Below are 57,671 nucleotides of genomic sequence, written 5' to 3' on the forward strand. Positions count from 1 at the left end.
AATCGAGCCACTCACTGGCGCATCGTTTACCGCCAGCACGTCAACATTGATGGTTGCTTCAACTTGAGCACCGTCCTCATCTTCGATGACGATATCCAACGTAACGAGGCCATTAAAATCATCGTTGGGTGCGAAGCTGCATGTCCCATTATCGTTGACGGTAAAGATGCCGTCGGGGCCGGAATAGCTTACGCCCACGAGACTGACATCGCCTTCTACATCGGTGGCATTGGCCAGAAATTGACTTTCGTTAAAAATCAGAACATTGTCTTCGTCCACGCTGTACGTGGTGCTGCCTAATACCGGCAAATCATTAACGGCTTCAACCTCAATATTGAGAGCAGCATTCGTGACCTCGGTACCGTCAGATACTCCAAAGCTAAGTGGCACATCACCATTAAAGTTTTCATTCGGTGCAAAGGTGTAGTTGCCATCACCATGATCCGTGAAGACACCTTCACTGCCTTCATAAGTCACATGGGCGATGGACAAGTCATCTCCATCAATATCTGATGCGTTAGTTAATAGTTGAGCATCAGTAAAGGTGATTGAACCGTCTTCTTGGATGACGTAATTGACATCTTCGACAACAGCAGCATCGTTAACATTATCTACTTGTACTTCAAAGACTGACTCTGTCGTTCTAGAATCAAAATTATCATCTTGTTGAGATTGTGCGAACGCCTGTTGATCAACGACGTTGACTTCAAACGCTTCACTTGATGTTTGGGTGCTAGGTTGTGAATCTGCTGAGAATGATGAAGGTGACGAGTCGACATTGGAGGGTTCGGTAGATGGATTCTGAGCGGATGCACTACGGCCACCAGCCGATCCCGCGCTTTGTGATTGATCACCACCGACGGATTGTGCACCTGCACCTGAAGGCGTGGTATTGCTACCACCGTCTGAATCCCGACCTTCATTTACGTCTTCGTTTTCGATTACATTTGATTGGGCGGCTTGTTCTTGGTCAGCATTTCTATCCTCTTCATCCACAGCTCGAGGGGCAGGATCGGTCTCTCTTTCACGTTCAACACCAGCCCCACTAGGCCCATCTTCCATTGCTTGATTGATCTCATCAGTAGAATCAGCTTGGTCGGCACCTGTTGCGATCGTGGTCGCAATGGTACTTTGTTGGTTTTGCTGGCTTTGTTGCTGACCGACATTTTCATCAGGATTATCGATCTGTTCAACTGCATCATTAAGTGGACTATTTGAGTTATTCCCTGCCATCTTTGCCTCCAAGCAAAACCTTTAAATATCAACTATGTCTACTAGGTTAGTAAAAATAACCACAAATAGTAGATTAGTTTATTTTCATTTAGTGATGTGTTTTGTCCTCGTACACACGCCGTCATTCACAGACCACACAAATTCGAAATTTATCTTTGAAAATTACGCAGTTATGTCCTTAGCTAGTATTACGAATTTAATTAGCACAAATTTTTGTTACATAGGATGTAACTCTTTAGTTTAGCGCTGAAGCAAGGTGGGACTCGTGAGTCGGAATAGCATCGAAAAACATATCCGTAATGCGTTGATTCAAAACGCATCGGTATCAGATGACCAGTATGTTGACGAAATTAAAATCAAAAGTGCAATGACGTCTGTACATAAGACGTTATTGCTAACCTTCATTGTGGCTATTGTCCTACTAGTTATCGCATCACAGGCTAAGATTGATATTGTTGTCTCTTCTCGTGGCGAGTTGCTTCTTGATTCTGACATAGAGCGCGTGCAGCATCTGGAGGGTGGCATCCTAGAAGAGCTGTTAGTAAAGCCTGGAGATGTCGTTTATGAAGGACAGCCGATCGCCAAATTAAAATCACTAGATAGGAATTCACTACTCTCTACGACCGATTCTGAAATAACACAATTGGAGATGGATCGCCTTCGCTATCAAGGGCTGATGACAAGTACTGAGCCTGACTTCTCCAATTACACTAACTTTCCTCAGCTCGCTTCCCTTAATAAACAGAGTTGGATCCAAGAACACAACAAAAATTTATCGAGTGAAACGCTCATCAAGCATGACATTGAGCACAAACAAAATTTAGTTAAATCAATGAAGCGTCGTAAGCAGAGTTCTTATAACCAACTGAAACTTATTCGTAAACAACTTGGGATTAAGCAAACACTCTACAAAGAAGAAATGGGATCATATGTCGATGTACTTAACATGCAAGTGCAGGAATCGAATATGATCCGAGAGATCGAAAATCTTGACGAGTCAATCATGAATGAGGACTTTCAACTTACTCGATTAGATAAACAATTGAACGATCTTATTGTTAATCGAAACGCAGAATATCAAGCTCAAATCATACAAGCAGGCAAAGAACTGAGCATTAAACAGATCCAACGACCACAGCTATCAGACAAAGTGGATCGGCTTATTGTTTACGCCCCCGTTGACGGTGTCGTTGACAAAATTCACTTTAATTTCCGCTCTGCTGTTATTCCTCCTGGTGAAAGTATTGCTGACATCTCTCCTTTGAATAACCAATTACACGGAGAAGCAAAAATTCCGCGAAAAGAGATGGGGTTTGTTGAGGTTGGTCAGGAAGTTAAGCTTAAATTTGATACCTACAACTTTTCAAAATATGGCTTTATGTCAGGAAAAATTGCATCAATCAGTCGCTCGTCTTATGAAGAAGAAGACGCCGAATACTACCTCGCAACAATCATTATCGACGATGACTTTTTAGAACGCTCAGGAACAAAATACAGCCTATCCCCTTACATGGAATTTACCGCTGATATCAAAACTGGCGATCGTCGAGTAATAGAATACGCAGCGAAACCTGTCATGTCCGCCATAGATGATGCGTTTGATGAGAGATAATACATATGAGAAATGAAGCATGAAGCCGAAACACCAAATATATACATTTCCTGTGATTAAATTGGGCATCAGTGCATTGATGGTATTAACCATCATTGGCGTTTGGCTTGGCGTACGTTTTTATTTGGCGACGCCTAATCAACAAGACTTCGACACGCCTCTTATTCGACAGAGTCAGGTATTAACACAACAGTTGGAATCAACGATTGTTTCTTTAGATGTTTGCATTGAAGGCTCACCTTGCGATGATGCACACGTTGGGTTAGCAGGACTAATGAGTGCGTTAAATGAGTTCAAAGCATTGGCATCGTCGGATAAATCACAAGTTAGCTTAGTGGGAGCGATTGAATACAGTCACTTAGAGTTGGCTATTGTGCGATTCTTAGCCATTAACCAGCGAACCATGAGCGACTATCAACAGCTAAGAGAAGCATTAAGCCGTGACTACGTTGAAATTCGTAATCGATTTGACGACCTCTTCTATGTTGAACATCAAAGAGTGATTACTGAACTAAGATCCAGCATTGATAAAATGTTCCTCTTGTTCCCACTCATGGCATTAATCGCTATTTTTGTTGTGCTCGGTGGTTGGTATCGCTTGAAAAAAACCGCTCGAAGCAGACACGCGATCAACAACAGCTTTCGATCGCTATCCACCCGTCTAGATACATTAGACTCTAGCCAAATTGATAGCCTTTTGAATAATGCGCATCTTGACCCAGTTGAACGCAATATTTACTCAAAGTTAAAAACCGTCTTTGAAAAAGTGGATAGACAACAACAAGATGCCGATTTGAACCAACAGCTCTATGGGTTAATCGGTTATGAAATTCGTGGGATCACCAGCACAATCAAAGGTGGAATCCAGTACCTTGTTCAAGACTCAGAAGATAGCCGCGCTGTCCTTGCTCAAGACATCACATCGGCGGCCAATACCCTGTCTGAATTAGCTGAGAACTACAACAGGCTATTATCTCAAGGCCGAGACAAAAGTAGCAGTAACTTTTCTTTTCTGGAGGTGTTGTCAGAATTAACCGTGCATTTAAAGAGTAAACTTCATCGCGAGAACCGATTGATTGAATGTGACTTCAATGCCAATCTACCGAATAGTGTTGTCGGGCACCAGACCAGCTTGTTTTGGATTTTATTTTTAAAGCTATCCAGCGCAATTCAAATACAACACGACAAACATGTCTTATTTCAAGTCTCGACGCAAAGTTCGAGTGACGTTGATAAAACAAGAGTATTACTTTCTATTACGTTCTTAACGCACTTGAATGTCGACCGCTCAAAAATTGATTCTTTGCACTGGTCTGAACGAAATGAAACCACTACCGCTAATGATGAGTGGACCCTTTCGATTTTAAGCAATACTAGCTACTTTGACTCTCATTGGTATGAATCTGGCCAGCAGCGCCGCTATGTATTAGAGCTCGATGTCGAAGCGCAAAATTTTTATACCTTCAATTCGCAACAACTTAAAGACCGTCATATTGTCATTTGTAGCCAAGGCAAGTTGGCATTAGACCTGCTGAGTAAACAACTGACTTCACATGGCGGTTCGGTTACGTTGTGTAACGACCCCAATGAGTTATTCCGCATGGCAGGTAGCCAAACAAACATCGATGCCATCATCATCTCAGATTTAATTGAAGGCATTCAAATCGATTCCTTTAGCAAAACGCTTAGCTCACGTATGAAAACAAGCCACACCAAGCTCTTTTTATTAGCGAGCCATGCCGAGGATGTACATAGTGCCTTTGAGTACGTGGACAAAGTGTTTTTCACACCAGCCTTGCCTTATGAGTTTATTCCTAATTTAACAGATGCTTTAAACGCCGAATCCGTAGAAGAAACGCTCGAAAAAAGTTCATTCCTGATTGTGGAAGATGACAAGGTACAGCAGTTCCTGCTCAAACGTATTCTGATGAAACAAGAATATAAAGCCGATACGGTTGGAGACGGCTCAGAGGCCATCGATTGGGTTAAAGCCCAACGAGCCGACATCATATTTATGGATTGCATCATGCCCGGAATGGGAGGCATTGAAGCCACTAAACTTATCCGTAAACACGAAATGGACAGCGGTCATCGTTCCCCTGCAACGATCATCGGCGCAACCGCGCTAACGAGTGTCGCGGAACATAAGGCCTGTATTGAAGCAGGTATGGACTACGTTATTAGCAAGCCCTACAAAAGCGATGAAATTATCAAGGTGATTAAGAAGTATGTTGCATTTCAAAAGCTTAATTAGCGTATCGTGCGGCTTATTATTTTCGGCCCCTGTACTGCCTTCCACAGTCTTGGAGGCTGTACAAGTCGGCTTGAATAATAATGTCTCACTCATTGCCAGTCGTAAGGGCGTCGAAGAAAGTGCTTATGATATTGATGTGAGTCGTTCTAGCTTTCTACCGACTATTTCAGCCGATGTGCAAACAACATGGAACACCTCGACTACTCGTCTAGGCGGTATTAGCGATAGTGAAAATTCATACAACGATCATGGCTATGGTGTCTCGTTGAGCCAAAGTTTGTTCAATCTATCTGATATTTACGAATACGGCACCAGTAAGCTCGATTTCACGATCGAAGAAATTAAAAATGAAGCCAAGACTCAAGAGGTAATTGAGCAGATCACGGCTCAGTATTTTGAATATCTAAAAAACGGGGCGAAGACCAGAGCAACAAAGGCAGAGCTTGAGTCCTCTATGAGTCGACTAAAGCAAATGAATCGGAATGTATCACTCGGCAATGTGGCGGCGAGTGAGCTCTACGAGGTCATTGCACAAAAAGAAGGGATAGCTAACCGCTTAAGAAGCTTACATAAAGACAAAGAAGTCATATTAAATCGTTTAGCACTGTTGACGCAGTACCCAGTCATTCCGACTCAAGACCTACAAACAGAATTGCTTTTAGCGGAGATACCACTCGACAAGCAAACCGACTTGCTTGGACAAGCGATGAAGTTCAATAACGACATTATTTTGTCGCAAAAGACATTAGAGCGTAGCTTTCGCACCTTGAAAGAAACGGGTTCTAATTTTGCGCCTAACTTGTCGGCCAATGCCAGTTATCGGCACGAAGATACCAACAACTATGATCTTTCCTCAAATCCAAATGCGACAGGGATTAGCGATGACCGTTCACTTGGTCTTGTCTTATCTGTTCCGATCACCACGGGCGGTTCAGATTACTACGCCTATCAGAAAAACAAAAAGACCATTGAACGGAATGACCTACTGCTGACGGATAGCCAAAATACGGTCAAGAATGATGTCGAGACTTCGATTCTTAATATCAACGACTTTTCACAATCAGTGTTTACCTACGAAACGATTATCAAAGCCAATTACTCATCTTACAAAGGTATCAAACGCGCACACAGCTTAGGTACCCGTACTATCACTGACCTACTCTCTGCCGAAAGCAAACTGTTTAGCAGTATTAGAGATTACGAAAGTGCTAAGTATGACTATGTCATTGAGTCTATAAAACTGGATAGATTAGTCGGTAACTTATCACCACTCAGCATCGAGAAGATCATGTTATTGATGGCCAACGAGTCAACAATTAGGCATCAGGACATTATTCCTGAACATCTAAAAAACTAGCACTCATCTGATGATAATTGACGGCCGTTGAACGAATGGGAAATAAGAATGAAAACTGAATATTTTTCACAAAAAATCACTTGGATAGACAAGCTGTATCTGGTTTTTTCTACCATTATGTCGACGTTATTTGCCCTTGTCTTGCCATTCTCGATTCTCATTATATTTGACAGAGTGCTTCCTAACCAAGCTACCGACACATTGTTTGTGTTGTTCGTTATTATTCTTGTTGCTATCTACCTTGACTACCTACTAAAAATGCAAGAAGAAGTCATTACTACATCATTGATGAAAAACTTTGAGAATCGCCTGACAAACAAAGTTTTTCGAGCCATCTGCCTTGCACAAATCCCACAATTTAATCAACTTGAATCTGGTCAATATCTAGAAAGAATCGCCACGATACCTGAGCTTAAAAGTTTTTTTGGAGGCGAAGTTGTACGTGCATCTATCAACGTGATGGTCAGTATCATTACTATCGTTATTATTACCCTAATCAACACCTGGGCCGGCGTTACTCTCGTGGTTGCATCATTGATATTACTCGCCGCGGCAGTCGCGATATCTTCGAAGAAGGTCGTTGCTTTGAAGGAAAAGTCTGAGATAGAAGGACTCACCAATTCAAAAATTATCGAAATAGTATCAAGCCCATTAGACAACAAAAGTCGCACAATGGAATACCGCTTAGAAAGCTTAATGACAGAGATGGTGAAAACTCGTGAGAAGAAAAGCATTGCCTACGAGAATCTAGAGTCGCAAATGAATTTGTCGCTGACGCTCATACAACAGCTCTCTATCGCCGTTGTCGTCGTCTTATTGGCCATTTCAGTAATAAACTTGGATGCGAGTCAAGGGGTGATGGCTGCAATCATCATGCTGACCAATCGTTACTTTGCCCCCTACCAACAGATAATGCGTACGATTGGCCGATGGAAAGTAAACAAAATGCAGATTTCAGATATTGCTGAGTTACTTTCACTCGAACATAGTCAACAGCAGGTCCAAGGTAAGCATAACCAACAAGAACTGGAGCAAAAATCAGCGCTTGGCAATCATGCTAAAACCCAGAGAATTGAGGGCACCGTTGAGACCCGTTCAACCTCACTCATGCCATGGGCACCAAACCCTACCCCCACAGGGCTTGACCCACTCACTATCCCCGATTTGACAAAAATAGAAGTAAAACTGGATACCAATCAACGAGTGGTTTTCCAAAAAGGTACGCCCATTATATTAAAAGGCCGTTCTGGTAGTGGTAAGAGCCATCTAACCCGCTGCTTAACGCGCGACACACAATGTGAGCGCACCTCTATTTTAATCGATGATATTGAACTCAACCAATTGCATTACCACTGTTGGCGGGATCGAGTTCATCGAATAGACAAAAATAGTAGCTTTGTGGAAGGGTCTATTATCGACAATCTCACGTGTTTTCGTCCTATGTTGAATGGTGCCGCGTTTACTTTGTGTAAAGGGTTATTGGTTAAAAGCGAAATCGATGCGCTAGAAGCGGGATTTTATACTCAAATAAAGGGCCACAATACATTGCCGTTATCTCGACAGGTTCAATACGCATTATTCATCATACGTGCCATGCTCAGCCAAAAGAAAATGTTGATTCTCGATGACATAGATAGTGTGTACGACCAAGAATTTGCCCATCGAGTTGTATCAATGTTGGTGCCCAAAGCGACCGCGCAATTCTTGATCATTGTTAGCAACAAAATAAACAGTGATGCCCATGGTGTAAAATCGATCAAATTGTCGAAGGAGTTTTTACGCTGATGACTATTCTCGTAGATTTTAATAATGTCTCTCAACGGCTAAAGGACTTTGAATCAGAAGGATTCGAACATCGCTACCGGCATTCGCCACTACTTCGTGGTTTAGCTTACACATTGATTTCTCTCGAGTGGGAAGGCACCCCCGAGATTTTATCTGATGCCTTTACACCTGGAGAGATGGATCAAAACGGTTTTGAACTTACGCTGTCACGTTTAGGTTATCAATGCAGGACAACTCAGTATTCAAACTCGAAAGCTGCAGAAATCGATGATATCCACCTCCCTTGTTTTATTGAGCTAGATAAGCTTTCAGGTATCTTGATGTCAGCTAAGAACGGTGAAGGTATATTATTTGATTACCGTAACAACAACATCATTACGATCCCTCTCGTGGGCGCCACATTTGCACTGACGGTAGTCTCTGAATACTCAAAGTTATTTAGAGAGCCACCACCTGAATCACAAGATAGAAGCAACTGGGTAAAATACGCGTTTTATCGTTACAACAACGAATTCAAAAGCCTTATATTTTTATCGTTGATGATTAACATTCTCGGTGCTCTGCAACCCTTCTTTATTATGGGCGTTTACAACTTCGCGCTCTCATCAAGCTCACTGCCTACATTATATTGGTTGACGTCTTTTGCGATTTTCCTTGCTTTCGCTGAGTACCTTTTTCGACGTGTTAGGATGAAAGTCCTCTCAACATCCGGGCAAGATCTTGCTGTACACATTTCACGTAACGTTATTGCGAAGCTGCTGTGGCTTCCCTATTCAATGACCTCCTCTGCTGGCGTGTCATCTCAACTAGCCCGCCTTAAAGACATTGACCAATTTCGTAAACTGGTGACGGCTGAGTCAACATTGAGCTATTTTGATTTGCCGTTTATTGTGCTATTTATCCTCGCCATTACGATACTATCGGGTTACGCCGCATTAACGGTGTTAGCGGGGATTTTACTGATGATCGTGTTCTGTTTATATTCGCGTTATATCTACACCCAAGCAACATCAAAGAGCTCTCGAGCCAATGCTATGGTGTCATATCAATGGAATGAGCTACTGAGAGGCATCTCCACCCTACAAGGGTTACCTTTACTCAGGATTATCCAATCTCGCTTCAAGGCCGCACATGAACAAAGTTCGGCTGATGCGGCCTTTGTTTCTACAACAAACAGTAAGATTCAAGCCATAGGTGGTGGTTTGATTCAAGCGGTAGGTACTGCAGCGATCGTCACCGCCGTTTTGAGCGTAATGGAAGGCGATGCAAGTGCGGGGGCTATGTTAGCAACCGTTATCTTAGTCTGGAAAGCGCTTGGCCCGATCATGGGCATCTATAACTCTCTTGCCAAAATTAAGACTATCCAATCTTCTACCGCCCAGATTAATGCCCTCATGTCACTTGATGACGACAAATCTTCAATCGAAAAAAGCCCACCAATTAGACAGTTTAACGGTGAGATAGTCGCTAGTGGTCTTGTTCATCGCTATCAAGGTGCATCAACGGGTCTTACTAATTTAGGTTTTAGTATCCAGCCAGGGAATAAGGTCGCCATTTCTGGACCTGCGGGCAGCGGTAAAACCACATTGTTAATGTTAATCGCAGGGTTGGAGCCCAGATATCAAGGGGCTCTGTATTTCGACGGGCACAATATTAAACAGTTCAATAATTTTCGGTATCGGAAAGGAATTAACTACATCCCATTTGATCTTCACCTTTATGAAGGTTCGATTGAATCCAACTATATTCTACATAACGGCGTTGTTTCACAGGAACAAATGTTACAGTCATTTTCTTTCTTAGGATTAGACCAGGTATTCGAGAACGGGTTAGAAACCATGATCAACGCCGACTTTCTTGCCAATCTTCCTTCTGGATTATTGCAAAGGCTACGACTGGCAATAGGGTTGGCGGATATAAGCCAGAATGTCATTATTATCGACGAGCCGTTAGTCGGTGTTGAGCGCGAACTTGCGACCTATATCAACCAGCTTTTTGCAGGTGTGCTTCGGCACAAAACGGTCATCTTCACCACCGTAGATCCTGCGTTAATATCGAGCTCAACGCACTGCTTGTTATTAGAAAAGGATGGTTCACAAAAATATTTTGGTACACCCGACAAGGTAATGAATGCAATGGGGAGTTAATCGATAGACATGACACGGTAATCAATTGTTTAAACCGAGCGTCAAACAGTTGTCGTCGCTATATCATCTATAGCCATGGATTTTTTGGCCACTATTTAATTCGAACATTTACGGAATGTGAATTGTTATCACTAATAACAATATCTATTGGTAGTGAGCTTCGATTTACCTGGGTTTTATTTGCAAGGACGACCTTGCTTCCATCGTTAATTGTGGCGTGAACGGTAAATTCTTCAGGATTTGTGAGCGTTAGCGTATTTGTTGAATCTTGATACATAATACCAATAGATTTTTCTTGTAATTTCACTTCACAAGGGATGTTAATTTTACAAACCACTTCGCTCAAGCCAACGTGAGTGACGGTTCTGTACGTAAAAGCGGCAATTAACACCATCATCATGATGATAATTTGACCAAGCCTACCTTTTGTTAATTTCTGTGCTGCCATTATTGGGTGTTCTCCGTGTAACAAACTTCAAAGTTTTGAAATAAATGGACATAAACCCAACCAACAGTAAGGTTACTACCCTGTTCTTGAATTGTTAATTGAAGTATTATTGTCGCTTGAAAATGCTACTTTTTGTTAAAACTTACAAGAGAAGTAACGTTTTGAAAAAGCGTTAATTCTCTTGGGCGTTTGGGTAGCATTACGACATGAGTCGTGTTGGAAGTAAAGTATAGTTAATTATAAATTGGAAGCATGTTAATGAGCCAGGAAAAGCAGCTTGAACAAGTTTACAACTATACCGTAGTACGCCAGTTCACTTTAGTGACCATTCTCTGGGGTATTGTTGGTATGGCGGTAGGCGTTTTAATTGCCGCTCAATTAGTTTGGCCACAGCTCAACTTTGATACGCCGTGGTTGACGTATAGCCGTTTACGTCCGTTACATACTAATGCGGTAATTTTTGCATTTGGTACCAGTGCTCTGTTTGCAACGTCTTACTACGTTGTACAGCGTACCTGTCAGACGAGATTATTTGGAGGACCTCTTGTTCCATTCACCTTTTGGGGATGGCAAGCCATTATTTTAGCTGCGGCTATTACTCTACCTTTGGGTTACACCTCGGGTAAAGAATACGCAGAGCTAGAATGGCCAATCGATATTGCAATTGCAATCGTCTGGGTGTCTTACGCGATCGTCTTCTTTGGAACACTGATTAAGCGTAAAACCTCACATATTTATGTGGCCAACTGGTTTTTCGGTGCGTTTATTATCACCGTAGCCGTGTTGCACATTGTGAACAGCTTAGCCGTACCCGTCTCACTAGGTAAGTCGTATTCGGCCTACTCTGGTGCCATCGATGCGATGGTTCAGTGGTGGTATGGACATAACGCTGTAGGTTTTCTGCTAACAGCAGGTTTCTTAGGGATGATGTATTACTTCGTACCTAAGCAAGCCGAGCGTCCGGTTTACTCTTACCGTTTATCGATTGTCCACTTTTGGGCGCTAGTTTCTTTGTATATTTGGGCCGGCCCTCACCACCTCCATTATACGGCTCTGCCTGACTGGACTCAGTCACTAGGCATGGTAATGTCATTGGTTTTATTCGCTCCTTCTTGGGGGGGCATGATCAACGGTATTATGACGCTATCTGGTGCATGGCATAAGCTTCGCTATGACCCGATTCTACGTTTCTTGGTGGTTTCATTGTCTTTCTACGGTATGTCTACCTTCGAAGGTCCAATGATGGCAATCAAAACCGTTAATGCCCTATCTCACTATACCGATTGGACAATTGGTCACGTGCATTCTGGTGCACTTGGTTGGGTTGCAATGGTTTCTATTGGCTCTGTTTACCACTTAGTCCCTAAGCTATTTGGTCAAGAACGTATGTACTCTGTTGGATTAATCAATACACACTTTTGGTTAGCAACAATTGGTACGGTTCTTTACATCGTCGCTATGTGGATTTCAGGTGTGATGCAAGGTCTAATGTGGCGTGCAGTAAACTCAGACGGCACGTTGACTTATAGCTTTGTTGAGTCAGTTCAAGCCTCTTACCCGTTCTATACGGTACGATTTATTGGCGGTCTGATTTTCCTTTCAGGTATGTTCTTGTTGGCTTACAACACATACAAAACGGTTACTGCAGAGAAAGGTAGCCTTAAAGCTATCCCTCAGCCGGCATAAGGAGATTAGAGAATGAGCTCAAATTCTAACAATCGCCATGAAATCGTTGAACGCAACGTAGGCTTATTGGCAATTTTAATTGTTTTCGCCATCAGTTTGGGTGCTCTTGTAGAGATTGTCCCTCTGATGTTTCAAAAACAAACAACAGAGCCAGTAAAAAATCTTCGTGCCTACACTGCACTCGAGATGGAAGGACGTGACATCTATATCCGCGAAGGATGTAATGTTTGTCACAGTCAAATGATTCGTCCTTTCCGTTCAGAGACAGAGCGTTACGGTCACTATTCTGTTGCTGGCGAAAGTGTATGGGAACACCCTTTCCTTTGGGGTTCAAAGCGTACTGGACCTGATCTTGCTCGTGTTGGTGGTCGTTATTCCGATGAATGGCACCGTGTTCACTTGTTAGATCCTCGTGAATTAGTTCCGGAGTCAAACATGCCAGGCTTCCCTTGGTTGGCAGAAAACGAATTGGACGGCAAATTAACGCAGAAGAAATTGAATATCTTCCGCAATCAATTTGGTGTTCCATACACGGATGAGCAGATCGCTAACGCCGAGAGTGACGTAAAGGGTAAGACAGAGATGGATGCCATCATTGCTTACCTGCAGTCTCTTGGCCATGCGATGAAATAAGGAGAGTATTATGGATATAGGTACTATTCACAGTATTTGGACCGTAGTTTTATTTAGCTGCTTCATCGGTATCGTTTGGTGGGCTTACGGTAAAAAACGTAAAGACCGCTTTGATGAGGATGCCAATTTAGTGTTTGCTGATGAGCAACCCTCTACCTCCGAAGAAGAAGGAGTGACTAAATAATGACTACATTTTGGAGTCTGTTCATTATTGTCATCACTGTCGGTACGTTACTTGGCTGTGCTGCCATTTTGATATGGTGCCTGCGTGACAATATGGGCGTCGAAGAAGGCGAAGATATGGGGCACGAATACGATGGTATTCGTGAACTGAACAACCCGCTGCCAAAATGGTGGACGTATTTGTTTTTTAGTACGTTCCTATTTGCTGCGGTATATCTTGCACTCTACCCTGGCCTGGGTAACTTTCAAGGGCTTTTGGGCTGGACAAGTTCGGATCAATCCGTGCAAACTCTTGAAGAATCAAAAGCTTCATTAGCGGCATCTGCAAAAAACAAGCAGTTAGACCAATATGCGAAAGAGCTAGACAGTGCAGAAACCTATTTTGGTGAAGCATTCAATCGCTTAGCGAAAACCTCAGATGGCGGCTTACGCCCTATTCCTGAGATTGCAGCTGATAGCGAAGCAATCAAGGTTGGACAACGACTCTTTTTGCAAAACTGTTCTCAATGTCATGGTTCGTCAGCTCGTGGCCAGAAAGGCTTCCCTAACCTAACCGACAATGCATGGCTATATGGCGGTGAGCCTCAAGCAATCGTTACGACGATTATGCATGGTCGTATTGGTCAAATGCCAGGTTGGAAAGATGCATTAGGCGAAGATGGTGTTCGTGAAGTCGTCAGTTACACATTGAGCTTATCTGGGCGTAAAGTAAATGCTCGTGAAGCCGAAGCGGGTAAATCTCGTTTCGTTGTATGCGCAGCATGTCATGGCACGGATGGTAAGGGTAACCCTGCTGTTGGCGCACCTGACTTGACAGATCATGACTGGTTATTTGGTGATTCACGTGCCGATGTAACAGAAACAGTGATGAACGGTCGTTCTGGTGTGATGCCTGCATGGAAAGACATTTTGGGTGAAGAAAAAATCCAGTTGGTGTCGGCCTATGTCTGGAGCCTAAGCAATTCGGACAAATAAGTAACATTTCAATAACAGCCCCTTGTAAGGGGCTGTCTTTTCTAGATAATTTATAACTTCCTTCTTAGTTAGCTGTTGAGAATTTTTTTATGGTAAAGCCTTGGTATAAACAATTCTGGCCGTGGTTCCTGATCGCGCTGCCACTTTCGGTTGTTGTCGGTACATTGTATGTAGTACTGATATTTTCCCAGAACTCTGTGGATCTAGTTGCCGAGGATTACTACAAAAAAGGAAAAGGAATAAATGTCGACATCACCAAAGTGAATGTCGCTAGGGAATTAAAGTTAAATGCTGAAGTATCATCAATCGACAACGTCGTTATCATCACTTTTGATAAAGGTGATCTAACCAACTACCCGGCTCTTACCACAACGTTTACCCACCGCACACTGCCAGATCAAGATTTTGAAAAGTTATTAACGGCGGATGCTAAAGGGACCTATCGTTTAACACTCGATCATAAAATGCAGGGGCCGTGGTTCGTAGAACTGCAACCACACGATAAAGCATGGATGATTCAAGGCAGAGTCACCTTCCCTTCTTCTGACCCTGTGTTGATAGATTAATTATGTGTAAATCGTGTTATCACTGCGGTGAAGAAGTACCAGTCGACACGAACTACTGCGTACATATACTCGATGAAGATCGAGATATGTGCTGTCCAGGCTGTGAAAGCGTCGCTCAGACAATCGTCGATAGTGGCTTAGTGTCTTATTATCAGTATCGGACGGCGCCAGCTGAGAAAGCGGACTTAGTGCCTGAGCAGCTCAAAGCACTCATTCATTACGACAACGAAGATATCCAAAGTGAGTTCGTACGCAGCCATGAAGACGAGAAAGAAGTCACGCTTTCGATTGAAGGGGTTTCTTGTGCAGCCTGTGCTTGGTTAATCGAAAAAAGAATGTCAAATGAGCCTGGCATTATTGCTATTCGCGTCAATACGACAACTAATCGCGCTTTACTAAGATGGGACAGCAGCCAAACCAAGCTCAGTCAACTTTTGTCTGCTATCCATGAACTAGGTTATAAGGCTGCACCATTTGAAGCCGATAAACAAGAAGCCGACTACCACAACACAATGAAGCAATACTTGTATCGTTTGGGTATCGCTGGTTTAGCGACGATGCAAGTGATGATGCTGGCCGTCGCTTTGTATCTAGAGGTATTTGGAAGTTTAGAAACTGAGTTCAAGAACTATTTCCGTTGGGTAAGCTTAATTTTTGCTACGCCGGTTCTAATGTATTCTGCCCTACCTTTTTATCTAAATGCTTGGCGAAGCCTAAAAGGCCGTACGCTTGGAATGGATGTTCCCGTATCTATCGCATTGATTTTCGCTTATGTGGCAAGCTTAGTCGCTACCGTAACGGAACAAGGCGAAGTGTTTTTTGAATCTATTTCCATGTTTACGTTCTTCTTGTTGGTCGGGCGTTATCTAGAAATGCGAGCAAGACGTAAAGCCGCAGCAGCGAGTGGTAATCTCTTAAAGCTCATTCCAGCGATAGCAAACCGCCTTGATGGAGAACAAATACCGGTTAAGTCTCTGCAAGTTGGCGATCAAGTACGAGTGCTGCCCGGAGAACATATTCCTGCTGACGGCATCGTAATGAATGGACGTATTCATGTTGATGAATCCATGCTGACAGGAGAGTCGCTACCTGTCGTCAAACATCAGCAAGATACGGTTTACGCCGGCACGCTGAATGGCGATGAGGCTTTTGACCTCGAAGTACGAAGTACTAAAGCAGATTCAATGATTTCCAGTATTGTGCGCTTGCAAGATGAAGCTCAATTGAGTAAACCCAAGATTGCTGAAATAGCCGACATCGTAGCTCGCTACTTTGTTGCCATCATTTTAGTGATCGCTGCGTTGACGTGGTTTTATTGGCACCAAAGTAAACCTGAAGACGCTTTTTGGATTATGTTGTCGGTCCTTGTTGCCACCTGCCCGTGCGCACTGTCTCTCGCGACACCCACCGCTATTACTTGTTCAAGCTCACGAATGGGTTCATTAGGCATACTGTCTCGTAGAGGACATGTATTTGAAACGTTATGCAAAGTGAATCATTTGATTGTCGACAAAACTGGAACGTTGACACATGGCGACATAGAGATTTCGAAAACCAAACCCTACGCCGAATATTCGGAGCAAACCGTGCTCGCTATTGCCGCATCGCTTGAGAGTCATGCTAACCACCCAATAGCACGAGCCTTTAAGCCATATTTGGACTCTGATATCCAAGTCTCCAACGTGGAGAACATCATTGGCTCAGGCTTAACGGGTACTTGGAAACAATCACAGATAAAAATTGGTAACGCGCTTTTTGTTTTAGGAGCCGCGACGCAAGAAAAAAACACTGTTTATCTCTCTCTAAATGACGCACATATCGCCAGCTTTACCTACCATGACCCGATCAGGAAGGAATCTAAAGAGTTCATTGAAAAAATGCACTTAGCCGGTATTAAAACTACATTGTTAACAGGCGATACGCTCACCAACGCTGAACCTGTTGCCCAAGAGATTGGCATCCAGTCTATTGTCGCAAGCGCATCGCCAAGTGATAAGCTGGCCTATTTAAAAGGGCTTGATGACAGTGATATAACCTTAATGATTGGCGATGGTATCAACGATGCCCCAACCCTCGCTGGCGCGCACCTTTCGGTCGCAATGGGCGGCGGTACTGATGTTGCAAAAGCCTCTGCTGATCTGGTGTTATTAAGTGACCGCCTAGATCGTTTATTGACCGCGCGTAAATTGGCGATTCAAACCCGAAAAATTATTCGAGAGAATCTCGCATGGTCATTGGGGTATAATCTTCTCATATTGCCACTCGCAGTCGCTGGTTTAGTCGCGCCCTACATTGCCGTTGTTGGAATGTCGGCCAGCTCCATTATTGTCGTTTCCAATTCACTGCGCTTACTAAAAGAAGATAAATAGCATGGAAAGTCTTTATATACTCATCCCCATCGCCATCGTTTTGGTTTGTGTCGCCGTTGGTATTTTTCTGTGGGCGGTGAAAAGCGAGCAGTTCGAAGATTTAGAACGCCAGGGTCACAACATTCTCTTTGACGAAGACGTCACTGCAGATAATACCGCCGACTCAAAGCCAAACAAGAAAGAAGATCATAGTGACGCTTGATTTAGTGGGTGCATTTACCATCGGTTTGTTAGGTGCAGGTCATTGCATGGGAATGTGCGGTGGTATTGCTTCGTTACTGTCCCTTGGGCAACCTCATAAAACCCCTACTTTACTCATCGTAAATTACAACCTAGGGCGCCTGCTTAGCTACACTCTCATAGGCAGTGTCATTGGTGGAACAGTTGCAGGGATTGCAACGTTGTCGCAGTTCAATCATGCGTTAGCCGCTCTGAGAATCCTCGCAGCTGTATTTATGATTTTGTTAGCACTGTATGTGGGTCGATGGTGGAATGGTTTACTCAAAGTTGAGAAGCTAGGGCAAGTGCTATGGAAGCGCATCTCGCCATTAGCCAATCATCTTCTTCCTCTCAAACATTCTAGCTATGCAATTCCGTTTGGTTTTCTCTGGGGTTGGCTTCCTTGTGGTCTCGTTTATTCCACTCTGACGTGGGCTGCCGTATCTGGAAGCGCAGTTAACGGTGCAGCAACAATGTTGGCATTTGGTCTAGGGACTTTACCCGCTATGTTACTTGTTGGCACTAGTGCTAAAAAATTACAATCCCTGCAGAATTCAACGAGATTTCGCCATATCGCCGCATTTTCAATACTGATTTACGGCCTTTATACAGGTTACGATGCGGTGATTATTTTTAATGCAAACTAATAGATGATTGTTTTATCATTGATTTTTTAGCTACCCTTTAGAGGTAAGGAGTGTTAAAATATTGATGTACATCAAATAGTGATAGGTTGTTATGATTTCTGAAAAACCTGCAGCAAAACGAATTCAGTCAGGTGGCTGTGCCATCCATTGCCAAGATTGTAGTATTAGCCAACTGTGTATCCCATTCACATTGAATGAAGCAGAGTTAGATCAACTAGACCAAATTATTGAGCGTAAAAAGCCCATTCAAAAGGGTCAAGAGTTGTTTAAAGCTGGCGATGAATTGAAATCTCTTTACGCAATTCGCTCTGGAACAATTAAAAGCTATACCATCACAGAACAAGGTGATGAACAGATCACAGCTTTTCATTTAGCGGGTGATTTGGTTGGTTTTGATGCCATCACCGACGATGAACACCCAAGTTTCGCTCAAGCATTAGAGACCTCGATGGTATGTGAAATACCCTACGAAATATTAGATGACCTCTCCGGAAAAATGCCGAAACTGCGTCAACAGATTATGCGTTTAATGTCGAATGAGATTAAAGGCGATCAAGAGATGATTCTCTTGTTATCGAAGAAAAATGCCGAAGAGCGATTAGCCGCATTTTTGTATAATCTCTCGACTCGATTCTCTCAACGTGGCTTTAGCCCTAGAGAGTTCCGCCTTACTATGACCCGAGGCGACATTGGCAATTACTTGGGCTTGACCGTCGAAACTATTAGCCGACTTCTTGGTCGATTCCAAAAATCGGAAGTACTGAGTGTTAAAGGTAAGTACATCACCATCATCGATCATGATGCCTTAATGGAAATGGCTGGCGTGTCAAAAGAGTAGTCTTATACGTACATCCCCCTTCTTATAAGTGGCTCTTTAATGAGCCACTTCAAATTTCTCTCTCTAACCCCTTACTTTCTCTAAAAAGATTCTCCGAAGTGCGCTAAAGTTAAGTGAACAAGATTACCATTTTGGTAAGGAGACTCTATGAGCATCTACAACAATATTCTCGTCGTTGCTAATTTAAATAGCGAAGAACAACCTGCCCTTGTTCGTGCCGTACAGCTTGCAAAGAAAAGCCGTTCAAGAAGCCGGATTTCATTTTTCCTCTCTATCTATGATTTTTCTTATGACATGACATCAATGCTATCTCACGACGAAAGAGATGCAATGCGACGTGGCGTTATCCAACAACGTGAAGAATGGATGAGAACGATCGCCGAGCCGTTTGCTGATGACAGCTTTGATCTAGACGTTAAGGTGGTTTGGCATAATCGCCCTTACGTAGCTATTATTGAGAAAGTGTTTGAAGACAGCCATAACATCGTCATTAAAGCGACTCGAAAACATGATATTTTAGAGTCCGTTATTTTCACGCCTACAGACTGGCATTTAATAAGAAAATGCCCTGCTCCAGTGTTGCTTGTGAAAAATTCAGATTGGCCAGATAACGCCACGATCGTAGCATCGGTTCATGTTGGTTCAGAAAACCCAACTCATATCGCGCTTAATGATAGCATGATCCAACAGCTCGATAGCCTGACTGAAAGATTAGGGGCTACCGGCTATCTAGTGAACTCTTATCCTGTTACCCCAGCTAATATCACCATCGAGCTTCCTGAATTTGATCCTGCAACCTATACAGATGCGGTCAGAGGCCACCATTTAACCGCGATGAAAGCCTTAAGGCAGAAGCATGGCTATGCTGAGGAACAAACGATCATAGAACAAGGACTACCTGAAGACATTATTCCTGAAGTAGCAAAACGCTTAGATGCTGCCATGGTGATATTGGGTACCACTGGACGAACTGGTCTTTCAGCCGTCTTTATCGGTAATACGGCCGAGCATGTGATCGACAAAATTAACAGTGATGTTCTTGCCCTAAAACCTGACGGTTACATTAGCCCGTTAGACCCTAACCAAGAATAAACATTTGTGCCGTTCCATACAAAAAAAGCCCCAATAATTGGGGCTTTTTCGGTTAAGCAGTTAGATACCGTTAGTTTTGCGTACACGTAACGCAAATTTACATGCACCTTATAACGAGTATGGCTTAAATATTCGCTACGTTAATAAACATGGATTCATCGATGTTTGAAGAGGAAATCTCCGCTTCGTTAAACCCATACTCTGCTCGCTCACCTTCTCTATCAAGTGGCAAGTTTTCAAAATCAAATAGATTCTTGTCGGCTAACTGACTAGGGCTCACGTTTTGAATCGATTTAAAGATCTTTTCTACACGACCTGGGGTCTTTTTATCCCAGTCAATCAGCATGGCTTTAATGCTCTGACGTTGCAGGTTTTCTTGTGAACCACATAGGTTACAAGGAATAATTGGAAACGCCTTATGTTCCGCGTATGCGATCAAATCAGTTTCGCGGCAATAGGTTAACGGGCGTATGACCACGTTACGACCATCATCAGAGCGCAGCTTTGGCGGCATCGCTTTTAAGCGTGCACCGTGAAACATATTCAAAAACATTGTTTCTACAATGTCATCAAGGTGGTGACCAAGAGCAATCTTCGTAGCACCAATCTTTTCAGCAAATGAATATAATGTGCCACGACGTAGTCGAGAGCAAAGACCACAGGTGGTTTTACCTTCTGGGATCTTTTCTTTTACTACCGAGTAGGTATCTTTATCGACGATGTAATACGGAATGTTAAGTGTTTCAAAATAGTCGGGTAAAATATGCTCTGGAAAGCCAGGCTGCTTTTGGTCTAAGTTTACGGCGACAACATCAAAGCGGATCGGCGCGGCTTCCTTGAGTTTCAACAGGATATCTAACATCGCAAACGAGTCTTTTCCACCACTGATACACGCCATCACTACATCATTTTCTTCGATCATGTTGTAGTCGACAATTGCGTTACCAACATTTCTCCTCAGGCGTTTCTGGAGTTTGTTGAATTCAAGCGTGTCTTTTCTGGTATCTTTTTGATTCATTACGAGTTCTCATACTACCGATTGGTTTGACGGATTGTACCGACAGATGCGTTATAGGGCGCGGATTATACTTTGTTTTATGGGAAGAGAAAACTAGCAAAGCTAGGATAAACGTGAGAGTTTGTTTTATTACGTGTACAAATTGAATCGATATACTCAGTTTCGCGTACGACGAAAATAGCGACACTTGTCATGTCACCATTTTCTTTGGTTATTGCTCACTAATAACTATCAATTAATAGTGAGCAATAAGCGACTATTACTTACTAACTACTAACCATCGAGCAATGACTGGATTTATTTGCTTGTTGGCAAATACGGCAACACTCGACTCGTTTTTCCGGGTAAGCGCATAAAGCCATTAGTGCCTATCTGTTCAAGTGAGATTTGAGCTTTGCCGTCGACGACCGGCACAGAATGACCATCAGATAACTCTATCCTCCCGTCAGACACATCGGAAAACTCCAATGTTAAGCCAATGACGTCGGCTGTAAACCATCCGGAGAACATGCCGCCTAAATCTTCTAACATTGTTTGCATTTGTGGTAGTAAGCGCTCAACTTCTTGATACGATACTTCCCCAGAAAATGGCTGTTTGGTCATAACGACCATTGAGAAGTCGCATTGCTGAGTTTGTGGTGTTTGTACATACACAAGTGGATTTGCTGCTTTCAAATTATCGTCTAGTGGAACTAACAGTTCGTTAAATTCACTCGACTTTAACTCTTCATATTTTTTTTCTTTTTCCATCCATGCTTTGTCTATTTTACAAAGCTGTTGTGTTTGCGCATCGACAAAGAAAAAACCAACTTTGACATCTTCATGTCCTTCTTTAGCGTTGTTTTTCATTTGGGAATAAAGCTTAGAATAGGTAAATCGATATTCTTGCGCGGTTGCGGGTAACGATACGGCCGCTACCAGGAGGCTGACTAAGGCAAAACTGACTGCTTTCTTCATAGTTTTTATTTTGATATCCAGAATTCTTCATTATGGCGAATCATCGCTTGTAAGTCTTTGACGTATGCCTCACCGCGCTCCGAGTAGCGCAACAATCCGTTGGTGAGTTTCAATGCCGACGCTTCCGTAAGTGGTGATTGCCCTTCGTCTCTAATTTGACTACGAATAGTCCGTAGTTCAGCGTAAGCATTGTTGCGATTTACGTTCATGAAATATCCATAAATGGATTCTTGTGGCGATGAAAATTTAGCCACCTCATGAGATTTTCCGGCCCCTCTTTGTAAAGGGACGACGCCACAGCCTTCGCTGTAACACCACTGACCAAAATAGTTATTGGCTTCTTTAGCAAAGCGGGATGTGCCCCACGCTGATTCATTTGCCGCTTGAGTTAGAACCAGTGCTTCAGGTAGTACGTCTACCCTATGTAGAAGTTGCTCAATCCACTGATAGGTCACCTCTGTTGGTTCTAGGTTGTATAAACGACCTAACCGTTTGGCTGTTTCAATTTGCTCTTGAGTTAAAGATTGCTCGTCTAACGCATTCTTGAATCGCAAAATACGCTGGCGCTCTTTCTCTATTCGAGCGTTTTCAATCTCGATACCGGGTCTAAGATAATCAAAGAACGTCTGTTTTTTCGTTTTTGTGTCAGTGATTGTGGCGATATCAGGGGGTGAATCAGATATCGGTACCAACGCTGGCTCCGAGACGTCGCCATCTTCAGAACGTTCGCGGTCGTGACCGAGATACAAAAAAGTACTACCCGATAACAACACGGCTGCCGCCATTAGTTTATGAGACTTACGCATCGAAGACCTCTGGATTTTTATTTGTTCTATCATTTTCACCGTTTGGCGGATTCCCTTGATGGTCATCAAAATCATTATCTTGAGACGCAGTCACTTGCAATTTAACCCCAAACATTTCACGGTAAATAATACCTTTGACGTGGAAGAAGAATGGTAAAACAAAGATCAAACCCAACCCATAAAACATAGCCCCGACAACAAACATCAACATCATTAACGTGTAAATACCGGCGAGCACGAAGATTTTTTTATTGACGGCTCTTAGTGACAACAACAATGATTGCATCGGTGGTATGCGTTTTTCACAAATGAGTAGAATAGACTGGCTAAACGCGAGTGATAGATACATCGAAATAAAAGGCAACAACATCCCTATCACACCTTGCAATACCAGACTGGCAAGGGTCGCAATAATAATGGGTACCGTAAACTGTAATCCTTTCGCTATATGACGAGGTTTTGTCGATAGACCGCATGCATGGCTCATCGCCATCAATGAAACACTGGCATAAAAAGGCGCACTAACAACTTCATAACTGAAGTTCGCGACAAAAATAGCCTGAAATATGCGCTCATCTAGTAATGACGGATCTTGAAATGCTTGTAAAATTACACCGGGGTCACCGAGTTGAAGTTTTAGTGCAACATAAAAAATCCCGAGCTGAACAAAGATGAGTGCGATAATGGCGGGTGAAAACGACATAAAGTGTTTCATGGTTTGTTTCCAAGCTTCTTGGAAAATCGCGCCAGCTTTCAGTTCATACTGACCTGAGACTGCACGTTCAATACTCCCACCCAGATTAAAGTCTCTTTCAAAATCATTTTTCATAGTTTTTCCATGTCACACTCGCGAATGTGAACGTCTATTTTTTCGTTAAAAAGGCTGCGCCATTATAGCGACATCAAGCGATCATTATCACTCTTATAAGCTTGCTTTATTATCTTTTTGGATAATAATTAACCACTTGATAAGTTAAAATTTTCATCTTGGTGCTGTGTAATACAAGTATGGTAAATAATGTTTAGTTTTACCTGCAATTTTTTTCTGTATCAAGATGAAAAAATGCTTTGATTTCACTCAATTGGTGATTATGATGCGCGCCTCAATCATGTATAGCAACCGGCCTATAAACAAAAAATGGCCAAGGTGGAGATAAACAGACATTGAAAGCTCAACAATCAGTAGGAACACCAGTCGTACAGCTCTCTGGTGTCAGTAAAAGTTTCGATGGTAAGGAAATCATCGCAAATCTAGACTTGAACGTTAATCATGGTGAATTCCTCACTATTTTAGGCCCTTCTGGCTGCGGTAAGACAACCGTACTTAGAATGATTGCAGGTTTTGAAACCGTTGATGGCGGTACAATAAGGCTTGCAGACCATGACGTCACCGAAGTTCCTGCTGAACAAAGGCATGTCAACACCGTATTCCAAAGCTATGCCCTATTCCCCCACATGACTGTTTTTGAAAATGTGGCGTTCGGATTGCGCATGCAAAAAGTGCCAAGTGCTGACATTGAACCAAGAGTATTAGAAGCACTCAAAATGGTTCGATTGGAGAAAATGGCGCAACGTAAGCCTCATCAATTATCAGGTGGTCAACAACAACGTATCGCTATTGCACGTGCGGTCGTCAATAAGCCTAAAGTGTTGCTTCTTGATGAATCACTATCTGCGCTCGACTACAAGTTACGTAAACAGATGCAGATCGAATTGAAGCAATTACAAAGACAGCTTGGTATTACCTTCATTTTTGTTACGCATGACCAAGAAGAAGCCTTATCCATGTCGGACCGCATCATCGTTATGCGCGATGGTGTGATTGAGCAAGATGGTTCGCCTCGAGAAATATACGAAGAACCAAAGAACTTGTTTGTTGCTCGCTTCATTGGTGAAATCAATGTGTTTAATGCAACGGTTAATCATCGTATTGATGAAAAGCGTATCCACGCGACCATTGAAGATCATGAATGTATTGTTTATCACGATAGCCCGTGTTTAGAAGGTGACCAGTTGCAAGTTCTACTCCGCCCAGAAGACTTGCGTATTGAAGAAATCAAAGAATCTGAGACTAAAGGCATTGTTGGTCATGTGGCTGAACGTACCTATAAAGGAATGACACTGGATTCTGTGGTTGAACTCGAATCAGGGATGCGAGTAATGGTCAGCGAGTTTTTCAACGAAGACGATCCCGATGTGGATCACTCTCTGGGACAAAAAGTTGCCGTCACTTGGGTTGAAAGCTGGGAAGTGGTATTAAAAGATGAGCAAGAAATTTAATTTACAAAATGCCATCATCACCTTAATTGTGAGCTGGTTAGTACTCTTTGTACTGATTCCCAATGTGATGATCATCGGCACCAGTTTTTTAACGCGAGATGAAGCCAATCTTATTGAGTTGACCTTTACGTTAGATAACTACGCTCGATTATTGGATCCTTTGTACGCCAAGGTTGTATTTCACTCGTTCTATATGGCGATTATTGCAACATTAATCTGCCTTGTCGTCGGCTATCCATTTGCTTACATCGTCGCAAAAATGCCGGAAAAATGGCGACCGTTCATGCTTTTTTTGGTCATTGTGCCATTTTGGACGAATTCTCTAATCAGAACCTATGGGCTAAAGATTGTCCTTGGTACTCAAGGGATTTTAAATAAAGGGTTAATCGCACTTGATATCATCGATAAGCCGCTGAGGATTATGTATACAGAAACAGCAGTCATGATTGGCTTAGTCTATATTCTGCTTCCTTTTATGATTCTACCCTTGTATTCAGCATTGGAGAAACTCGACAATACTTATATTGAAGCAGCAAAAGATCTAGGCGCAAATAAATGGCAAACCATTACTAAAGTCATCTTGCCACTAACAATGCCAGGAATCATTGGTGGCTGTTTATTAGTGCTATTGCCAGCACTTGGTATGTTCTATATCGCTGATTTATTAGGCGGCGCTAAAAATCTATTGATCGGTAACGTCATTAAAAGTCAGATATTAAACGCAAGAGATTGGCCATTTGGTGCTGCCACCAGTATCGCCCTAACAGCCGCGATGGCGGTCATGTTATACGCCTATTATCGAGCGGGTAAATTATTAAATCGTAAAGTGGAGCTCGAATAATGGGTCGCACTGCTAAATTTGGTTTCATGACGCTTGTCTATGCGTTTTTGTATTTGCCGATTATTGTACTCATTGCTAACTCATTCAATGCTAATAAGTTTGGTATGAAATGGGGTGGATTGACCACAAAGTGGTACCACGCGTTGTTTAACAATGACAGCTTAATGCAAGCCGCCTGGCATTCTATTAATGTCGCTGTGTTTTCAGCAACCGCCGCCACATTAGTTGGCAGTCTAACGGCCGTGGCCCTATTTCGATATCAGTTTAAGGGCAAAAAAGCGGTAAGCGGGTTGTTGTTTATCGTGATGATGTCCCCTGATATTGTGATGGCCATTTCGTTACTCGCAATTTTCTTAGTCATGGGCGTACAACTCGGTTTCCTAACGTTATTGGTAGCGCATATTACTTTCTGCTTACCTTTCGTTGTTGTAACGGTCTATAGCCGTTTGAAAGGTTTCGACGTTAAAATGTTGGAAGCGGCAAAAGATTTAGGAGCCAGCGAATGGACGATACTCAAACAGATTATCTTCCCTCTTGCTAAGCCCGCTATCGCTGGAGGGTGGCTATTAAGTTTCACCTTATCACTCGATGATGTCATTGTAAGTTCGTTTGTTACTGGACCAACTTACGAGATACTGCCACTTAAGATTTATTCAATGGTCAAAGTTGGTATCTCACCTGAAGTCAATGCGCTGGCAACAATTATGCTCATTGTTTCTCTAGCGTTAGTCATGACATCGCAGTTTCTTGCTCGAGAGAAAATTAAATAATCACACAACTTTAAGTGAGAGCAGAATGGCTCTGCCACTCTGCTCTTTTTTTATCTATGCCTTTAAGGCAGCGTTTGTTTGGAGCTTACGTCAATGAAAAAATGGGCTACTTTATTAGCTGGTAGTGCATGTGCACTTTCTCTTGCATCTGGCATGGTGAGTGCAAAAGAACAACAATTGGTTTTCATGAACTGGGGACCATATATCAATAGCAATATCCTTCAGCAATTTACCAAAGAAACAGGCATCAAGGTTATCTATTCAACCTATGAATCGAACGAAACCTTATACGCTAAATTGAAAACGCATAATAAAGGGTATGACTTGGTTGTTCCTTCCACCTATTTCGTGGCTAAAATGCGTGATGAAGGCATGTTGCAAAAAATTGATAAATCCAAATTAAACAATTTCCATAATTTGGATCCAAATTATCTAAATAAACCGTATGACCCTAACAACGATTATTCGATACCTCACGTCGTCGCCATCACTGGGCTTGCGGTTAATACCGATATGTATGACCCAGAAGACTTTACCAGCTGGGCAGACTTATGGAATCCGGAGCTCGAAGGTCAGCTGATGATGATGGATGATACTCGTGAGGTCTTTCACATCGCTCTTCGTAAGCTCGGATATTCAGGAAATACCACGGATCAAAAAGAAATCGATGAGGCCTACGCGGAGCTTAAAAAACTCATGCCGAATGTTTTAGTCTTTAACTCTGATAATCCCGGTTCGCCTTATATGTCAGGTGAAGTCGGGCTAGGTATGCTGTGGAATGGCTCCGCCGCCGCCGCACAGAAAGAAGGTGTACCTCTTGAGCTAGTCTTTCCAAAAGAAGGCGGTATTGGTTGGGTCGATAACTTTGCAATTAGCTCAGGTGCTGAAAACGTAGAAGCCGCTCACAAGATGATTGATTTTTTGTTACGTCCCGAGATTGCTGAACAAATCTCGACCGACACTGGCTACTTAACTGGCGTCAAAGCATCCAACGACAAGTTTAAGCATGAACCCGCCCTATTTCCTTCCCAAGAAGATTTAGACCGGGTTGAATGGCAAGACTCTGTAGGCGAAAAGACCGTGGTTTACGAAGATTATTTCATGAAACTAAAAGCAGGCCAGTAATTAAAAGTGGGGGTTACAAAATAGGTGGCATTAGCCACCTGTTTTTATATTTACAGCACGATAAGTACCTAAACGTTTATTTTTTGTAAACAGCCACATAGAGATATGCTCTAATTACTGGTATAATCTTGTGACTCACGTCATATTCTTTATGATGATCAAAGTAATAAATTGTTGGCATCAAGGCCAACAATCTATTTTCATGCCTGCTATGGCTCTTTGTTTATAACAATACAAACGGAAAAGTAATGAAAAGCAAACTGTATGCTAGCGCACTTTGTGCGGCGACTCTCTTCACTACACCGGCGTTTGCTGCCAACGAAGAACTCTATTTTTATAACTGGTCTGAATACATCCCGAATGAAGTCTTAGAAGACTTTACGAAGGAGACAGGCATTAAAGTCTTCTACTCAACCTACGAATCTAACGAAAGCATGTATGCCAAGTTAAAAACTCAAGGCTCAGGTTATGATTTAGTGGTTCCTTCTACGTATTTTGTTTCAAAAATGCGTAAAGAAGGCATGCTCCAAGAAATTGATAAAGAAAAACTATCACATTTCAAAGATTTGGATAGTAACTACCTTGATAAACCTTTTGACCCCGACAACAACTTTTCTATTCCTTATATTTGGGGCGCAACGGGCATCGGCGTAAACACAGATATGCTCGATAAGTCTACCGTTACCAGCTGGGATGACCTTTGGGATCAGCAGTGGGAAGGCCAATTAATGATGATGGATGACTCTCGTGAAGTATTCCACATCGCGCTAACTAAGTTAGGCTACTCTCCTAATACGACTAACCCGGACGAAATTAAAGCCGCTTACGAAGAACTCAGAAAACTGGTTCCAAACGTGCTGGTTTTCAACTCTGATTTTCCTGCAAACCCGTATTTAGCAGGAGAAGTGTCGTTAGGTATGTTATGGAATGGTTCAGCGTATATGGCTCGCCAAGAAGGTGCCTCTATTGAGATTGTTTGGCCCGATAAAGGCACAATTTTCTGGATGGATAGCTTAGCGATTCCTTCAGGGGCTAAAAATGTTGACGCTGCGCATAAGATGATTGATTTTCTTCTTCGTCCTGAAAATGCAGCAAAAATCGCGCTTGAAATTGGCTATCCTACACCAGTCAAAACCGCTTACCCGTTACTTCCTAAAGAGTTCGCGGAAGATCCAAATGTATTTCCGCCACAAGAAGTTATGGACTCGGGTACATGGCAGGATGAAGTAGGCGAAGCTGGCACGTTATACGAAGAGTATTTCCAAAGACTCAAGGTTGATAACTAAGCGACCTTGATAACGAATCTACTTCGATAATTAAGCGACCTAAAGTTTTGGCTATTTACAAAAAAGCCAAGTGTCATTGACTTAAAAGCCCTCATACGAGGGCTTTTTCTTATCTTGGTCTTGCTGCTTTAATTCGACTCAGCAGGAAGTGGCGTTATTATGTGTTTGGATTGAAAGGACTTCTTTTACAAGTTTAGGGACTTCAATGCTTGCTTTACCATAGCGCTTTTCTTCAAATTCACTCTCAACTGCACTCGGCTCTAAATTTATCTCAATCGTATGGGCGCCATGCATTTTAGCGTCATGCACAAATCCTGCTGCCGGATACACCACGCCAGACGTCCCAATAGAAATGAACAAATCTGCAGTCTCTAATGCGGAGTAGATATCCCCCATTCTTAAGGGCATCTCACCAAACCAAACAATGTGTGGGCGAACTTGACTTGGAAGTTGACAACAATGACATAAGTCTCCAGTGACAATGTCACCTTTCATCTCCGTGACCTGCCCTGACTCTGAACAACGAGCTTTTAGTAGTTCACCATGCATGTGAATCACATTGTCACTGCCACCACGTTCATGAAGGTTATCGATGTTTTGGGTAATTATCGTCACAGTACCCTCTAAATCACGTTCTAACTGACCAAGTGCCAAGTGTGCCGCATTCGGTAGAATACTCGTTTGCTGAAGCTTATGGCGCCTTTGATTGTAGAACGACTGAACTAAATCTGGGTCTCGTGCAAAACCCTCTGGGGTCGCCACATCCTCAATTCGATGGTTTTCCCACAAACCATCTTGTGCTCGGAAGGTTTGGATTCCTGACTCAGCCGAGATACCAGCACCCGTTAATACTACGATATTCTTGTAGGGGAACTTCATTAACATTCCTTGTTCTGACGTAGAGTGATACCACAAGATTAACATGGAATTAGACACCTGCCCTATATTTACGCCTTAGACCATAGTCTAATGTGCGACATTTCAATAAGTTAATGGCTTTTAAATCACGTTGTTCTTGTAAAAATCATAATCCGAGACAAAAAAATAAGCATCTTAAGATGCTTATTTTTTCAAGTAGAACTCAATTCGCTTGTGAACTAATGTAGTAGGCTTACATTCAATTAGTCTTCACTTGTTGATGATATTTTATGAATCGCTAAATCTGCACCATTAAATTCATCTTCTTCAGACAGTCTAAGGCCTGTTAATTTGTCCAAAATACCATAAACCATAAATGCACCAACCAAAGCAACGGCAATACCAGCAAGCGTTCCAACTAGTTGAGCCGCTAAACTCACCCCACCTAGGCCTCCTAAGGCACTTTGACCAAATATACCTGCCGCGATACCACCCCATGCTCCACATAAACCGTGCAGTGGCCATACACCTAACACATCATCAATTTTCGTTTTGTTTTGAATATAGGTAAATACCCACACAAACATCGCGCCGGCAATTGATCCGGTAATAAGAGCGCCGATTGGGTGCATTAAGTCCGAACCAGCACAGATTGCCACTAAACCTGCTAACGGTCCATTGTGAATAAAGCCTGGGTCATTTTTGCCGACAATGAGTGCTGCTAAAATGCCACCTACCATTGCCATCAGTGAATTCATCGCCACTAAGCCACTAATACCTTCTAGCGCTTGCGCTGACATAACGTTAAAACCAAACCAACCCACACTTAGAATCCAAGCACCTAAAGCAAGAAAGGGAATGTTTGACGGTGCAAAGTTGGTATGTTTACCAGCACGTACGCGGCCCCTTCGCATCCCCAAAAATAGGACGGCAACCAATGCTATCCAACCACCAACACCATGAACAACAACGGAGCCAGCAAAATCATGAAAGCCTGCTCCAAACGTTGTTTCGAGCCAGCCTTGAAAACCAAAGTTTCCGTTCCAAATCATCCCTTCAAAGAACGGGTAAACCAGTCCTACGGTAAAGAACGTTGCCAATAATATTGGATAAAACCTCGCGCGCTCTGCAATACCCCCAGAAACAATCGCGGGAATTGCCGCTGCAAACGTCAATAAGAAAAAGAATTTAACCAGTTCATAACCATTACCTTGCGACAGTGTTTCCGCATCTGCGAAGAAGGTTCCACCGTATGCGACCCAATAACCTATAAAGAAATAAGCGATGGCAGACACGCCAAAGTCCGCAAGGATTTTGACTAAAGCATTTACCTGGTTTTTGTGTCTTACGGTTCCAACCTCAAGAAATGCAAATCCTGCGTGCATCAGAAATACCATGATGGCACCAAGTAACAGGAACAATGTATCTGAACTTTGCGTGAGGGTTTGTACGGCGCCATGTACCTGTTCTACCGAAGGGGTCATGTATCAATTACTCCTTTAAACGAAAAATATCCTGATAAGCACTAATATTGTGCTCTATCTTATTGTGACCACACCATAATGGTGACCACAACCAGCATTCGTTTAGTAGAGCAAAATCCATTCCAAAAAGTACACGCTGACAAAATTAACATAATGCACTGTTATTAAAGAATTTATTATTTAATAACAGACTCGCGAGAGTGACACCAACTCATCCGGTTGCACCTCGATGGTGAAAAGCACCAATATAGGGCGCACCGATTTGTTGCAACTTTGTTTTATATGTTGCTAATTAAAACGTATTAGTACTGCATCGACGGCCGTTACTATGCACCACCTCAAATGCCATCATATTAAATGTTACTAATAACACCACGCTCCAACTTAGCGTTACATACTTTTAGAAAAGAAAAAGGCTCCATTTAAATGGAGCCTTCGTAATGGCAAATCTTATCCAATCACATTTATTGTGTTGTATCGATAAGTTGCGGTCCTTTGTCAAACGTCAAAGGAATATTTTGCTTTAGCATACTCATGCCTTTGAACATTCTGATAATCCAAACAACAATAGCAACCGCCGCAAACAACATCCCGACATACGGGATGACGTGTGCTAACTGATCTATCCAGGTCGCTTGGTACCAATAATGCGTAACACCTTTTAGCAATCCGTTAGAGGTTGCCACTGTCACAATAAGAACGACAAAGAATGTTAGATTAAGAAAAAACGTGCGTATCAAACCATAATAATGAGAATTGACCACCTCACCATCTTCTCCTTTGTCCAACCGATATCCAGCATAAATAATCGCAATGACACCCGAAAGAAGCAGTGTAAATGGCGTGAACAGGCTCAAGATATACGCATACCAAATACCTTTATGATGTTGGTCCATAATAACAGACACTCCTTTACGTCAGTTTCTCATCAGGTTTCGTTGCCGAGGTTGCTCGTGAATCACCCATGGCCTCAGTTTCTTGGCCTTGCTTGTCTTTCACTTCCTCATACCACAAATCATGATGTTCTTTTGCCCATGTTTCATCGACATCACCCGTGACCATTCCTTCGAGGGCCCCTTCCATACCGAATAAACCAATGTAAATATGAAATACGAATCCACAGATCAGAATTAGCGCAGAGAACATGTGAACCAAGTTCGACAATTCCATATCACGGCGAGTTTGGCCAAATATTGGGAAATCCATAATGAGTCCACTCACTGCGGCAACGGCACCAAAACAAATCAACAACCAATAGATTGCTTTTTCGCCACCATTAGAAAATCCAGCCGATGGGTGCTTTCCTTTATGCTTACCAACCATGCCCCCGAGTTTCATAAACCACTGCATGTCTGTCTTATTAAAAATGGACTTCCTCCACCATTTAAACAGCACAGCAAACAATAAAATGAAGAACAATGGACCCACGTAGTTATGGTATTGCTTAGCGATGTAAATCGTCCAACCCCATAACTCTGTCGGAACATAAGGCTTCATAAAATGCTTACCGTAAACAAGCATCAAGCCACTAAAAGCCAAGGTTAAGAACGTAAACGCCATGCTCCAGTGAAGTGCACGGTCCATCCGAGACCATCGCCTTATTTTTTTACCTGTCCTCGCCGCACTAAGTTTAAGCGGACCAACAATAAAGTACATCAGCACTACCATTGCGATACTGCCAAAAATGGCGACAGCTGCTGCAGGCGACATCCATTTCTCTTTTAAAATGAACCAGGTTTCACCCGGAGTACTAATGAGTACTCCATGTTCTGGTGACGCAGAGGTTGTTGTACCTTTTACCCCTTCCTTAACTGCACGCCAATAATCAGCGCCAGCTAACTGGATCATCTCACTTTGGACCACCTTGTCATTTTTGCTCTCTTCTGCTTTGACTGCAAACGACAACATCAGCATCAATGCTGCCAATAATGGCAGCATTGCAAGAGCTTGGTTTCTAAGCGTACTTAGCATACATGCTCTCCATTAGCTCTTTGTTGCGTCATAAGAAAGATCGTTGCCATCGGTCCAACCCGCATTTTTTGCGCCACGCTCAACAACACGTTGGCGGAAAATGTCAGACACGGTTTCTGCATCACCTGCAAGCAACGCTTTAGTCGAACAAAGTGATGCACACATTGGTAACTTGCCTTCCGCTATACGGTTTGCACCGTACTTAGCGCGCTCTTCTTCTGAGTTATCTTCAGTTTCAGGGCCGCCAGCACAGAAAGTACACTTATCCATTTTCCCACGCTCGCCAAATGACGCTTGCTTAGGAAATTGAGGGGCACCAAACGGACACGCAAATAAACAGTAGCCACAGCCAATACACAAGTCTTTGTTATGCAGCACGATGCCATCTTCGGTATGCTCAAAACAATCAGCAGGACAAACGGCCATACAAGGCGCATCCGTACAGTGCATACATGCCACCGAGATAGAGTTCTCACCAGGTTCGCCATCGTTTAACGTAACAACTCGGCGGCGTTGTATACCCCACTCAAGTGCATCATCGTTTTCGTTTTTACATGCTGTGACACAGCCGTTACAGTCAATACAACGTTTGGTGTCACAAAGGAATTTCATTCTAGCCATGTTATGACTCCTTACGCTTTCTTGATGTTACAAAGGGTGACTTTAGTTTCTTGCATCTGCGTTACCGGATCATAACCATAGGTTGTGGCGGTGTTTGCAGCTTCACCAAGAATATAAGGATCACTACCCTCTGGATATTTGGAACGAAGGTCTTCACCTTGGAATTTGCCGCCAAAGTGGAATGGAACGAAAGCTAAACCGGGCTTCACGCGACGTGTAACCAGTGCTTTAACTTTAATTCGTCCTTTTTCTGCACCTTCGACCCAAACCATATCGCCATCTTTAAAGCCGATATCATTCGCATCTTTCGGGTTGACTTCGACGAACATTTCACGTTGCAGTTCTGCAAGCCAAGGGTTGGAACGCGTTTCTTCTCCGCCCCCCTCATATTCAACCAATCGACCAGACGTCAGAACAATCGGATACTCCTTCGACTTATCTTGATCTTGAATCGATTTGTAAAGTGTCGGTAGTCGGTAGATAGACTCACTATCATCCCAAGTAGGATAGTCAACGACCAAATCACGGCGTGGGGTATACAATGGCTCTCTGTGTAGCGGCACTCGATCAGGGAACGTCCAAACAATCGCACGCGCTTTGGCATTACCAAAAGGCATACAGCCATGTTTAATCGCGACTCGTTGTATGCCACCAGATAAGTCAGTCTTCCAGTTTTTACCTTCTGCTGCGGTTTGTTCGTCTGGTGTTAGATCACCCCACCAACCCAACTGTTTAATCAGCTTATCGGTGAATTCTGGGTAACCATCTTCAATTTCACACCCTAACGAATAACTGTCTTCAGCCAGTAAACTTTCGCCTTCGAATTCCACGCCAAATCGAGCACGGAAGTTACCACCGCCCTCTGCGACAGGCTTCGACGTATCGTAAAGAATATGGGTACCTGGGTGTTTCATTTCTGCAGTACCCCAACATGGCCAAGGTAAACCATAGGTTTCTCCGTTTGCCACACCACCCTCTGCAACGAGATTGTTTTTATTGAAAATATGCCAGTTTTGTTGGTGTGCCTTTAAGCGTTCCGGGCTTTGTCCGGTATAGCCTATAGTCCACATACCCTTGTTAAATTCTCGAGTAATATCTTCTATTAACGGCTGATTATTCTCGACTTTAATGTTCTTGAACAATTGGTCAGCAAAACCAAGTTTTTGCGTTAACAGGTACATGATTTCATGATCGGGCTTGGAGTCGAATAGTGGCTCAATGACCTTATCACGCCACTGTAGCGAGCGATTCGATGCAGTGACTGAACCATAGGTTTCAAACTGCGTGGTTGCGGGCAATAGATAAACACCGTCGGTTCTATCGTTCATGACTGCCGCGTGCGTTGGATACGGATCCACAATCACCATCATGTCGAGTTTAGACATGGCCGATTTCATTTCGACACCACGAGTTTGTGAGTTGACCGCGTGACCCCAATAGAACATTGCCCTAATGTTATCATTTTGCTCGATGTTGTCTTTGTTTTCCAAAACGCCATCGATCCAACGAGATACGGGAATACCCATATTATTCATTGGTTTCTTACCACGGTATTCATTCTGGTCAAAACGTCCTTTGACCCATTCGTAATCCACGTCCCACACTTTAGCCCAATGCTTCCAAGAACCATCCGCTAGGCCATAGTAGCCAGGTAACGTATGTGAAAGCACCCCTAAATCGGTTGCGCCTTGAACGTTATCGTGACCACGGAAGATATTGGCACCGCCGCCAGATTTACCCAAGTTACCAAGCGCCAGTTCTAACACACAGTAAGCACGAGTATTATTGTTTCCTGTCGTGTGCTGAGTACCACCCATACACCAAATGATACTGCCCGGGCGGTTGTCAGAAAGCAGTTTAGCCGCTTTATAGACGTCAGCTTCGCTGACACCCGTAACACGCTCTACTTCTTCTGGGCCCCAATTCGCGACTTCTTTACGAATCTCGTCCATACCAAACACACGTTGGCGAATAAACTCCTGGTCTTCCCATTTATTCGCAAAAATATGCCATAGTAGTCCCCAAATAAAGGCGACGTCTGTACCTGGTCTTAATGCACAGAAATGGTCTGATTTTGCGGCGGTTCTCGTTCGACGAGGGTCGGCAACAACAATTTTACAACCATTCTTTTCTTTGGCGATCAAGATATGCTGCATAGCGACAGGATGCGCTTCTGCAGGGTTGGAGCCAATAAATAGCATAGATTTACAATTATGCATGTCATTGAACGAGTTCGTCATCGCCCCGTAACCCCAGGTATTTGCAACCCCAGATACGGTTGTAGAGTGACAAATACGAGCTTGGTGATCGACGTTATTTGTGCCCCACAGTGATGCCATTTTTCTAAACATGTAGGCTTGTTCGTTGTTATGTTTCGCACTTCCAAGCCAGTACACAGAATCCGGTCCTGATTCTTCCCTTATCTCAAGTACCTTGCTACCAATTTCCTCAATGGCTTCATCCCAGGTGAGTTTTTTCCATTTTCCGCCTTCTAGCTTCATTGGGTACTTAAGTCGGCGCTCACCGTGACCATGCTCGCGCAGTGCTGCACCTTTTGCGCAATGTCCACCGGCATTGAATGGATGATCAAACGCAGGCTCTTGCCCTGTCCAAACACCATTTTGTACTTCTGCATAGACACCACAGCCCACAGAACAGTGAGAACATATCGTGCGCTTAATTTCCGTTTTTGCGTCGGCATCTACAGACTTTGCTTCTGCTTTTTTTATCATGCCTGGTGCAAACATATAGGCACCCGCAGCAGCACTACCGGCAGCAATCGTTGAACTGCGCATGAAAGTACGACGGCTGATACCTAATTTGTTTTCTTGTGTGCTCACAGTATTGGAGCGTTTAGTCAGTTTCATCGGTTCGCTCCTAAAGTGTGTCGTAGTAGTCTTTGATGTGTTGAGTTTCACGATAACCTGTTTTCTTTTTCTCATCTAACGGTGCTTCTACAGCATCATTAGTGGCAGCGTGCGCGGTTCCAGTTATCACTGCACCGGCAACTGCGGCTGTCGCAAATCCTTTAAGTAGATTACGACGACTCTCGTTACATAGAGCCTGTTCATCTTGTTTCTTTTGCTTGCTCATATATTGCTCCCTTAGTGGATACTTTTACTCTTTGAGTATGTGTATCTCTAGTAAGCTGAATTACTTAGTCCAGTATGTTTACGTTATTCAATTATTTGGTAGTGATGTTCTTTACGTCGATTTTCATTTTTGTCTTAGTCGAGGTAGGGCTCACGGCATACGCGACCTGCTCCACATTAAGAAATGCATTCATCAAAACAGCGACAGCTTGGTAAAATTGAGCGCTTGGGGCTGATTCCATTTGGCGACAAAGTGCGTCGTACCACGTCGCAATGTGTTGATTAAAAAATATTTTTGCTTCGGTGTTGTCATCTTGATCAATCAATACCGCCATCACCTCAAATAACGCTGCGATATGGTCCTCTGGCTCTTTTACTGTGTCTTCGCGTTCAAGCCCCAAGTCCGCTAAAGATTGACGAACTAATGCGAGTGGCTTTTCCATTAACGAACCGGTTAAATGCCAAGAAGCGAATGGTACAATTTCACCTTTACCAATACCCACAAACATGTCTTGATATTCATCTTCAACACTACTGACTTCCGCATTTTTGGCAGCCTGAGATAACGCTAGCCAAGCAGTGGTCATTTCGTTGATGCCAGTCTCTACTTCAAGACTGGCTAAAAATTCCAATAGATCTCGATCTGGAGCCTGACGACATAACGTCGAAAGCAGAAGATAGATATCGCTGCGTATTTCGTGATGTTGCTCTTCCATCATCTCGACTCCTAGATTTTCAATTGTTGTTCTGGATTTTCGGCCATCGCTTCAAATACATCCACGACTCTACAGTCTTCGCACATCGCGATACGGCGTAATGACATCTCGTCAGAAAAATGTGAGTGACCGCGTAACTTCTCTTGAAGCATGGTAATCATAGACTGTGGTGCAAAAGCTTTCCCACAACGCAAGCACTCCGCTGCTTTTTCTTCGTGAAGAGCGACAACCGATTGGCGTTGTTCCATGTCCCAATTAAGTTGCTGTGTTAATGACAGTGCAGACTCCGGACACGCTTTTTCACACATGCCACATTGCACACAATCTTGTTCAATAAAATCGAGCGCAGGTCTATCACCGGTATTGTGTAATGCCTTAGTAGGACAAACCGCAACACAACCCATGCATAGGGTGCATTTGCTGGTCTCACAGATAACAGAACCAAATGGCGCAGTAGAAGGAAGGGGTTGTATTGTTTCGACAGGAGCATGTTGCGCTGATAACGCGTCTAACGAAAAGTACAGCCTTTCGCGTTTATCACCTTTGATGTCGCCCAACATTAAATTCAGCGGTTGAGTGACTAACGTAGGTAGGCCTTCTCGGAGTGACTCTAGATATAAAACATCGATTGTTTCTCTCGCAAGCCCTAAGTTTTCTAGCAACAACTGCGCCATACCCACTTCGCGGTTTAATACCGTTTGAATCGTCTCTGGCATATGGCGACTGGCGGCGAACATGACTTGTGTAGCCCCGTTGACCAAGGCAGCAAACCAAGTATCCATTCCTACCGATGGCAGCTCCTCAACGACAATGGGGATCACGTTATCTGGTAAGACTTTCAATGCCATTACATTGTAGGTTTCATGGCGGGAGCTGCAGATAAGAATGATGGCATCCTTACCACCTTTTTTATGATAATTCGCAAGTGTTCGTTCAATAAATTTTTGTGTCTCTTGTGGCGTTGGCAAAGCATAGTGAATTGCCTCTGTTGGACACGCTGTCGCGCATGTCCCCACGCCTTGACAAAGATAAGGGTTGATTTCAATTTTATGCCCTATTTTGTCATTGCCTTCGCTTGATAACGCACCCGCGGGGCAAGCATCCACACAGCGCTCACAGCCTTTTACGCCTCTCGAACTGTGCGCACATAAATCCGTATCCAAGCGAAAGTATTTAGGCTTATCAAACGTGCCCATCAGGTCTGGAATTGCCTCAAGCGCTTCGGCTAGTGTTGGATAACCACGCCCTACTGGATAAAAGCCCGGGACAGGTACTTGCTCCGACATGCATCCATTCAAGGTGTGATCAAGAACGATATCAAAACAATCTCTTCCCACTGAGACTTCAGCGAGATTGAGGGTTTGCTGATTACTTTGAATATTGACGGTGAACGTACCTAGAAAGCCTGAAATTTCTACGCTGTCAGCGAAGTATAGGTTGGATTGCTCTGGTGCTGGCACACCATCTGTCGACAATAGGGTCAACGAATGCATGCTACTAAGCTGTTCGGCGGTGCTGGTGATAATTGCCGTAGGTCCAACGATAAGTGTATCACCGTGGCTTTCATAGCTCACGGTCGGTGGGATGAGATTGGCAAGCTCTACGGTGTTTTCAAAAGCATAGAGGCGAGCGGTTCCATTTGCTGTTGTCGATTCTTTTAATAATTGTTTTATCATTGCGTCTTCCAGTGCAGGGATCTTTGCCCCATAGCTTTGGCGTTTTTCGCCATTCCGTAAGAAATTGCAATTTTTGTTCCAACTCGGATTGATGTTTAAAACACAATGATTTTGAATAATTATCGTATGAGAACACCGCTTTGCGCAGCTTTACGTGGAGACAGGAACTAGATTGAGACATTTTGTCTTAGTTATATCATTTAGCGACTGAGACAAAATGTACCTATTTTTTGTGTGGTAAATATTGTCTCAATCAAGTACTTAATAGTGCCAGCGCATCTCTTTATGAATGTTTAACGCTCACGATCAACAGCACCAACCGACGGTGACGGATCATCTGATATTAAGATTTCATTGCCTTCCGTATCGGTAGCATGCGCGTCACTGTTGTTATCGTTGCTACTGTTGTTATCGGTACTACTGTTACTATTGTTGCTGTTATCACCCTTTAACGGACGACTTTCGTCAGCGTGATCACCTTCAAATGAAGCGTTATCCTTGTCGTCTGAATCGTCTAAAAGCTCAGGAGCTTGAGTCTCGGTTTCCTCCACTACTTCGTCAACATCCAACTCCTCGACCTTATTAACCCATTGACGTAATGTATCAGCAACGCCCGCAGCTAAAGGCTTCACCGAGGCATAGTCATGATCATAATCATTAAGGCGGTCAACCACATTAAACTCTGGGCTCAAAAACATCTTTCTTAGGGCCGCCTTTTTGGCGGCTTTATCCAGTCCCGTTTTTGACATTAATTCTGACATAGATAAAGATTCAACGGCCACATCATCATCGAGTGCTGACTCTGCATTATCGTCTAAATCTATGTTGTTATTCAGCGCCTCCTCGTCCACACCCGTCGCGCTTGAAGCCGGGCCTTGTGTTTCGATAGATGATTCCGGAGCATCATGCATACTACCGTCTGCTTCAACCACCTCATTAGCCACGTCATGAGATGAGAGGTTCTCTTCTTGCTCTGAGTCGAGTTTGCGTTGCGACCAACGAGAAATAAAACTATTTTTCACTAGAACGCCCCGCTCCCTTACGCTTCTTGCGACGTACCTCCAGCAGTTCGCCATGGCGCCCAATAAAGGCTTCCATCCACGCCTGTATGGCCAATGGCATCGCATGAGACAAGACTAAATAGTCGCCATCCATAAAGGAGCCCGCGACACCTTGCGAGGCCGTCACAACGATTGGCGTGACATCAGATTCGTCATTGTTGTCGAACACAACAAAAATCATTGGGCTATTGGAACTGAGATTAAAGCGATAATCAGTCCGTTCATCACGATGGAGTTCGAGTAAACCATGAGGGCTATTCAGATCGACATTCGTTAGTCCAAATCCGTTCAGTTCACGCTGGGTGGTCGTCCACCTTCCCACTTGTTTTTCTACCGCAACAACCCGGATCTGTAACGGCCATTGATTTTCATTCTTTTCTCGCGATGCTTGCTCTAACGCTCTGTTTTTATTTGGAGTGGCACCGGTTGTATTCACTTCTACATCATTGCGTGTATTCATTCAGCGTCCCCACATTGGCACTTAAATTGCTAATTCATTTCATTTGCTAATTCCTAATTACGAAGCAATAATCAAGCCAACAGGATGAAGTTAACAAGCTCATCCTACAAGGCGCTACACTAGATAAGTTACCCTAGAAAAAGGACACGATGCGTGGTTAAGCCAAATATCATTAGAACAAGCGAAAACCCTCTGCAGACGATGGAAGTCGAGGTCGTCGACGAATATGGTGAAAAACTCGTCAAACAAATTGCCTGCGAACGCCCCCTTACCGTCATGCTCAATTGGAAAGAAATCGTTACGCTCATGACCCTCGGTTCGCGGCCGGATTCATTGGTACTAGGTTATTTAAAAAACCAAGGGTTTTTATCCGATCCGCACTCTGTTGAGTCCTTAATCATCGATTGGGAAACACATTCTGCCGCTGTGATAACCAATGAAAACACCGATTTTTTAGAAGAAGCACTTAAGAAGAAAACCGTCACATCTGGCTGTGGCCAAGGCACAATGTATGGCAATGTGATGAAGCAACTTGATGGCTATCAAGTCCCGCAAACACCACTAAAGCAGTCACAGATCTATGCCACATTAGAGGCACTGACTCACTTTAACGACACCTATAAAAAAGCAGGGGCCGTTCACGGCTGTGCGATTTGTCACAACAATGAAGTGTTGTCATTTGTTGAAGATGTGGGCCGACATAACGCCGTCGATACATTGGCGGGTGAATTATGGGTCAATGAGGAAAACGGTAATGATAAGATCTTCTACACGACCGGACGACTCACCTCTGAGATGGTGATTAAAGTCGCACAGATGGGCATTCCCGTTCTGCTCTCTCGGTCTGGGGTAACACAGATGGGCCTAGATTTAGCTCAACAATTCGGCATTACGACCATCGCGAGAGCGAAAGGCATGCGCTTCCAAGTATTTACTGGCAGCGATAAGATCGATTTTGATGTGAAGGGCAATCAATAACAGACAAGTCTTTATCGATTAAAAAAGAGGCAGCCAATGGTATTGGCTGCCTCTTTTTGTATTTGTACTTAGTGCTTAGTGCTTAGTGCTTAGTGAATCAGCTTCATTCCAACGCTTACGCGTCTACACCACGCATTTTTAAGTATTCTTCGTACGTACCTTTAAAATCGATGATCTTGTTGTCTTTGATTTCAATGATACGCGTCGCCAATGAGGATACAAATTGTCTGTCATGCGAAACAAATAGCAACGTGCCCTTGTAGTTTTCAAGCGCTAAGTTAAGTGATTCGATAGATTCCATATCCATGTGGTTGGTAGGCTCATCCATCAACAACATGTTTGGTTTATGCATCATTAATTTACCAAGCAACATACGACCTTGCTCACCACCAGACAGGACTTTCACTGACTTTTTGATGTCATCTTGGCTAAACAACATACGGCCAAGGAAGCTACGAACAACCTGCTCATCGTCGCCTTCTTGACGCCATTGTCCCATCCAATCTGTTAGGTTTAGATCTTCAGCAAAATCATGAGCATGGTCTTGTGCGTAGTAACCAATGTTTGAGTTCTCAGACCATTTAAACGTCCCTGATTTTGGTTCTACCGCGCCAGACAATGTGTTCAACAAGGTGGTTTTACCCACGCCATTCTCACCGATGATAGCAACACGCTCTCCCACTTCGAAGATAGCATTAAAATCAGACCATAGTACTTCGTCAAAGCCGTTAGAAAGATCTTCAATAATTAATGCATTACGGAACAGTTCTTTCTCTTGCTCAAAACGAATGAATGGGTTTTGACGGCTTGACGCCTTCACTTCATCGAGTTGAATCTTATCAATTTGCTTCGCTCGAGACGTAGCTTGCTTAGCTTTAGACGCATTAGCAGAGAAACGAGAAACAAACGTTTGAAGTTCAGCAATTTGCGCTTTTTTCTTGGCGTTATCAGACAGTAGGCGTTCACGAGCTTGAGTCGCCGCAAACATGTATTCGTCATAGTTACCCGCATACACGCGAAGATCGCCGTAATCCAAGTCAGCCATGTGTGTACAAACACTATTTAGGAAATGACGGTCATGCGAGATGATGATCATCGTACAGTTACGTTGGTTAAGCGTTTGCTCCAACCAGCGAATGGTGTCCATATCCAAGTTGTTCGTTGGTTCATCAAGAAGCATGATATGCGGGTCTGCAAACAAGACTTGAGCCAATAGAACACGTAGTTTCCAACCTGGTGCAACCTCACTCATTAAACCGTAGTGCTGCTCAAGTGGAATACCCACGGCTAGCAGTAATTCGCCTGCTTTCGACTCCGCCATGTAACCGTCAAGTTCTGCAAACTCAACCTCAAGATCCGCGACTTTCATGCCGTCTTCTTCGCTCATTTCTGGCAAAGAATAAATACGGTCGCGCTCTTTCTTGATGTTCCAAAGCTCTTTGTGACCCATGATAACCGTGTCAACAACAGAGAACTCTTCATAAGCAAACTGGTCTTGGTTCAATTTAGCAACGCGCTCATTTGGATCGCAAGAAACTGTGCCGCTGGTTTGCTCGAGCTCACCACTTAGAATTTTCATAAATGTGGATTTACCACAGCCGTTCGCACCGATTAGGCCATAACGGTTACCGTCACCAAATTTGATTGAAATATTTTCAAACAGTGGTTTTGCACCGAACTGTTGAGTGATATTAGCGGTTGAGAGCACAAGCGTTACCTTTGAGAATGAACAAAACTGCGCAACCGTACATAAAGTTTGCCTTGGTTGCAAGCAGCAAAGTAATGACCACTAAAGCTTTTACTGACAAACCGGCGATTAACTCATCATTTCCAATGCAAAATTCACGCATTTTCAATTTTCTACAGCCAAGACGAGCAGAGTCCGTTTAGGCTAACTACACTATATAGCGTTAGACAATACTAATTTTTACAGTCAGTTACAGGCAGTGTGCAGAATCATGAAAAAGCTCATCCTCCTTTTCTCGTTATTCCTGTCCCTTGGGTGCGCTTCAGCATTTGCCAAATGGGATTACCAAGATGAAAGCACACCCGTACTTTCACAAAGCGCCATCGACTTAGATAAAGAAGTGGCTTCTTTTCCGAGTTCGTTATTTTTAACTGCAAATGATAGAAATAAAATTCGTCAACTGTTGTCTGTTGCGCTCGACTTGCAGGATGACGAAATAGTCGCATTTGATAACGCGCTGAATGCCTACCGTGAGAGCACCGATAATAAAGAAGAACGATGGCTTGTTGTAGAAAGCCGCTACCTCTCGTTAGTAAGCCTCAGCCATAGCAAACAACGTTTACTTGATTTGGCGTCCGAGCGAACTCGAGAACAACTCACCGGCTTTGGTCCAGATGGTGTCACTCAGTTTAAACAAGAGCTTAAACTTACCACCCTCAATGTTGAATATTTTGCATTTTTGCAATTCATCAGCTTAAAGACGCTGATAAAAGAGATTTTCATTTCCCCTATCCCAGTCATTTGGGCTGGGATAAAAGTCTTTTTTATCTATTCATTATTGATGTGGTGGCTTGCCAATCAAAAACGTTTATTTGAGCAGTTCAAAAATCATGTCACTTCTAACATCTCGAATCCTCCTATTTGGATCCGACTTATTTGGTACATTGGCCGTGCAAGCCGAGCCATCGCATGGTTAATAGCAATCACGCTGTCACTGCGAGTTTTAACCACTATTGAGGCTTTAGAACACCTAATTTATTTAGAGATATTTACGTGGTGGGTGTTAGGAGGATCGATTGCCATCAGCTTCATTCTTGAGTTTGCTCACCGTAATAGCCTGGCGTCGAGTCCAGAAATTGTTGCCTTGCGTCTGTCTACCATTCGTCGTTATGTTTGGAGCTTTATCTTAGCTGGTGTCGTGCTGCAAATATCATCAGAAACACTCGGCAAAGGTACCATTTACTATTGGATTGTCAGCGCGTTTTCTTTCTGGTTCGCATTTATAACGCTAACCGTCATAGTAATGTGGAAACCAACAGTATTCCGTTCACTTGAACGAGTCACCGAGAAGCCATTGATCATCGTTTGGGCATCTCGAAAGAAAGATGCTTTCTTACTGGGAATCATCGCCACAGCCATTGCGACAGTCTGGCTTACTTTTCATAACCTTAAGAACCGAACGATAGGATTGCTATCGCGCAATGCGTTTTTCAATCAGGCGCTTACTTATTTATTTAAGATAGAAGTCGCGAAGCAAACAAGTACCAACGGTGACCAAAATCTAGTCCGTATTAAAGGTAATGAGGCGTTTGAATTTATCTTGCCAGGTAACGAAACGAGTCCGTTGATTGATTATGCCCAAAGCGAAATAAAACAACTCTCTCAGTACCTGCTCACCGATAACCCAGCAATATGCGTTGTCACTGGGGAACGAGGGGTTGGCGCGACAAGTCTACTTAAGCAACTACTTCATCGAACGAAAAACGCCGAACCTATTTATATTAATTGCCCACTCGCGGGATATAACGATTTATTGACCGAGCTCGCCATTAGCTTAGGTTTAGAACCCGACACCAGTGAGGTAAAAATCCTGACACTCTTGCGCAAGAGTGAGATCCCCTACCTCATTGCTATTGATAATTGCCAAAGGCTTGTCAAACCCAAGGTTGGTGGATTGAATGATTTGATCAGATTTACAAATTTACTGCGTCGTTCAAAGAAAAACCATCGCGCAGTGTTTGCTATTGAAAAAGCCAGTTGGCGATTCGTCGATCGCGCTCGCGGCGAGCGCCTGCTCTTCGACTGGGTGGCCTTTTTACCTCGCTGGAATGAAACCCAAGTTCAGCAGTTACTTGATACGCGGATTAATCGAGAAATTGACAATCCATTAAGCTTTGACGGGCTGGTCGTCCCAAAGCAATGGGATAACGACAGTGAGACAGAGGAAGAACGTGCTCGACAAGGTTTCTACCGTATTCTTTGGCACTATTCAGATGGTAACCCAACGGTTGCTCTACGATTCTTTCGCTTATCACTTCGAAGAAATAAAACGGACGACAGCGTGGTCGTTCGCCTCTTCCACGCCCCTGAATCAGAAGAGCTCGAAAAAATGCCGAAACCTATGCTCGCAATATTGCGTTCAATTGTGCAACTCGAAGCGGCGTCACCTGATGACCTTTCAGACTGTACCCAATTAACCCTCTCTGAGGTTATTGGGACACTGCGTTACTTTCAAAGCCGAGGATACATTGAGTGGACGGAAGACAAGGCGAGAGTGTCCGACCATTGGTTCAGACACATTACTAACGTACTTGATCGTCAACACTTACTGGTTAAATAAAAGGGTTATATTTATGAAAAAGTGTATTCCTGTCATCGCCCTTCTGTTAGCGCCAAGTGTCGTATACGGCGAAGATACGATGGCCTCGGTTGAAAACATTACACAATTTACCAATTTGATTCGTTGGTCAGGTGTGATTTTTAGTGTGCTCATCATAATGGGAACTTGGATCTTAATAAAATTCATGAACTCAATGGTGGATAGCATTGGTGGACAGTTTGTTCAATATCGAATGCTGTTGCAAAAATTCCAATCGTTCCTGCAGTTTTTTATCTACATGACTGCAGGTTTACTCGTCTTCATGCTCAGTTTCCGCATTAATGACCACATTCTTGCGCTTATCGGCGGCACGCTCGCGGTCTCCGTGGGGTTTGCCTTGAAGGACTTAGCGGCATCGTTTATCGCAGGGCTAACCGTAATGATTGACCGCCCTTTTCAAGTAGGTGACCGCGTCACGTTTGAGGGTAATTACGGTGACATTACCACCATCGGATTGCGCTCAGTGAGGATGCGAACGCTGAATGATGACATCATTACGATCCCAAACAACAAGTTTTTAAATGAGGTGACGGTCAGTGGTAACTACGGTGCACTCGACATGCAAGTGGTGATTCCATTTTATGTTGGAATGAATGAAGACATCGTAAAGGCTCGAAACCTGATTCAAGAAGCGGCGTCTTCAAGCCGTTATATTCACCTACCCAAGCCAGTGACAGTGCTAGTGAAACAAACCATCACGGACAATTACCTTGCGGTTCAACTAACCTGCAAAGCCTATGTTGTCGATACTGCCTATGAAAAGCTATTCGAAACCGATATCACTTTGAGAGTGATTGACGAGTTTCGTAAACATAACATTGATGCGCCACAAATCGCCGTGCATAGCACCAATCGAATGCAAGATTAACGGGCAACGTCGACGAATGACTCACGTTGTTGAAACTAGACGCTATCGCAGGGGTTAATGTCTATATGACATAAATTCGGTATTTACATCACGCATAATTAAAGGAATAACCATGCGCATACTTCAATGGGGCCTGATTTTGTCATTATTATTTACGTCCCAGATGGCTCTTTCTAACAGCAAAAGTGACGAATGGCAGTATTTGTTAGTTTTCCCGATGATTTGGGCACCGAGCATTACGGGTACAACGGGGCCCGCAGGTGACAAGGTCAATATCGATATTCCCTTTGATAATATCGTGGATAATCTCCATTTTGGTTTAATGGGTGACTTTTACGCTCAAAAGAATAAATGGTTGTTTGGCATTCGGGCGAACTATTTGCATGTAAAAAACGATTCATCTACACAAGCGGGTATCCTTGTACCAAGCTTCAATATAGCGTTAGATGCTCAGATGTCGCTCAATGATGCGTTCGGTGGGTATGAGGTAACCAAAGGACTTGTATTGTTATCCGGTGTTCGCCACACCTACAGCAATATCAAGGTCGATGTGGCCCCCAATAGCGATCGCCCGTTTTGGAATGACAAAAGTGGTACGATTGTCGCTAAAGGGCATCAATTTGATTGGCTGATTGGTCTCAAATATCAGCATCGCTTCAACGAAGATTGGGGGATTAGTTTGACGGTAGACACCAGTGTTGTTGGTGACAATGATGTCAATCGTGGTATCAACTTAGCGGGTACCTACCGGTTAAGTAAATTGAACAATATTTGGTTTGGCTATCGTTACCTAAATATCCAAAATACGACCGATAGTAATAAAGGCCCGGTTGAGGTCGATGTGACTCAAAAGGGCCCTATGTTAGGCTGGGCATTCAGTTTTTAACCGACGAAATATACCTTAATTTAGTTTGGAGATACGTCGCCAGATCGATATGGAGCCAAAGCTCTTCGATATCTTGTATTCGATAATTAATAATCATAATCATGCCTCACAATTTAGCGTTAGCTTATGAGCCTGCACAGACAACATTCATTGAAAACTGAACAATATGAGTACCGGCGGTTAGCTTGTCTTCACCATTTTGATTGACATAGATTTCAATATTCGTTGCGTTCTTAACTCTTGGAACATCAAAAGCAAAGCGTTCACTTTCTAAAATACCGCTATCGATCATTTGGCCACTTTTGGTATCCACAACCGTCCAATTGAACAATGGGTTTTTATCTTCATCAGTAAGACTTCCCTCTTGGTAATCAACCGTTGTCGATACTGTCACCGATTTTCTGGCGTTATTGATGATATCGGCGCTGGCCGGATCATCTTCTGCGCTATACCCTGTTGCTTGATTGTAGTCGCCAATCGTTCCAGATTCATCCGTTACCGACACGCCACATTGATGAGCAATTTGTGTATCAAAATATACCTTGTTGTTTCCGTCAGCATTTGCCAAAGCAGTGCCCGACGCTAATACGGTCGTCAAAAAAAGTAATTTGGTTTTCAAATTTATTGCCTCTAAATAGTAATACACCAAGCTTAATTAAAAGCTTGGTGTATCTTATTCGTTGGTAATCCTTGTTACTTATCATTTTACGACACGGAGTGTTTTTCTATTACACTCCGCACTAGCAAATAAACTTTAAACTTTAAACTTTAAACTTTAAAATTGGTAGGTTAACCCGGTGGCCTCTAACAAAGAATAAATTTCGCGTTGATTGCTTGATGTATTGGCCTTGGCGCCGCTTGTTTCTCGCAACTTACGTCTCATTTCAAGCCATTCAGCACTGCCCCATTCTAGCGAATCTGCCTTGATAAGTTCAAACTGGTGATTGAGCTCTTTGACAACGCCATCTCCTTTTAAAAAGAACCCCATTTCGTTGTTATATAAGAGTGAGCGGAAATCCAGATTCGTGGTGCCAACAAACGCACTCTCATCGACGATAAGAAATTTTGCATGTAACTTACCATAATGTTGTTCGCCACCAAGAAGCACCGAGTCTTGCTTACCCAATTGATAAAACGTAACTTGGGGGTGAGAAATCATGGTTTTCCATGCCTCTGATTCCAAAAACGCGGGGCTTTGTTCATTTTTTTTGATATCACTATCAAGCCAAATTGCTTGTGCCGCATCATCCATCATTAACATTGTTGGCGCCGTATGCATATCAATAACAGCTTGTGTAAAGAAATTATCACTCGTCAAAACTGAGTTAGTAATCACCTCAATATTCCGCTCAGGATCTTGATCCAACCAAGCCATCGTGGTGTTTAAATCTCGTGCCATCACTCCTTCGTCTTTAAACAAATCCGATTGTAAGAAAAGATACGGCGACACAATTTTGACCGTTTTGACGTCGTCTTTAGTGTGCGCAACTTTCGCTAAGATCCCACTAATTGAATTTGCGTTTGCTTTCTTATTTGTCGAGTATTTGCTTACAACGTCGGTGGCATTGAGGTTATCAAGTTCATGCGCAAATTTGGTTTCCGTAGGGTAATAACCGTGTGCAAGATAGGCGTCAATATTTTGATAGGCTCTATTAAAATCAGGAAGTTGTTTTATCGTGGCCAACGCTTCTAAGATGATCTGCTTGTCACGATTATAGCTTGTCCAGGTGTTGAGTTTTTTATTGCCAGGTTTAGTAAACAACACCGTAAAGTAGTATTCACTTAATAGTGTTGGCGATTGATGCTCAGTGGCGTTACTCATTGGGCGAACAATAATTTCAATGTCACGAAACGCCGTAGGATCAGGTTCTCCTTTTTCATCAATGCCATAGTAGTGAACGGACATATTGCGTCCACCTGTTATCGCATACGCTTCTTCATTGTATGCACCATCGACAACAAACAGTTTGTCATGTGAACGATGGTTCCATTTAGAATCGCCTTTTGTTAACGCATTAAACACCACCGCTTGTACACGTGCCTTTTGTGTCGTTGGTGCACCTTGTTGATCAGTGACAAACCCCGCCTCTTTCTCACATTGCATCAAGCCTTTTAAATGGCCATTGTTCATGCTGTAAGAGCCTAAACTGTCGACCATCACTCTAACATCCACCCCACGTTGGACCGCTTCACACAAAGCCCCTAATGTCGCTTTTCCTACTAAATCATCCGAAAAAATGTAATAGGTTAAATCGATGGTATGTTTAGCTTGTTCAATCAAATATATCTTGCTTGCTAGGCTATTAATCGCGTCTGATGGTTGTGTTCCGACCACTTTTACATTGGCATTTTGTACGGGTAGAAGTTTATCAGAAGCTAACTTGAGGTAATCGCTATTAAGTTCGTTTGGTTCTCGCCAACGTCTAGATTCCATATGTTCATTCGTCCAGTTGTCACCAGACGATGTTGGTAAGTGCGCATTAGAGGTGCACCCAAGAACGACACCTGACAATAGTACGACTGAGATTCCTTTCCACATGTTAGTTCCTATCAACTAGATTATGTTCACTCACCAGCAACAGCGTTGGTTCACGATGCCCTTCTGGTCATCGCTTTTAGTTTGCCGCTTTCATCATTTCGCCTTTAAACTTCAGCCATTGCCACTGTCTCGTTTCTACAAAGAAAGCCGCTATTACCATATAAACCGCGACCACCGCCAGCAACGTCAGTCGAATCCACATTTTTTCGTCTATCACACCTGAACTCATCATTGTGGTTCCGATAAGAACTAATGCTGTGTTAAACGCTGTTGAGTAAATGGGGGCTTTTGTGGGTTCGTTTATCATCTTGCTACCGACCAAAACCGCCAATAAGGTGATGAATAAAGTATAAAACACAATATTTGGTACCAGTGCCATCACACTAAATGCAACGAGTGCGATTACGCCGCCAATCGCGTTGCTCATTAGTAAAAAAGCGCTAAGTTTGACCGATTTCTCTCCAGTAATCATTAGCGAAAGTAACGCGATGAAAATCATCGACAATAAGGCCTCTGATATCTGAAAAACAAAGAAGATGGACACGACAGGAAACGCTATTAATGCGGCTCTAAGTGCGGAAAACCATCGAAAATGATCGGTCATAGATACGCTAGGGTCCGCCTTCACTTCACCGTTATGCTCAGGTAAGTAGATATGCATAACAGCAAAAATCCCAACGGAAACTGCGCCTGAAAGGCTCAAACCTAAAGCGAGAAAAATGGCCACTGTTGGATTCTCTATTGCCATAAATGGCAACATTAAAATAGCCATTAATAAAATAGTCGCAAATAAATTCCACTTAGGATCGAGAAATAAAAAATACCCAACAATCATCAACGCCCCTACCCCTATTAAAAGTGGAATAGGATATTGAGAAAAACCCAAACTTAACGTAATACCAATAGCCACCGTTGCTACCATCGCCAGCAACAACTCATAAACAATGCCACTGTTCATGGTCTTCTTTTCAAATAAAAATTTTGCCGTAAATATTGGTGCAATAAACGCGAGTGGCCAATCAATCCACGCCGCTAAAAAAGTGGCGATACCCACCCCCAATGTGAATCGAATAATGCGAACCTCTCGCGCATCATATTTTGATACGCAAGGTTGCTTGGAGAGTGATTCACTATCTGACATAAGACATCCAACTAACAAACCGGATCCACAATCGACCCAACGTGTTGAATATCGTATTGTCACCCGTGTACACAATAACATCAGCTTGCCCGCCAATCCGAAGCTGACCGGTCGTATCGTTGGTATTGAATTCAATCATCACCGGTAACATTTGAGTCTGACGTAGCCAGCCAGTTTGGTTATTGGCTTGTGCTAGTTTTCCAGCTTGGTTATCTTGTCCCCAATCGATGCCCCAGTCCACACTCGATATGGTGCCCTTTATCACTTTTCCAGGCGCAAAATCCAACGCAATTTCTACCTCATCACCGGCGTTAATATTGCCTAAGCTGTTTTCTCTAAAATACGCTTCTATCCAGATAGACTCTGTTGAGACAAATGTCATCACAGGTTGGCCCGCTGATGCATAAAACCCTTGAGATAGGCTAAAGTTTGATACGCCACCATCAGTGGGCGCTCGAACGACTGTTCGCTCCCTGTTTAACTGCGCGGTTTCAAGCGCTAATAGCGCTGCTTTTATTTGGCTATTTTCCTGTCCCGAAGTACCCAGTTGTTTGTTTTCCTTGTCTAGGTCTGCCTTCGCATTTTGGACATTTGCGCGTGCTCTGGCCAAGGTTGCTCGTGACTTATCCGCTTCAGCGATGGATATCACCCCTTTTTCCGCCATCGCTAGCACTCGACGTGTTTGCAACTCAACGTTATCTTTTTCAACAATGGCGCTGGTTAGCCTTGCTTGTGCAGAGGCAATCGACGCAGTCTGAGCACCGACGTTCTGTCCAGCAATCTCAAGTTCTTGCTCTGCCTTTTTTACGGCAATGTCGTAGTCCACGGGATTAAGTGTAATTAATACATCACCTTGTGATACGAGCTGGTTTGGCCTTACCAGGATATCCGTCACTTGACCAGACACCTGGGGCTTTATCGGAACAACATAACCTTTCACTCGGGCATTGTCTGTCGATGGGATAATGCGATCTGACACAATACTGAAAATCACTGACGAAACAATGACGACCACTAATACATTGGTGATCTTTTTGACTCGTTGTTGGCTGTTATCCTTGGTTGGGCCAGCGCCATCATTTGTATTTTCAATAGACTTTGCTTGAGTCTCTTTCTCAGAATCGATTTTATCGTTCATTTTCCTTCCTTGTCACCACTATCAAAGACAACACTCTATAGTGCAGTGAGCACATTCACTGCTCAGTTATCGTTTGTCTATTTAAGATTAGATATAGACCAAAACACGAAACTTAGATAGTTAATCGATTGAATAATGGGACTTTTTATTAGGCTTTGTTTTTTAGTTCGTACAAAGCGAAAAAAACCTTAATGGCTTAATTTTAAAAAGAACTAACATGAAAAATTTGCCATTTTCCGCCACTCGGCCGATTATTAGATTATATTTTCGTAAAGGATTTGATATGAACGATTCGACTGACGAGCAGGTCCCTATGATCAAATCTGGTTATGCCAGAATTATCATTGAACTGCTCGCCGAACACGATTATGACCCCCACCAGCTCATTAAAGAATCAGGGTTGCCACCCGATCTACATGACTTAGACAATGAATTCTTACCTGTTGAGCCTTTACGTCGTTTACTTTTTCTATCGGCAAATCAGTTGGGAACTGTAAATTTTGGCGAACTCCTTCGGGTTGCAATTAGGCAAAAGCTGATCCCAAAACTCTTAGGTGCCTTTAAAGACTTTTCAACCGTGAATGATGCGCTAGTATCATCAGAAGCAATCTATCAATACGACTCCATTGGTACTAAGACAGGCATTGAGACGGCCTATGGACGTACATGGTATTGGCGTCACAAACCGTTTCAAGATGATGACATTTATGCTTGGTCAGAAGTGTTTGCATTGATGTATGGCATCGAATTCATTCGAGCGTTAACAAAAACAGACTGGACACCATCACAAGTTAAACTTCAGTCGACAAACGTCGATGTATTTAACGCAACAATTGGTGACAACATTCAATATTTTGTTGGTAACGATAAAATGGCTTTGTTATTAGAAGACGAGATTCTCGCCAAACCCGTCGTAATATCAAGCCAAGATATTAAACGCCAAGAACCGCTAATTACTTGGCACGCCAATTTTACCGATAAAGTGTTCACGTCGTTACTCCCGTACGTGCGCGAACATAATCTCACGCTTGAGCAATCTGCAGCTTTATTAGGAATGAGTCCGCGAACACTGCAACGTAGGTTAAATGAAGAACGCACAAGCTTTCGACGAATAAAAGACAACCTTTTGTTTACCGTTGCTGTCGAGATGATGGGCGAAGAATTATCACTCACCCATGTTTCCAGCCAATTAGGGTATTCAGATATCTCTCATTTCTCTCGCTCGTTCAAGCGAATCAGTGGCTTAACGCCAAAAATGTATCAAAAAACCATCCTTAGTTTAAATAAAGTTAATCGTACTCCTTAGTCTTGTAGTGGCGATATATTTCTTCACTCAGTATGTCGTCGACACAACTCTACTCTTAACGCCTATCGAAATACTTAATGTCTCAACACCTTGTATCGAGCTTAGATCAAAAGCGCTAATCTCTTTCGTTGGCATAAAATGGTAATTAAAATCCATTCAATCGCTTTAACATTCGTCCTCTTTATTATCCACGGGAGTGATGAAAATGCGCTTAATCCTAAAATTTTTCTATTTGCTTGTTTTAACTGCATCCTTCGCAGCCAGTGCAAATGTACATAAATGGAAAAATACATCATTCGAATCATATTCGGATAAAACACAAGTCAAGTTCACATTACTTAATCGCTCAAGTAAGAATGCCAATTATTTTTTGCGCATTGACGACAAACAGTTCCCAAGCAAAATTCCATTAAGACCTAATGAAGAAATTGATCTGGATATCACTGTCAATACTCCTGCGGGCAAAACATCACGAAAATACGTGTGCACGAAAATGGTATCGGACTCGCCAAATACCTATGAAGTATGCACTCAGCTCACCTTTAAAAGGTATTGATTATGAATACTCGACGCATAATTAGCGCGGGCCTGCTGATATTTTCACACAGTGCGTTTTCAAACCCTATCCCTTCGGTATCCAACCCATCTGGAACGGACCGAATTAGGACGACGGGCGGAGCAACGTGCGAGCAAGCCGTCTCAACAGGAAAAACCTTTCAAGTTGGGACTTACGGCAGCAGTGGTGTAGACGATCAGTATAACGACGGCAGTGGCTATGATCCTTACCACAATTATTACAACGAAGATGATCGCGGCGTTTATGCCGCCGTTACCATTCAATTTGGTGGCGAGGATCGAATTGATTGTACCAAGTTATATCAATATGAAATGTTGCAACGCAAAAGAGAAGAGCAACTCGCTCAAGCAGAGCACGAACTCAAGCTTCTTCAAATTGAAGCAGAAAAGCACCGGTTGCTGAAAATGAAACAAACCAATACATCATTCTCGGAGTAAGGCATGAAACGACACAACGTATTTAATGTAAAAAGTGCAGTATTAATGACGTCATTATTTGCCAGCACGGCTTGTTTTTCGGCTGACGACGAAACGGGTGAGGTCTTTTTCAGAGCCAATGTGGAATCTCAATGTGGCATAGAAGTGGAAGAAAACACAGGTACATTGGGGTTTGGTGATTATGGCCAAGACGCAGCGAAAATAAAAATCGTCAACAACAGTCATGATGGTCAAGTCATCCTACAGCTTACGGACCTCGACTATGACAATAATGATTTCCTAGCGACTATGACTAATGAACAGTTCTATTTCAAAGTATCGGGCAAGACAGAAAAAGAAGGCTCCGCCGATACTTGGTTTATAGGACAAACATTCGATCATGACGACCTAGGTGGCGGCCAAAAGCTTGATATCAGGGCCAAAGTATCACTTGATGAATCAGATGCCGTCGCAAAGAATGACATTGTGCTTGAAACACAATGGACAGCGTTTTGTATTTCGTAAGGAATGTGGCTATGAAAGTCTCACATATTGTCATTCCATCCCTTGCCTTCAGCGTTTGCGCTTAATCGAGCGATTCGAGATTTCAATATTCAACTTATGGTGTAACACACAATGAGAGATACAATAATAATGTTGTTTACTGCACTGATGTGGGCCTACTCGTCATTGAGCTATGCTAACGCACCATCCGGGGATTTGCGCTTTAGCGGTCACGTTAGAGAGCATTGTGGTGTCGAGGTATTAGAGAGTGGCGGTGAGTTGGCATTTGGTCAAGATTATACCGGACAAGAGAGCCTATTGAGACTCGAAAACAACCTCAAACAAGGCCGTATTCGTTTGAAATTAAAGCATGCGGACTTTGGTGACATTTCTTCTCGCATTCCCTCGTCACGTATTCGATTTCAAGTCGAATTTCCCCAGGTCATAGAAGGTGATATTGACTACTGGCGCGACGGCGTTGTTATCGAAAAACAACAACTAAATGAAGACCAAATCGTCCGCATCAAAGCGCGTATTAACATAGATGAGTCGCTAATACCTGCTGGCGAGTTGGTTATGCGTCTGGAATGGAGTACAGAGTGTGTCCGATAGCGACGTTGTCAGGTGGCGCTATCGGTGTGACTCTATTGAGGTGTATCACGGATGGTTGTCGTCGCTATTAACCACCACTAACCACTAACCACTAACCACTAACCACTAACCACTAACCAGCAGATGCTGATCGGCCTTGTTAGGAAGATACAAGGTAAATTGACTGCCTTTCCCTAGCGTAGAGGTCACTTTGATTTCTCCTCCTGTCTGACTCAATATACTTTGAGAAACGGACAGACCCAACCCAGTACCATCTCGTTTGGTGGTAAAAAATGGATCAAATATACGTTTGAGGTTCACATCAGATATTCCACAGCCTTCATCAATAATATGAATCAGTGCCCCAATACGTTCCTTACCATCAACCCAGTCTTCACTTAAAACAGTAAGGCGCCCTTTCCCTTGCATGGCATGTATCGCGTTCATTTGTAAGTTAACTAATATCTGTAATAGTTGATGACGATTGATCTCAACAGGTGTTTTGGCATGCAAGTCGACATAGAACTCAATACCCCGCTTCTTGGCGCCGGTTCTTACTAAGGTGACGCTCTCATCAACAATCGGGTTGACGTGTTGCCACGTCACTTCATCTTGAACGCCCCCCTGTCGGCTGTATTGCAACAAACTGCGGGTAATATTACGAATTCGGTCAATTTGAACAAGAATCGCATCGACTTCCTCTTCTACCGCTGCCGAATTTTCACCTAATTCGAACTTCAACAGTTCGACATTACCTAAAATCACCGCGGTTGGGTTATTGATCTCATGAGCAATGCCTGCGGTCAATTCACCCAACGCCGCAAGCTTTTCATTAACAATTAATTTGTCTTTGGTTTGATTCAAAAGGTGGATATGTAACTCAAGCTGTTCCGTTTTTTCTTTCAAGCTTGCGGTTCGAGATGCCACTTTTGCTTCAAGTTCATGAGCGGCTTCTTGAATCTGTTCGTTTCGAAATTGAAGCTGATTTAGCATGTTGTCAAACTGCTTAGCCAACTGACTCAATTCATGCTGATTGTTGAGCCCTATATCCCCGATTCGCTCATCGTCTTTACCCAGCTGAACCATTTTAACCACCCGATGAATTTGTTCGATTGGTTTAAATAACCCTCTAGCACCGCGATACACAATGAACCCTGAGATAAACAAGATACTGACAATTAATACCGTGACCTCACCTAAATTCGTTAAATAGGTTTTTAACAAAGGCCACGATCGATAGCCGGTGTAAACAATACCGACAATGTTATCGTTGATATCGCGCAACGGGTCGTAGCCCGCGATGTACCATGTGTCA

Annotated in this window: 51 protein-coding genes (1 of these 51 running past the window's edge); 28 read left to right on the top strand and 23 right to left on the bottom strand. The window is 43.2% G+C overall.

The features are described 5' to 3' along the window. Positions 1-1,233 (bottom strand): cadherin-like domain-containing protein (locus ACE1OE_RS16800; protein WP_449211728.1); only part of this gene is annotated, 1,233 nt, incomplete at its 3' end. A gap of 265 nt (positions 1,234-1,498) precedes the next feature. Here ACE1OE_RS16800 and ACE1OE_RS16805 point away from each other — a divergent pair. The 5 genes from ACE1OE_RS16805 to ACE1OE_RS16825 are packed head-to-tail and all read left to right on the top strand — an operon-like array spanning position 1,499 to position 10,388. Then, positions 1,499-2,845: an HlyD family type I secretion periplasmic adaptor subunit gene (locus ACE1OE_RS16805; protein ID WP_449211729.1), complete on the top strand. Its 1,347-nt coding sequence runs from the start codon at positions 1,499-1,501 to the stop codon at positions 2,843-2,845. Positions 2,846-2,864: 19 nt separating this feature from the next. Continuing rightward, positions 2,865-5,099, top strand: a complete 2,235-nt coding sequence (locus ACE1OE_RS16810; RefSeq protein ID WP_449211730.1) for a response regulator — start codon at positions 2,865-2,867, stop codon at positions 5,097-5,099. Continuing rightward, entirely contained in the window at positions 5,074-6,456 is a 1,383-nt protein-coding gene (locus ACE1OE_RS16815) for a TolC family protein (protein ID WP_449211731.1), read from the top strand. Before ACE1OE_RS16810 ends, ACE1OE_RS16815 begins: the two co-directional genes overlap by 26 nt. Positions 6,457-6,504: 48 nt before the next feature. After that, positions 6,505-8,241, top strand: coding sequence for an ATP-binding cassette domain-containing protein (locus tag ACE1OE_RS16820; protein WP_449211732.1), 1,737 nt, complete (start codon positions 6,505-6,507; stop codon positions 8,239-8,241). Beyond that, a complete protein-coding gene (locus ACE1OE_RS16825; RefSeq protein ID WP_449211733.1) occupies positions 8,241-10,388 on the top strand; it encodes an ATP-binding cassette domain-containing protein in 2,148 nt (715 codons plus the stop codon). The genes ACE1OE_RS16820 and ACE1OE_RS16825 overlap by 1 nt, the downstream gene beginning before the upstream one ends. A gap of 91 nt (positions 10,389-10,479) precedes the next feature. On the opposite strand, the gene ACE1OE_RS16830 is transcribed toward ACE1OE_RS16825, so the two are convergent. Beyond that, positions 10,480-10,836, bottom strand: a complete 357-nt coding sequence (locus ACE1OE_RS16830) for a hypothetical protein (protein WP_372062528.1) — start codon at positions 10,834-10,836, stop codon at positions 10,480-10,482. 258 nt (positions 10,837-11,094) lie between these two features. On the opposite strand from ACE1OE_RS16830, the gene ccoN reads away from it, so the two are divergent. The 10 genes from ccoN (at position 11,095) to uspE (ending at position 20,044) form a co-directional block, all read left to right on the top strand. Then, on the top strand, positions 11,095-12,522 hold the full coding sequence (gene ccoN, locus ACE1OE_RS16835; protein WP_198593088.1) for a cytochrome-c oxidase, cbb3-type subunit I: 1,428 nt from the start codon (positions 11,095-11,097) through the stop codon (positions 12,520-12,522). A gap of 12 nt (positions 12,523-12,534) precedes the next feature. Next, on the top strand, positions 12,535-13,155 hold the full coding sequence (gene ccoO, locus ACE1OE_RS16840) for a cytochrome-c oxidase, cbb3-type subunit II (RefSeq protein WP_449211734.1): 621 nt from the start codon (positions 12,535-12,537) through the stop codon (positions 13,153-13,155). A 10-nt stretch (positions 13,156-13,165) separates the two neighbouring features. Continuing rightward, complete coding sequence (locus tag ACE1OE_RS16845; protein WP_449211735.1) at positions 13,166-13,339, top strand: cbb3-type cytochrome oxidase subunit 3; 174 nt, start codon at positions 13,166-13,168, stop codon at positions 13,337-13,339. Then, positions 13,339-14,313, top strand: coding sequence for a cytochrome-c oxidase, cbb3-type subunit III (ccoP, locus tag ACE1OE_RS16850; protein ID WP_102470725.1), 975 nt, complete (start codon positions 13,339-13,341; stop codon positions 14,311-14,313). The genes ACE1OE_RS16845 and ccoP overlap by 1 nt, the downstream gene beginning before the upstream one ends. An 89-nt stretch (positions 14,314-14,402) precedes the next feature. After that, a complete protein-coding gene (locus ACE1OE_RS16855; RefSeq protein ID WP_449211736.1) occupies positions 14,403-14,879 on the top strand; it encodes a FixH family protein in 477 nt (158 codons plus the stop codon). 2 nt (positions 14,880-14,881) lie between these two features. Next, positions 14,882-17,248: a heavy metal translocating P-type ATPase gene (locus ACE1OE_RS16860; RefSeq protein WP_449211737.1), complete on the top strand. Its 2,367-nt coding sequence runs from the start codon at positions 14,882-14,884 to the stop codon at positions 17,246-17,248. A gap of 1 nt (position 17,249) precedes the next feature. Beyond that, positions 17,250-17,450 carry a cbb3-type cytochrome oxidase assembly protein CcoS gene (ccoS, locus tag ACE1OE_RS16865; RefSeq protein WP_102470722.1) on the top strand — a complete coding sequence of 67 codons (201 nt, stop codon included), beginning with the start codon at positions 17,250-17,252 and terminating at the stop codon, positions 17,448-17,450. Next, positions 17,440-18,114 carry a sulfite exporter TauE/SafE family protein gene (locus ACE1OE_RS16870; protein ID WP_449211738.1) on the top strand — a complete coding sequence of 225 codons (675 nt, stop codon included), beginning with the start codon at positions 17,440-17,442 and terminating at the stop codon, positions 18,112-18,114. Before ccoS ends, ACE1OE_RS16870 begins: the two co-directional genes overlap by 11 nt. A gap of 91 nt (positions 18,115-18,205) precedes the next feature. Next, positions 18,206-18,952, top strand: coding sequence for an FNR family transcription factor (locus ACE1OE_RS16875; protein ID WP_102470720.1), 747 nt, complete (start codon positions 18,206-18,208; stop codon positions 18,950-18,952). Between the two features lie 147 nt (positions 18,953-19,099). Further along, the gene (gene uspE / locus ACE1OE_RS16880; RefSeq protein WP_449211739.1) at positions 19,100-20,044 is read left to right on the top strand and encodes a universal stress protein UspE; all 945 of its coding nucleotides are present in this window, start codon (positions 19,100-19,102) and stop codon (positions 20,042-20,044) included. Positions 20,045-20,168: 124 nt separating this feature from the next. Here uspE and ttcA read toward each other — a convergent pair whose 3' ends face one another. The 4 genes from ttcA to ACE1OE_RS16900 all read right to left on the bottom strand — a co-directional run bounded on the left by ttcA (position 20,169) and on the right by ACE1OE_RS16900 (position 23,654). Then, entirely contained in the window at positions 20,169-21,062 is an 894-nt protein-coding gene (ttcA, locus tag ACE1OE_RS16885; RefSeq protein ID WP_102470718.1) for a tRNA 2-thiocytidine(32) synthetase TtcA, read from the bottom strand. A gap of 297 nt (positions 21,063-21,359) precedes the next feature. Further along, positions 21,360-22,019 carry a DUF2987 domain-containing protein gene (locus tag ACE1OE_RS16890; protein ID WP_102470717.1) on the bottom strand — a complete coding sequence of 220 codons (660 nt, stop codon included), beginning with the start codon at positions 22,017-22,019 and terminating at the stop codon, positions 21,360-21,362. Between the two features lie 5 nt (positions 22,020-22,024). Beyond that, positions 22,025-22,825 carry a glucosaminidase domain-containing protein gene (locus tag ACE1OE_RS16895; RefSeq protein ID WP_449211740.1) on the bottom strand — a complete coding sequence of 267 codons (801 nt, stop codon included), beginning with the start codon at positions 22,823-22,825 and terminating at the stop codon, positions 22,025-22,027. After that, on the bottom strand, positions 22,818-23,654 hold the full coding sequence (locus tag ACE1OE_RS16900; protein WP_372062535.1) for a hypothetical protein: 837 nt from the start codon (positions 23,652-23,654) through the stop codon (positions 22,818-22,820). The genes ACE1OE_RS16895 and ACE1OE_RS16900 overlap by 8 nt, the downstream gene beginning before the upstream one ends. A 335-nt stretch (positions 23,655-23,989) precedes the next feature. On the opposite strand from ACE1OE_RS16900, the gene potA reads away from it, so the two are divergent. The 5 genes from potA to ACE1OE_RS16925 all read left to right on the top strand — a co-directional run bounded on the left by potA (position 23,990) and on the right by ACE1OE_RS16925 (position 29,127). Further along, positions 23,990-25,105: a spermidine/putrescine ABC transporter ATP-binding protein PotA gene (potA, locus tag ACE1OE_RS16905; RefSeq protein ID WP_449211741.1), complete on the top strand. Its 1,116-nt coding sequence runs from the start codon at positions 23,990-23,992 to the stop codon at positions 25,103-25,105. Then, positions 25,089-25,946, top strand: a complete 858-nt coding sequence (gene potB / locus ACE1OE_RS16910; protein ID WP_102470713.1) for a spermidine/putrescine ABC transporter permease PotB — start codon at positions 25,089-25,091, stop codon at positions 25,944-25,946. The genes potA and potB overlap by 17 nt, the downstream gene beginning before the upstream one ends. After that, positions 25,946-26,716: a spermidine/putrescine ABC transporter permease PotC gene (gene potC, locus ACE1OE_RS16915; RefSeq protein ID WP_449211742.1), complete on the top strand. Its 771-nt coding sequence runs from the start codon at positions 25,946-25,948 to the stop codon at positions 26,714-26,716. The genes potB and potC overlap by 1 nt, the downstream gene beginning before the upstream one ends. Before the next feature lie 93 nt (positions 26,717-26,809). Next, positions 26,810-27,841, top strand: coding sequence for an extracellular solute-binding protein (locus tag ACE1OE_RS16920; RefSeq protein ID WP_372062539.1), 1,032 nt, complete (start codon positions 26,810-26,812; stop codon positions 27,839-27,841). 248 nt (positions 27,842-28,089) lie between these two features. Beyond that, complete coding sequence (locus tag ACE1OE_RS16925; RefSeq protein ID WP_449211743.1) at positions 28,090-29,127, top strand: extracellular solute-binding protein; 1,038 nt, start codon at positions 28,090-28,092, stop codon at positions 29,125-29,127. A gap of 138 nt (positions 29,128-29,265) precedes the next feature. Here the strand turns inward: ACE1OE_RS16925 and cobB are convergent, their stop codons facing one another. The 11 genes from cobB to ACE1OE_RS16980 all read right to left on the bottom strand — a co-directional run bounded on the left by cobB (position 29,266) and on the right by ACE1OE_RS16980 (position 41,066). Continuing rightward, positions 29,266-30,006 (bottom strand): Sir2 family NAD+-dependent deacetylase, encoded by a 741-nt coding sequence (gene cobB / locus ACE1OE_RS16930; RefSeq protein ID WP_449211744.1) that lies wholly within the window; start codon positions 30,004-30,006, stop codon positions 29,266-29,268. 242 nt (positions 30,007-30,248) lie between these two features. Further along, entirely contained in the window at positions 30,249-31,469 is a 1,221-nt protein-coding gene (locus tag ACE1OE_RS16935; protein WP_372062541.1) for an ammonium transporter, read from the bottom strand. Positions 31,470-31,933: 464 nt separating this feature from the next. Then, the gene (locus tag ACE1OE_RS16940) at positions 31,934-32,365 is read right to left on the bottom strand and encodes a hypothetical protein (protein ID WP_449211745.1); all 432 of its coding nucleotides are present in this window, start codon (positions 32,363-32,365) and stop codon (positions 31,934-31,936) included. A 16-nt stretch (positions 32,366-32,381) separates the two neighbouring features. Beyond that, entirely contained in the window at positions 32,382-33,440 is a 1,059-nt protein-coding gene (locus ACE1OE_RS16945) for a formate dehydrogenase subunit gamma (protein ID WP_102470127.1), read from the bottom strand. Positions 33,441-33,452: 12 nt separating this feature from the next. Continuing rightward, positions 33,453-34,061 (bottom strand): formate dehydrogenase FDH3 subunit beta, encoded by a 609-nt coding sequence (fdh3B, locus tag ACE1OE_RS16950; protein WP_102470126.1) that lies wholly within the window; start codon positions 34,059-34,061, stop codon positions 33,453-33,455. 11 nt (positions 34,062-34,072) lie between these two features. After that, positions 34,073-36,928 carry a formate dehydrogenase subunit alpha gene (locus ACE1OE_RS16955; RefSeq protein WP_449211746.1) on the bottom strand — a complete coding sequence of 952 codons (2,856 nt, stop codon included), beginning with the start codon at positions 36,926-36,928 and terminating at the stop codon, positions 34,073-34,075. A 10-nt stretch (positions 36,929-36,938) separates the two neighbouring features. After that, a complete protein-coding gene (locus tag ACE1OE_RS16960) occupies positions 36,939-37,154 on the bottom strand; it encodes a twin-arginine translocation signal domain-containing protein (protein ID WP_102470124.1) in 216 nt (71 codons plus the stop codon). Positions 37,155-37,245: 91 nt separating this feature from the next. Continuing rightward, positions 37,246-37,869, bottom strand: a complete 624-nt coding sequence (locus tag ACE1OE_RS16965; protein ID WP_102470123.1) for a TorD/DmsD family molecular chaperone — start codon at positions 37,867-37,869, stop codon at positions 37,246-37,248. Between the two features lie 11 nt (positions 37,870-37,880). Continuing rightward, positions 37,881-39,545 (bottom strand): 4Fe-4S dicluster domain-containing protein, encoded by a 1,665-nt coding sequence (locus tag ACE1OE_RS16970; protein ID WP_102470122.1) that lies wholly within the window; start codon positions 39,543-39,545, stop codon positions 37,881-37,883. Between the two features lie 293 nt (positions 39,546-39,838). Next, the gene (locus ACE1OE_RS16975; protein ID WP_449211747.1) at positions 39,839-40,567 is read right to left on the bottom strand and encodes a DUF3306 domain-containing protein; all 729 of its coding nucleotides are present in this window, start codon (positions 40,565-40,567) and stop codon (positions 39,839-39,841) included. Beyond that, a complete protein-coding gene (locus ACE1OE_RS16980; RefSeq protein WP_449211748.1) occupies positions 40,557-41,066 on the bottom strand; it encodes a DUF3305 domain-containing protein in 510 nt (169 codons plus the stop codon). Before ACE1OE_RS16980 ends, ACE1OE_RS16975 begins: the two co-directional genes overlap by 11 nt. A 153-nt stretch (positions 41,067-41,219) precedes the next feature. Between ACE1OE_RS16980 and ACE1OE_RS16985 the strand changes: the two genes are divergently transcribed. After that, positions 41,220-42,044, top strand: a complete 825-nt coding sequence (locus ACE1OE_RS16985) for a formate dehydrogenase accessory sulfurtransferase FdhD (RefSeq protein ID WP_449211749.1) — start codon at positions 41,220-41,222, stop codon at positions 42,042-42,044. A gap of 115 nt (positions 42,045-42,159) precedes the next feature. Here ACE1OE_RS16985 and ACE1OE_RS16990 read toward each other — a convergent pair whose 3' ends face one another. Then, on the bottom strand, positions 42,160-43,752 hold the full coding sequence (locus ACE1OE_RS16990) for an ABC-F family ATPase (protein WP_372062547.1): 1,593 nt from the start codon (positions 43,750-43,752) through the stop codon (positions 42,160-42,162). Between the two features lie 250 nt (positions 43,753-44,002). Between ACE1OE_RS16990 and ACE1OE_RS16995 the strand changes: the two genes are divergently transcribed. The 3 genes from ACE1OE_RS16995 to ACE1OE_RS17005 all read left to right on the top strand — a co-directional run bounded on the left by ACE1OE_RS16995 (position 44,003) and on the right by ACE1OE_RS17005 (position 48,144). After that, positions 44,003-46,351 carry an ATP-binding protein gene (locus ACE1OE_RS16995; protein ID WP_449211750.1) on the top strand — a complete coding sequence of 783 codons (2,349 nt, stop codon included), beginning with the start codon at positions 44,003-44,005 and terminating at the stop codon, positions 46,349-46,351. A 13-nt stretch (positions 46,352-46,364) separates the two neighbouring features. Continuing rightward, positions 46,365-47,258 (top strand): mechanosensitive ion channel family protein, encoded by an 894-nt coding sequence (locus ACE1OE_RS17000; protein WP_449211751.1) that lies wholly within the window; start codon positions 46,365-46,367, stop codon positions 47,256-47,258. Positions 47,259-47,370: 112 nt separating this feature from the next. Beyond that, positions 47,371-48,144, top strand: coding sequence for a hypothetical protein (locus tag ACE1OE_RS17005; RefSeq protein ID WP_449211752.1), 774 nt, complete (start codon positions 47,371-47,373; stop codon positions 48,142-48,144). 124 nt (positions 48,145-48,268) lie between these two features. On the opposite strand, the gene ACE1OE_RS17010 is transcribed toward ACE1OE_RS17005, so the two are convergent. The 4 genes from ACE1OE_RS17010 to ACE1OE_RS17025 all read right to left on the bottom strand — a co-directional run bounded on the left by ACE1OE_RS17010 (position 48,269) and on the right by ACE1OE_RS17025 (position 52,962). Continuing rightward, positions 48,269-48,763: a hypothetical protein gene (locus ACE1OE_RS17010; protein WP_449211753.1), complete on the bottom strand. Its 495-nt coding sequence runs from the start codon at positions 48,761-48,763 to the stop codon at positions 48,269-48,271. A 156-nt stretch (positions 48,764-48,919) separates the two neighbouring features. Then, entirely contained in the window at positions 48,920-50,683 is a 1,764-nt protein-coding gene (locus tag ACE1OE_RS17015) for a phospholipase D family protein (protein ID WP_449211754.1), read from the bottom strand. A 76-nt stretch (positions 50,684-50,759) separates the two neighbouring features. Then, a complete protein-coding gene (locus ACE1OE_RS17020; RefSeq protein ID WP_449211755.1) occupies positions 50,760-51,824 on the bottom strand; it encodes a DUF2955 domain-containing protein in 1,065 nt (354 codons plus the stop codon). After that, entirely contained in the window at positions 51,814-52,962 is a 1,149-nt protein-coding gene (locus ACE1OE_RS17025; protein ID WP_449211756.1) for an HlyD family secretion protein, read from the bottom strand. Before ACE1OE_RS17025 ends, ACE1OE_RS17020 begins: the two co-directional genes overlap by 11 nt. 283 nt (positions 52,963-53,245) lie before the next feature. Between ACE1OE_RS17025 and ACE1OE_RS17030 the strand changes: the two genes are divergently transcribed. The 4 genes from ACE1OE_RS17030 to ACE1OE_RS17045 all read left to right on the top strand — a co-directional run bounded on the left by ACE1OE_RS17030 (position 53,246) and on the right by ACE1OE_RS17045 (position 56,377). After that, positions 53,246-54,268, top strand: a complete 1,023-nt coding sequence (locus ACE1OE_RS17030) for a helix-turn-helix domain-containing protein (RefSeq protein WP_449211757.1) — start codon at positions 53,246-53,248, stop codon at positions 54,266-54,268. 558 nt (positions 54,269-54,826) lie between these two features. Continuing rightward, the gene (locus ACE1OE_RS17035; protein WP_372062556.1) at positions 54,827-55,282 is read left to right on the top strand and encodes a hypothetical protein; all 456 of its coding nucleotides are present in this window, start codon (positions 54,827-54,829) and stop codon (positions 55,280-55,282) included. A gap of 3 nt (positions 55,283-55,285) precedes the next feature. Beyond that, positions 55,286-55,786: a hypothetical protein gene (locus tag ACE1OE_RS17040; RefSeq protein ID WP_449211758.1), complete on the top strand. Its 501-nt coding sequence runs from the start codon at positions 55,286-55,288 to the stop codon at positions 55,784-55,786. Positions 55,787-55,897: 111 nt separating this feature from the next. Next, a complete protein-coding gene (locus ACE1OE_RS17045) occupies positions 55,898-56,377 on the top strand; it encodes a hypothetical protein (protein WP_372062559.1) in 480 nt (159 codons plus the stop codon). A 105-nt stretch (positions 56,378-56,482) separates the two neighbouring features. On the opposite strand, the gene ACE1OE_RS17050 is transcribed toward ACE1OE_RS17045, so the two are convergent. Then, on the bottom strand, positions 56,483-57,671 hold the 3' portion of the coding sequence (locus tag ACE1OE_RS17050) for a sensor histidine kinase (RefSeq protein WP_449211807.1). Its footprint extends 857 nt past the window's final position; only the last 1,189 of its 2,046 coding nucleotides appear in the window; its start codon lies off the right edge, out of view; its stop codon occupies positions 56,483-56,485.

The sequence above is a fragment of the Vibrio sp. E150_011 genome (assembly GCF_053544015.1).

Bases quoted from the DNA above. Each gene is read 5' to 3' on its own strand.
- ACE1OE_RS16810 (WP_449211730.1), top strand. From the start codon at position 2,865: ATGAAGCCGAAACACCAAATATATACATTTCCTGTGATTAAATTGGGC.
- uspE (WP_449211739.1), top strand. From the start codon at position 19,100: ATGAGCATCTACAACAATATTCTCGTCGTTGCTAATTTAAATAGCGAA.
- ACE1OE_RS17025 (WP_449211756.1), bottom strand. From the start codon at position 52,962: ATGAACGATAAAATCGATTCTGAGAAAGAGACTCAAGCAAAGTCTATT.
- ACE1OE_RS16970 (WP_102470122.1), bottom strand. From the start codon at position 39,545: ATGATAAAACAATTATTAAAAGAATCGACAACAGCAAATGGAACCGCT.
- ACE1OE_RS16925 (WP_449211743.1), top strand. From the start codon at position 28,090: ATGAAAAGCAAACTGTATGCTAGCGCACTTTGTGCGGCGACTCTCTTC.
- ACE1OE_RS16815 (WP_449211731.1), top strand. From the start codon at position 5,074: ATGTTGCATTTCAAAAGCTTAATTAGCGTATCGTGCGGCTTATTATTT.
- ACE1OE_RS17035 (WP_372062556.1), top strand. From the start codon at position 54,827: ATGAATACTCGACGCATAATTAGCGCGGGCCTGCTGATATTTTCACAC.
- ACE1OE_RS16965 (WP_102470123.1), bottom strand. From the start codon at position 37,869: ATGGAAGAGCAACATCACGAAATACGCAGCGATATCTATCTTCTGCTT.
- ccoN (WP_198593088.1), top strand. From the start codon at position 11,095: ATGAGCCAGGAAAAGCAGCTTGAACAAGTTTACAACTATACCGTAGTA.
- ACE1OE_RS16890 (WP_102470717.1), bottom strand. From the start codon at position 22,019: ATGAAGAAAGCAGTCAGTTTTGCCTTAGTCAGCCTCCTGGTAGCGGCC.
- ACE1OE_RS16980 (WP_449211748.1), bottom strand. From the start codon at position 41,066: ATGAATACACGCAATGATGTAGAAGTGAATACAACCGGTGCCACTCCA.
- ccoS (WP_102470722.1), top strand. From the start codon at position 17,250: ATGGAAAGTCTTTATATACTCATCCCCATCGCCATCGTTTTGGTTTGT.
- fdh3B (WP_102470126.1), bottom strand. From the start codon at position 34,061: ATGGCTAGAATGAAATTCCTTTGTGACACCAAACGTTGTATTGACTGT.
- ttcA (WP_102470718.1), bottom strand. From the start codon at position 21,062: ATGAATCAAAAAGATACCAGAAAAGACACGCTTGAATTCAACAAACTC.
- ACE1OE_RS17000 (WP_449211751.1), top strand. From the start codon at position 46,365: ATGAAAAAGTGTATTCCTGTCATCGCCCTTCTGTTAGCGCCAAGTGTC.
- ACE1OE_RS16820 (WP_449211732.1), top strand. From the start codon at position 6,505: ATGAAAACTGAATATTTTTCACAAAAAATCACTTGGATAGACAAGCTG.
- ACE1OE_RS16935 (WP_372062541.1), bottom strand. From the start codon at position 31,469: ATGACCCCTTCGGTAGAACAGGTACATGGCGCCGTACAAACCCTCACG.
- ACE1OE_RS16895 (WP_449211740.1), bottom strand. From the start codon at position 22,825: ATGCGTAAGTCTCATAAACTAATGGCGGCAGCCGTGTTGTTATCGGGT.
- ACE1OE_RS16995 (WP_449211750.1), top strand. From the start codon at position 44,003: ATGAAAAAGCTCATCCTCCTTTTCTCGTTATTCCTGTCCCTTGGGTGC.
- ACE1OE_RS16855 (WP_449211736.1), top strand. From the start codon at position 14,403: ATGGTAAAGCCTTGGTATAAACAATTCTGGCCGTGGTTCCTGATCGCG.
- ACE1OE_RS16955 (WP_449211746.1), bottom strand. From the start codon at position 36,928: ATGAAACTGACTAAACGCTCCAATACTGTGAGCACACAAGAAAACAAA.
- ACE1OE_RS17040 (WP_449211758.1), top strand. From the start codon at position 55,286: ATGAAACGACACAACGTATTTAATGTAAAAAGTGCAGTATTAATGACG.
- ACE1OE_RS17015 (WP_449211754.1), bottom strand. From the start codon at position 50,683: ATGTGGAAAGGAATCTCAGTCGTACTATTGTCAGGTGTCGTTCTTGGG.
- ACE1OE_RS17030 (WP_449211757.1), top strand. From the start codon at position 53,246: ATGAACGATTCGACTGACGAGCAGGTCCCTATGATCAAATCTGGTTAT.
- ACE1OE_RS16920 (WP_372062539.1), top strand. From the start codon at position 26,810: ATGAAAAAATGGGCTACTTTATTAGCTGGTAGTGCATGTGCACTTTCT.
- ACE1OE_RS16875 (WP_102470720.1), top strand. From the start codon at position 18,206: ATGATTTCTGAAAAACCTGCAGCAAAACGAATTCAGTCAGGTGGCTGT.
- ccoO (WP_449211734.1), top strand. From the start codon at position 12,535: ATGAGCTCAAATTCTAACAATCGCCATGAAATCGTTGAACGCAACGTA.
- ACE1OE_RS16845 (WP_449211735.1), top strand. From the start codon at position 13,166: ATGGATATAGGTACTATTCACAGTATTTGGACCGTAGTTTTATTTAGC.
- ACE1OE_RS16830 (WP_372062528.1), bottom strand. From the start codon at position 10,836: ATGGCAGCACAGAAATTAACAAAAGGTAGGCTTGGTCAAATTATCATC.
- cobB (WP_449211744.1), bottom strand. From the start codon at position 30,006: ATGAAGTTCCCCTACAAGAATATCGTAGTATTAACGGGTGCTGGTATC.
- ACE1OE_RS16940 (WP_449211745.1), bottom strand. From the start codon at position 32,365: ATGGACCAACATCATAAAGGTATTTGGTATGCGTATATCTTGAGCCTG.
- ACE1OE_RS16860 (WP_449211737.1), top strand. From the start codon at position 14,882: ATGTGTAAATCGTGTTATCACTGCGGTGAAGAAGTACCAGTCGACACG.
- potC (WP_449211742.1), top strand. From the start codon at position 25,946: ATGGGTCGCACTGCTAAATTTGGTTTCATGACGCTTGTCTATGCGTTT.
- ACE1OE_RS17020 (WP_449211755.1), bottom strand. From the start codon at position 51,824: ATGTCAGATAGTGAATCACTCTCCAAGCAACCTTGCGTATCAAAATAT.
- ACE1OE_RS16945 (WP_102470127.1), bottom strand. From the start codon at position 33,440: ATGCTAAGTACGCTTAGAAACCAAGCTCTTGCAATGCTGCCATTATTG.
- ACE1OE_RS17005 (WP_449211752.1), top strand. From the start codon at position 47,371: ATGCGCATACTTCAATGGGGCCTGATTTTGTCATTATTATTTACGTCC.
- ACE1OE_RS17045 (WP_372062559.1), top strand. From the start codon at position 55,898: ATGAGAGATACAATAATAATGTTGTTTACTGCACTGATGTGGGCCTAC.
- potB (WP_102470713.1), top strand. From the start codon at position 25,089: ATGAGCAAGAAATTTAATTTACAAAATGCCATCATCACCTTAATTGTG.
- ACE1OE_RS16960 (WP_102470124.1), bottom strand. From the start codon at position 37,154: ATGAGCAAGCAAAAGAAACAAGATGAACAGGCTCTATGTAACGAGAGT.
- ccoP (WP_102470725.1), top strand. From the start codon at position 13,339: ATGACTACATTTTGGAGTCTGTTCATTATTGTCATCACTGTCGGTACG.
- ACE1OE_RS16825 (WP_449211733.1), top strand. From the start codon at position 8,241: ATGACTATTCTCGTAGATTTTAATAATGTCTCTCAACGGCTAAAGGAC.
- ACE1OE_RS16900 (WP_372062535.1), bottom strand. From the start codon at position 23,654: ATGAAAAATGATTTTGAAAGAGACTTTAATCTGGGTGGGAGTATTGAA.